Annotated in this window: 41 protein-coding genes (2 of these 41 only partly in view); 20 read left to right on the forward strand and 21 right to left on the reverse strand. The window is 46.7% G+C overall.

Annotation, left to right across the window (positions count from 1 at the left end; all coding sequences use genetic code 11):
- Positions 1 to 308 carry the start of a 16S rRNA (cytosine(1407)-C(5))-methyltransferase RsmF gene (rsmF, locus tag KV201_RS02925; RefSeq protein WP_226058454.1) on the reverse strand. 1,153 nt of this gene lie to the left of the window's left edge, so 308 of the gene's 1,461 nt are visible here — the first part of the coding sequence; the start codon lies at positions 306 to 308; the stop codon falls past the left edge of the window.
- Between the two features lie 223 nt (positions 309 to 531).
- On the opposite strand from rsmF, the gene KV201_RS02930 reads away from it, so the two are divergent.
- On the forward strand, positions 532 to 1,758 hold the full coding sequence (locus KV201_RS02930; RefSeq protein ID WP_226058455.1) for a nucleoside recognition domain-containing protein: 1,227 nt from the start codon (positions 532 to 534) through the stop codon (positions 1,756 to 1,758).
- 141 nt (positions 1,759 to 1,899) lie between these two features.
- Here KV201_RS02930 and KV201_RS02935 read toward each other — a convergent pair whose 3' ends face one another.
- From KV201_RS02935 to KV201_RS02945, 3 genes are read right to left on the reverse strand one after another with little or no spacing between them, the layout of a single operon-like run.
- The gene (locus tag KV201_RS02935; protein WP_226058456.1) at positions 1,900 to 4,539 is read right to left on the reverse strand and encodes a PqiB family protein; all 2,640 of its coding nucleotides are present in this window, start codon (positions 4,537 to 4,539) and stop codon (positions 1,900 to 1,902) included.
- Positions 4,526 to 5,143, reverse strand: coding sequence for a paraquat-inducible protein A (locus KV201_RS02940; RefSeq protein WP_011846987.1), 618 nt, complete (start codon positions 5,141 to 5,143; stop codon positions 4,526 to 4,528). Before KV201_RS02940 ends, KV201_RS02935 begins: the two co-directional genes overlap by 14 nt.
- A gap of 1 nt (position 5,144) precedes the next feature.
- On the reverse strand, positions 5,145 to 5,777 hold the full coding sequence (locus KV201_RS02945; RefSeq protein ID WP_006081914.1) for a paraquat-inducible protein A: 633 nt from the start codon (positions 5,775 to 5,777) through the stop codon (positions 5,145 to 5,147).
- A 207-nt stretch (positions 5,778 to 5,984) separates the two neighbouring features.
- On the opposite strand from KV201_RS02945, the gene KV201_RS02950 reads away from it, so the two are divergent.
- The 13 genes from KV201_RS02950 to KV201_RS03010 all read left to right on the forward strand — a co-directional run bounded on the left by KV201_RS02950 (position 5,985) and on the right by KV201_RS03010 (position 26,731).
- Positions 5,985 to 6,284 carry a YebG family protein gene (locus KV201_RS02950; RefSeq protein ID WP_006086275.1) on the forward strand — a complete coding sequence of 100 codons (300 nt, stop codon included), beginning with the start codon at positions 5,985 to 5,987 and terminating at the stop codon, positions 6,282 to 6,284.
- 17 nt (positions 6,285 to 6,301) lie between these two features.
- Positions 6,302 to 6,760 carry a GAF domain-containing protein gene (locus KV201_RS02955; RefSeq protein ID WP_006081912.1) on the forward strand — a complete coding sequence of 153 codons (459 nt, stop codon included), beginning with the start codon at positions 6,302 to 6,304 and terminating at the stop codon, positions 6,758 to 6,760.
- Positions 6,761 to 7,042: 282 nt separating this feature from the next.
- Positions 7,043 to 7,672, forward strand: coding sequence for an RNA chaperone ProQ (proQ, locus tag KV201_RS02960; protein WP_006081911.1), 630 nt, complete (start codon positions 7,043 to 7,045; stop codon positions 7,670 to 7,672).
- A 28-nt stretch (positions 7,673 to 7,700) separates the two neighbouring features.
- Entirely contained in the window at positions 7,701 to 9,746 is a 2,046-nt protein-coding gene (gene prc, locus KV201_RS02965; RefSeq protein ID WP_006081910.1) for a carboxy terminal-processing peptidase, read from the forward strand.
- An 84-nt stretch (positions 9,747 to 9,830) separates the two neighbouring features.
- The gene (pepN, locus tag KV201_RS02970) at positions 9,831 to 12,380 is read left to right on the forward strand and encodes an aminopeptidase N (RefSeq protein WP_226058457.1); all 2,550 of its coding nucleotides are present in this window, start codon (positions 9,831 to 9,833) and stop codon (positions 12,378 to 12,380) included.
- A gap of 43 nt (positions 12,381 to 12,423) precedes the next feature.
- Positions 12,424 to 12,639 (forward strand): DUF2835 domain-containing protein, encoded by a 216-nt coding sequence (locus KV201_RS02975; RefSeq protein ID WP_006086278.1) that lies wholly within the window; start codon positions 12,424 to 12,426, stop codon positions 12,637 to 12,639.
- Positions 12,640 to 12,977: 338 nt separating this feature from the next.
- Complete coding sequence (locus tag KV201_RS02980; RefSeq protein WP_226058458.1) at positions 12,978 to 15,008, forward strand: DUF1302 domain-containing protein; 2,031 nt, start codon at positions 12,978 to 12,980, stop codon at positions 15,006 to 15,008.
- Positions 15,009 to 15,021: 13 nt separating this feature from the next.
- Complete coding sequence (locus tag KV201_RS02985; protein ID WP_107404408.1) at positions 15,022 to 16,386, forward strand: DUF1329 domain-containing protein; 1,365 nt, start codon at positions 15,022 to 15,024, stop codon at positions 16,384 to 16,386.
- A gap of 54 nt (positions 16,387 to 16,440) precedes the next feature.
- Positions 16,441 to 17,457: a YCF48-related protein gene (locus KV201_RS02990; protein ID WP_226058459.1), complete on the forward strand. Its 1,017-nt coding sequence runs from the start codon at positions 16,441 to 16,443 to the stop codon at positions 17,455 to 17,457.
- Positions 17,458 to 17,489: 32 nt separating this feature from the next.
- Positions 17,490 to 19,805, forward strand: a complete 2,316-nt coding sequence (locus tag KV201_RS02995; protein ID WP_012089377.1) for an RND family transporter — start codon at positions 17,490 to 17,492, stop codon at positions 19,803 to 19,805.
- A 264-nt stretch (positions 19,806 to 20,069) separates the two neighbouring features.
- Positions 20,070 to 24,914 (forward strand): NAD-glutamate dehydrogenase, encoded by a 4,845-nt coding sequence (locus KV201_RS03000; RefSeq protein ID WP_011846980.1) that lies wholly within the window; start codon positions 20,070 to 20,072, stop codon positions 24,912 to 24,914.
- 63 nt (positions 24,915 to 24,977) lie between these two features.
- Positions 24,978 to 25,997: a quinone-dependent dihydroorotate dehydrogenase gene (pyrD, locus tag KV201_RS03005; protein WP_226058460.1), complete on the forward strand. Its 1,020-nt coding sequence runs from the start codon at positions 24,978 to 24,980 to the stop codon at positions 25,995 to 25,997.
- Positions 25,998 to 26,197: 200 nt separating this feature from the next.
- The gene (locus tag KV201_RS03010; protein ID WP_006081901.1) at positions 26,198 to 26,731 is read left to right on the forward strand and encodes a cell division protein ZapC; all 534 of its coding nucleotides are present in this window, start codon (positions 26,198 to 26,200) and stop codon (positions 26,729 to 26,731) included.
- Between the two features lie 636 nt (positions 26,732 to 27,367).
- Here KV201_RS03010 and KV201_RS03015 read toward each other — a convergent pair.
- From KV201_RS03015 to hisG, 13 genes are all read right to left on the reverse strand, one after another.
- A complete protein-coding gene (locus KV201_RS03015) occupies positions 27,368 to 28,138 on the reverse strand; it encodes an endonuclease domain-containing protein (protein WP_226058461.1) in 771 nt (256 codons plus the stop codon).
- A 691-nt stretch (positions 28,139 to 28,829) separates the two neighbouring features.
- Positions 28,830 to 29,165 carry a YdbL family protein gene (locus tag KV201_RS03020; protein WP_006081899.1) on the reverse strand — a complete coding sequence of 112 codons (336 nt, stop codon included), beginning with the start codon at positions 29,163 to 29,165 and terminating at the stop codon, positions 28,830 to 28,832.
- Between the two features lie 24 nt (positions 29,166 to 29,189).
- Positions 29,190 to 29,408: a YnbE family lipoprotein gene (locus tag KV201_RS03025; RefSeq protein WP_006081898.1), complete on the reverse strand. Its 219-nt coding sequence runs from the start codon at positions 29,406 to 29,408 to the stop codon at positions 29,190 to 29,192.
- Between the two features lie 13 nt (positions 29,409 to 29,421).
- Positions 29,422 to 32,916, reverse strand: coding sequence for a YdbH domain-containing protein (locus KV201_RS03030; RefSeq protein WP_226058462.1), 3,495 nt, complete (start codon positions 32,914 to 32,916; stop codon positions 29,422 to 29,424).
- Positions 32,917 to 33,327: 411 nt separating this feature from the next.
- Positions 33,328 to 34,515 (reverse strand): aromatic amino acid transport family protein, encoded by a 1,188-nt coding sequence (locus KV201_RS03035; RefSeq protein ID WP_226058463.1) that lies wholly within the window; start codon positions 34,513 to 34,515, stop codon positions 33,328 to 33,330.
- A 619-nt stretch (positions 34,516 to 35,134) separates the two neighbouring features.
- A complete protein-coding gene (hisIE, locus tag KV201_RS03040) occupies positions 35,135 to 35,776 on the reverse strand; it encodes a bifunctional phosphoribosyl-AMP cyclohydrolase/phosphoribosyl-ATP diphosphatase HisIE (protein ID WP_012089368.1) in 642 nt (213 codons plus the stop codon).
- A gap of 134 nt (positions 35,777 to 35,910) precedes the next feature.
- Positions 35,911 to 36,684, reverse strand: a complete 774-nt coding sequence (gene hisF / locus KV201_RS03045) for an imidazole glycerol phosphate synthase subunit HisF (protein WP_226058464.1) — start codon at positions 36,682 to 36,684, stop codon at positions 35,911 to 35,913.
- Positions 36,666 to 37,403, reverse strand: a complete 738-nt coding sequence (hisA, locus tag KV201_RS03050; RefSeq protein WP_226058465.1) for a 1-(5-phosphoribosyl)-5-[(5-phosphoribosylamino)methylideneamino]imidazole-4-carboxamide isomerase — start codon at positions 37,401 to 37,403, stop codon at positions 36,666 to 36,668. Before hisA ends, hisF begins: the two co-directional genes overlap by 19 nt.
- Positions 37,404 to 37,473: 70 nt before the next feature.
- Positions 37,474 to 38,286, reverse strand: coding sequence for an imidazole glycerol phosphate synthase subunit HisH (gene hisH, locus KV201_RS03055; RefSeq protein WP_226058466.1), 813 nt, complete (start codon positions 38,284 to 38,286; stop codon positions 37,474 to 37,476).
- A gap of 31 nt (positions 38,287 to 38,317) precedes the next feature.
- Positions 38,318 to 39,409 carry a bifunctional histidinol-phosphatase/imidazoleglycerol-phosphate dehydratase HisB gene (gene hisB, locus KV201_RS03060; protein WP_226058467.1) on the reverse strand — a complete coding sequence of 364 codons (1,092 nt, stop codon included), beginning with the start codon at positions 39,407 to 39,409 and terminating at the stop codon, positions 38,318 to 38,320.
- Positions 39,410 to 39,509: 100 nt separating this feature from the next.
- Complete coding sequence (gene hisC, locus KV201_RS03065; protein WP_226058498.1) at positions 39,510 to 40,709, reverse strand: histidinol-phosphate transaminase; 1,200 nt, start codon at positions 40,707 to 40,709, stop codon at positions 39,510 to 39,512.
- Positions 40,710 to 40,737: 28 nt separating this feature from the next.
- On the reverse strand, positions 40,738 to 42,039 hold the full coding sequence (gene hisD / locus KV201_RS03070; RefSeq protein ID WP_226058468.1) for a histidinol dehydrogenase: 1,302 nt from the start codon (positions 42,037 to 42,039) through the stop codon (positions 40,738 to 40,740).
- Positions 42,040 to 42,042: 3 nt separating this feature from the next.
- Complete coding sequence (hisG, locus tag KV201_RS03075) at positions 42,043 to 42,942, reverse strand: ATP phosphoribosyltransferase (protein WP_006086295.1); 900 nt, start codon at positions 42,940 to 42,942, stop codon at positions 42,043 to 42,045.
- Positions 42,943 to 43,991: 1,049 nt separating this feature from the next.
- Between hisG and KV201_RS03080 the strand changes: the two genes are divergently transcribed.
- Positions 43,992 to 46,001, forward strand: a complete 2,010-nt coding sequence (locus tag KV201_RS03080) for an ATP-dependent DNA helicase (RefSeq protein WP_226058469.1) — start codon at positions 43,992 to 43,994, stop codon at positions 45,999 to 46,001.
- Positions 46,002 to 46,151: 150 nt separating this feature from the next.
- Here KV201_RS03080 and KV201_RS03085 read toward each other — a convergent pair whose 3' ends face one another.
- Positions 46,152 to 48,140, reverse strand: coding sequence for a TonB-dependent receptor (locus tag KV201_RS03085; RefSeq protein WP_226058470.1), 1,989 nt, complete (start codon positions 48,138 to 48,140; stop codon positions 46,152 to 46,154).
- Between the two features lie 430 nt (positions 48,141 to 48,570).
- On the opposite strand from KV201_RS03085, the gene KV201_RS03090 reads away from it, so the two are divergent.
- Entirely contained in the window at positions 48,571 to 49,149 is a 579-nt protein-coding gene (locus KV201_RS03090; RefSeq protein ID WP_006086300.1) for a DUF4440 domain-containing protein, read from the forward strand.
- Between the two features lie 25 nt (positions 49,150 to 49,174).
- Here the strand turns inward: KV201_RS03090 and KV201_RS03095 are convergent, their stop codons facing one another.
- Positions 49,175 to 49,822: a DUF938 domain-containing protein gene (locus KV201_RS03095; RefSeq protein ID WP_226058471.1), complete on the reverse strand. Its 648-nt coding sequence runs from the start codon at positions 49,820 to 49,822 to the stop codon at positions 49,175 to 49,177.
- A gap of 491 nt (positions 49,823 to 50,313) precedes the next feature.
- Here KV201_RS03095 and KV201_RS03100 point away from each other — a divergent pair, with 491 nt between their 5' ends.
- Positions 50,314 to 51,603 carry an FAD-binding oxidoreductase gene (locus KV201_RS03100; RefSeq protein WP_226058472.1) on the forward strand — a complete coding sequence of 430 codons (1,290 nt, stop codon included), beginning with the start codon at positions 50,314 to 50,316 and terminating at the stop codon, positions 51,601 to 51,603.
- A gap of 153 nt (positions 51,604 to 51,756) precedes the next feature.
- Here the strand turns inward: KV201_RS03100 and KV201_RS03105 are convergent, their stop codons facing one another.
- Positions 51,757 to 52,635, reverse strand: a complete 879-nt coding sequence (locus tag KV201_RS03105) for a LysR family transcriptional regulator (RefSeq protein WP_012089354.1) — start codon at positions 52,633 to 52,635, stop codon at positions 51,757 to 51,759.
- A 230-nt stretch (positions 52,636 to 52,865) separates the two neighbouring features.
- On the opposite strand from KV201_RS03105, the gene KV201_RS03110 reads away from it, so the two are divergent.
- Positions 52,866 to 54,005, forward strand: a complete 1,140-nt coding sequence (locus KV201_RS03110; protein WP_226058473.1) for an S-(hydroxymethyl)glutathione dehydrogenase/class III alcohol dehydrogenase — start codon at positions 52,866 to 52,868, stop codon at positions 54,003 to 54,005.
- A 162-nt stretch (positions 54,006 to 54,167) separates the two neighbouring features.
- Entirely contained in the window at positions 54,168 to 55,010 is an 843-nt protein-coding gene (gene fghA / locus KV201_RS03115; RefSeq protein WP_071939399.1) for an S-formylglutathione hydrolase, read from the forward strand.
- Positions 55,011 to 55,121: 111 nt separating this feature from the next.
- On the opposite strand, the gene KV201_RS03120 is transcribed toward fghA, so the two are convergent.
- Complete coding sequence (locus KV201_RS03120; RefSeq protein ID WP_006086305.1) at positions 55,122 to 56,498, reverse strand: L-serine ammonia-lyase; 1,377 nt, start codon at positions 56,496 to 56,498, stop codon at positions 55,122 to 55,124.
- A gap of 385 nt (positions 56,499 to 56,883) precedes the next feature.
- On the opposite strand from KV201_RS03120, the gene nagZ reads away from it, so the two are divergent.
- Positions 56,884 to 57,671 carry the 5' portion of a beta-N-acetylhexosaminidase gene (gene nagZ / locus KV201_RS03125; protein WP_226058474.1) on the forward strand. It continues 241 nt past the right edge of the window, so the window shows 788 of its 1,029 coding nt (coding positions 1–788); the start codon lies at positions 56,884 to 56,886; its stop codon lies off the right edge, out of view.

Below are 57,671 nucleotides of genomic sequence, written 5' to 3' on the forward strand. Positions count from 1 at the left end.
GTTGGCGGCAACATAGAGCTGGCTTCTTGAATGTAGAATAAGCCCTGAATGTGCTCTAAGGCATTGCCGAGTTGTTCTTCTTCATCGTAGCTGATCCAAAATCCGTCTTCACACCAAGGAATAGGATCAAACGTCCAGCCCTTAGGTTGCATCAGAGTCTTAAAGTCGTCGCTGCTGATTTTTAAGGTATTGACCCGAATTGAACGTCTAAGCGGCCTGTCGCAGGCGGCAATAAACTCGTCCATGGATAAATGGGCGGGGAGTTCTTGGGTGATTGTATCGATAAAATTTTGATTTAATTGAACCATTGATTTCATTGAACCATAGGAAAATAGACTGTGTATCAACTGGCGCGAGTATATCATAATCCCTTATTGGGTCTGAGATTTTATCCCAAGTGCCTCAGCCGTTATGGTGATTTGAGGTTTATGCACAGACGATTGCCGCAATATTGCAATGAGTCGCCATAATGCTAGCACTCAGTAGCCATGAGCTAATAGAATAAAAACAAATAAAAATAAGGGGATTGGTGTGCTGAATCGCGTGTGGTTAGCTTTTTTTATCACGGCATTGCTGGCAATAGCGGTGCAACTGTTCAATGGGCACATAGAAGTCCTATCGGCTTCGGTCGCCGCATTATTTGCTAGCGCTAAGCTTGCCGCCGAAATTTCCCTTGGGCTGATTGGCGTACTTTCCCTGTGGATGGGATTGATGCAGGTGGGCGAGAAGGCCGGTGTGGTCAGCGCGATAGCCTTTGTGTTTGAGCCCTTACTGCGCCGCTTGATGCCAGAAGTGCCCAAGGGCCATCCCGCCTTTGGCAGTATCACGATGAATTTAACGGCGAATATTTTTGGTTTAGATAATGCCGCTACGCCGCTTGGTTTAAGGGCGATGCATGATTTGCAGAGTTTAAATCCGCTAAAAACCGTGGCGACCAATGCGCAAATCTTATTCTTAGTGCTCAATACTTCCTCTGTGACCTTAGTGCCTGTGACGGTATTCCTTTACCGTGCTCAGCAAGGTGCAGCCGCGCCTGCGGATATTTTCCTACCGATTTTACTGGCAACCTCGGCCTCGACATTGGCGGGCTTACTGGTAGTGGCGTTAGTGCAGCGGATTTCGTTATTGAACTCTGTGGTGCTCGGTTATGGCGCCTTAATGCTCTCTGGCCTAGTGGCGAGTGGTTTTTATCTGGTGACCTTAAGTGCTGAAGCAATTGGCACAGTGTCGACGGCAATGGGTAACGGTATCTTGCTGTTACTGGTTTTTACCTTTGTGATCGTTGCGGGCATCCGCAAGGTGGCGGTTTATGATGAGTTTATTGAAGGGGCGAAGGCGGGGTTTGCCCAATCTATCCAGCTGATCCCTTATTTGCTCGCCATGCTATTAGCGATTGGTTTACTGCGCGCATCCGGCGCCTTGGATTATCTGTTGCACTTGATTGCCAGTGGCGTGCGGATATTGGGTTTTGATACGCGTTTTGTCGATGCTATGCCGACCGCGCTGATGAAGCCTTTTAGTGGTTCAGGTGCCAGAGCCATGATGCTCGAGACAATGGATCATCACGGCGTCGATTCTTTTGCTGGCCGATTAGCGGCGATTTTTCAGGGCAGCACTGAAACTACTTTTTATGTTCTCGCCGTGTATTTTGGTTCTGTGGGTATTCGCCATGGCCGCCACGCCTTAGCCTGTGGGTTAACCGCGGATTTTGCAGGGATCAGCGCTGCGATTGCCGTTTGTTATTGGTTTTATGGATAAGGGGTTAGAGTGTTGAGCGACCTAGAATGTCTCAATAGAATTGCAAGGGAAGCTAAAAATAAATCAGGCGCATAATGCGCCTGATTTATTTTTAAGAGCTTTAATATTAGTGCGTTGGTGTAAGTATTTTGAAGAAAAGAATTACTGGGCGGGTGCCCATTCCTGCCATTCGTTTTCGGCTTTGTGTTGCAATCTTAATACTGTTCCTGCTGCTAAACGATTACTCTCTTGAGTCGTGTCCTTAGTCGCGACATTAATGCCGCCAGCGAGTAAAGTTTCCAGCGAGCCCGCTTCAATTTGCGCACCAGAGAATAGGCCAACATCGACTTTAATCCCTGAAGCATCCCAGAACTGACTGCTTTGATTCACTAAGTGACTGTACTGCGGCTCAATATGGGCTTGCATCAGCACGCTATTGCCCTGTGTCGACAGGTGATAACCATCGATTTGACCGACTTTGATACCTCGGAAGAAGATAGGTGTGCCGACTTTCATCGAGCCTAAGTTGTTATCTTCTAAGACGAATTTAAGCGCATCTTCGGCAACGTTGGCATAACTGCTGGCAGCGAGGTTGGCAACAAACTGGGTCGCTTTCTGATTGCTTGTACCCGGCAGTACACCGATATAAGGGCCAGTGATCAAGGTTTCTGGTGCTTTAATTCCTGCTAGAGAAATTTGCGCATCCACTAGATGATATTCACAGTCGCTGCGGCTGAAATGTTCGGCGTATTCGCCGTAGAGATAGGCCGTTGCAGTGAGAGTATTGAGATCGGCATTGAGCTTCACCTGCGACACTTCACCCACTTGATGACCTTGATAGCGAATCGCTGCTTTGGCCGTCAGTTTACTTGAAGCGGGTAAGGTGAGACGAATCGCCTGCGCCTGAGTTAATGCCAACTGCTTGTTCTCATAGAGTTTTAAGTTAGCTGCATTGCTGGCTTTGCCATTGCTATCAAGCAATCCCAGGCTGATGCTGCCCTTTAATGCTCCTTGAAGCGGCGCGACCGCAACATCAATACTAGCAAGACTGGCGCTAATATCCACGGCGCTGTTACGCCAGAACACATTCGGCTTTTTCAGCAAGGGCTGGAACTGTTTGTCGATAGCGAGCTTGATAGCAAAGTCTTCGGTCTTACTTTGCCAGTTCACTGAGTCAACTGTGCCAATTTGCATCTTTTTATAGTAAATCGGTGAGCCTTGGCTGACATCGGCGCCATCTTGACTGATTAAGGTCAGATGCACTTGTTGCTGACGATCATAGAAGGCTGTCGCGGCATCCACAGAACTAAACAAGGTGAGGGCACTGTTGGCGGCGAGTGGTGTATCGCTGTGGCCTTGGATCAAGCTAACCGCACCTTGAGTGAGCGTCGTAAAGTCCCTTGCTTTGACTGAAACGCCCTCTAGTGATGCTTTTACTGTTAATGCTGACTCAGGGACAAAATAGCTGTCGCTGCGAATTAGGCCAGCAAACTCAGGTTGTAACTCGAGTTGGTATTCCACCGCCGATAAATCTTTGGTTAACTTAACCGCAAGCACTGAGCCAATGGGGATTTGCTTAAAGCGAACTTCAGCGCCCGATGAAATGCCCATGTTTTCGGCTGAGGTTAAGGTCAAGAAACGCTTCTTCGATTGCAGTAAATCAGGTGCTTTGGCTTGTAAGGCAAAACTGCTTGGCATCGCCGTTTTAGTATTAATACCCGGCAGGAAGTTGATCACGCTGCCCGTTAGTAAACGCTCTGGATTTTTAATGCCTGAGAGGGAAATATCGGCACCTTCAAGCCAAAACACCCCGTCGTTAGTTAATAGTGAACCGTATTGAGGTTCAAACTTAGCCACAGCTATTACGCCATTGGCGGTGAGTTGCTTGCTTAAAATGCTGCCGATATTGATGCCGCGATAAACAATACGAGTGCCTTTGTCGACACCGTTAGCATCAGCCATGGTCAGGTTTATTTCTATGCCGCCAAGGGCTGTGGTTTCTGAATCATAAAGCGAAAAAATGTCACCGTTTTTGGCAATATCTGCTTTATCATCAGAGCTAAAACTCACGCCGCCAGCCAGAATGGATGCCAAACTCTCAGAGCTGACTTTAACCCCAGTCAGTGATGCATCAATTTTGACGCCGGAGACATTCCAAAAGTAGGAGTTTTTCTTCACTAATCGCGCGTATTGCTCTTGAATAAAAGCGCTGATGATGACTCTTTGATTGCCATCTAAACGATAGCTGACCACACTGCCCACGGGGATTTGGCGGAAAAATATTGGCGAGCCAACATCGAGCGAACCGAGTTTGTCTGAGGTCAATTCGATCATCACACCTTCTGAGCCGATTTGCATCGGCGGCGGTTGGCGCTCAGCCTCGAAGAAGGTTGACGCATTGCCTTTACCCGGTTGAATCGCAATGTAGTTACCTGAGAACAGTGCATCTAAGCCTTCAACACCTGTGATACTGGCCTTAGGGGTGACCAGCCAGAAGAGAGTTTCCTTATTTAAGAAAGGCTTAGCACGGTAGTCCATCATGACTTTAACGTTTACGCCCTTGAGATCTTCATCTATTCCTATGTCTTTGACTTTACCGACAGTCAAGCCTTGGTATTTGACTAAGGTTTTACCTACATCAATCCCAGTTGCACTCGGAAAGTGAATTTGAATTTCAACGCCCGATTCTTTAATACTCTTAATGCCCAGCCACGCACCCAATGCCAACGCGACAATAGGCAGCAGCCAAATGGGCGAAAAGAGTTTTTTCTTTACAACTTTCGGCGATTCAATTTGTGTCATCTTGAGGTTCCAATCGATCCCAGAGTAAACGAGTGTCTAACACTTTTGCGGCTAACTGAGTTAACAGAATAACCAAGGCAAATGCGGTCGCTGCAGGCGCGGGTTTAGCGTCGAGTAGTTGTCCCATATTCACTAATGCCACTGTGATTGAGATGACAAATAAATCGAGCATTGACCAACGACCAATCCATTCGATGATGTGAAAACCCACCATCAATTTCTTTTTTGAAATCGGAATATCAAAGCTGATCGCACACAGATAAATGGATAAGCCGATGATTTTAATCCATGGCACTAAAATACTGGCAGTAAAAACTATCACGGCAATGGGCAACATATCTGAATGCACTAGATGCAAAATGCCCGAAAAAATGGTGTCGTGCCGCACTTGCCCTTGGTTGGTCAGCATAGTGATAGGGTAAATGTTGGCAGGCACCAGCAAGATGGCAGCGGTAATCAACAAAGCCCAACTTTTTTGCAGGCTGGAATAGTCCCTGACCTGCAACTCAGCTTCACAGCGCTGGCAGTGGGTGAGGTCACTACTATTGAGCTGGCGGCAGACCTTACACAGACACAGGCCGATATCTTTACCTTGTTGCTTCATATCAGCGATGACCTTCCAATAAAGTCCACATGTGCTCTAAGTCGTACTCTCGTTGAAGAAATAAAGTCACGAGAAACAACATAGTGAAGCAAAATGTGCCCATACCAAAATAAATATCCGAAAAATCAGAAAGCTGGAACGATGAAACCAAAAAGCTGATCACATAAATTTCCAGCATAGTGAGCTGCGACAATACGCCATGAAACTTCAATAATTGCTTTAATGAGTTACGCCAAAAAAGACGACTCAGTCCCCATTTCACAATCAAAATCTGCGTCAGTATCGACAACAGTAATAAGCCTGGACCAATCACAGCGGCGGCAAGCACAGCTAAACCAACGACCCAATAACCTTGGTCAAATACCGCAAACGCGCCCTGAAAAACCGTGGTGGTGCGAATGCTGCCGAAAAAGTGAATTTCGAGTACGGGTAAAAAATTGGCAGGAAAATAAAATACTAGTGCCGAGATACATAGGGCGAGCATGCCATTTACAGAGCAGTAAGGAGTGTCATAAAGTGCAGTGCTGCAACGGGGGCAAAGGGCTCTGACACCGCTTGGCAAGGCACGTTTGCGGACTGCTAAATCGCAGGAACGGCAAAGGATTACTGAATTTTCTGCTGCGTTTTCATGCATATAAAAATATATATTAGCCTAAATAGGAGTAATAACAGCGAGATCGGTGCAAAGTGTAGTGCTAATCAGCCGTTCTGCACAGTCTAGCGCTTTATAATCTTGGCAACGAAAGTACGCTAATAATATCAGATTAATCAGAACACTTGCATCACAAGTTCAATCTATGTCACTCTAGTTACTGTATATAAAAACAGTGCGAGGGCAGTCATGGCAGTAATAACACAGTTTGTCGTGGTCAGAGAAGGGGTTGAAAAGATGACATTCACATCTAAGAAGGAGGCTGATGCCTACGATAAGATGCTCGATATCGCCGATAACCTTATCCCCTTCATTCAAAAAGCTGATTTAGGTATAGATGAAAGCGTGGGCGAAAAGCTCGCATTCTATTTTGCTAACAATAAAGATGAGCTGACGAACTTGCTTAAAGGTGTCGTTCAGGTTAATAGTACGCCAACGAATCCACCTGTTGCGAAAAAAACGGCTAAAAAGACCGAAGCAGCAGAATAAAATTGTTAGGAAATGTAATGAAATCGAAATTTTATGAGTCACTTAACCGTCAAGCCTTGGCCTTGTTGGAAGGGGAAGACGACCTTGTTGCGGCAATGGCGAATTTTTCAGCCTTACTCAATGATAATTTAACTGAGCTGAACTGGGTGGGATTCTACGTTATGCGTGGCGAACAACTCGTATTAGGCCCATTTCAAGGTAAAGTGGCTTGTACACGTATTCCGTTAGGAAAAGGCGTGTGTGGTACGGCGGCATTCACCAATCAAACCCAGCGAGTGGCCGATGTTCATCAATTTGATGGCCATATTGCCTGTGATTCTGCCAGTAATTCTGAAATCGTTGTGCCAGTTTGTGCTCAAGGTAACGTGGTTGCCGTGCTCGATATTGACAGCCCAATCTTCGATCGTTTCGACGAAGAAGACCAAAAGGGGCTGGAATTACTGGTTAAAAGTTTTGAAAACTGCCTATTTGATTAATTTGCGTACAATAACGCATAATTCATAGTCGCAATCGGTGGCGTGCGCCTTATAATATGCGCCTGCACGCATTAAGCTGGTTTGATTGGCATGCAATGAATAAGCTTAGTGTTTTGAGCTGTAAAAATTTGTTAAGGTATATTTTTTTTAACTTTAGTAAACGCGGCTAGGATGCTAATTTGTACGTTGACTCAATATTGAGTTTAACGAAGATAAACGACACGTAAGAAGTTGATATATATCACCTCGAATCGATGTCCCTTTTTGACTGTGGAAGTAATGATGGAATCAACAGAAAAGTTGACCGACACCAATGCAATTTTGGCGTATTTGTATGAAACATTTCCTTTGTGCTTTATTGCTGAAGGTGAAACTAAGCCATTAAAAATCGGATTGTTTCAAGATTTGGCTGAAAGGTTGGCTGATGATTCTAAAGTCAGTAAAACTCAGCTCAGAGTTGCCTTAAGACGTTACACCAGCAGCTGGCGCTATTTAAAGTGCGTTAAAGCGGGCGCACAACGCGTTAATCTGGATGGCGAACCTTGCGGCGAGTTAGAGCAAGAGCACATTGACCATGCTCAAGCCATGTTGAAAGAAAGTCAGGATAAAGCGAAAGCGAAACGTGCAGCACTCGCACCTAAGCCTGCGGCGAAGAAAGCACCTAAAAAGGTGGCTGTTCCTCAACGTGCTAAAACTGAGCGTCCTGCTAAGCCTGCGCCTAAAGCAGCAGCGCCAGTCGTAAATTATGTCCAAGCACAATTGACTGATTTAACGAAAAAACAACGCGTCAATGTTAAGTTAGGTATGACACCCGTAGCCGGTGTGATTACTGATATTAACAAGGAAGATATTCATGTTCAGCTTGATAGTGGCCTAACGATTAAAGTTAGAGCAGAACATATCCTGCTGTAATCATTTTTTAAAACGGAGTAACTTGTTGATGCGAAAACTCACTTTGGCTACCTCGATCGCCACTGTTTTTGTCGGATTCTCGGCTTGGGCCGTACCACCCACGATTCAAATCAGCGAGTTACCCACTCTCAAGCAGGAAGCGCAACATAAGGTCGCGAGCAAAAGGGTAACGGACTTATACACTCGTTCGCACTATCATAGATTTAATCTTGATGATGCCTTTTCTACGCAAATTTTTGACCGTTACCTGCAGCAGTTAGACTATCGCCGCAATGTGTTAACCCAAGCGGATGTCGATAGCTTTAAACCTTATGCTACCCAATTCGATGACATGCTCAGTTCTGGTGAACTTGAGCCTGCCTATAAAATGTTTGATATCGTCCAAAAGCGTCGTTATGAAGGCTTTGTCTATGCTTTATCCCTACTGGATAAAGAGATGGATTTCTCCGCCCCCGGCGATGCCTATGAGTACGACCGTGACGATGCGGCATGGCCAAAAGATCAAGCCGAGATCAATGAGTTATGGCGTCAACGTGTTAAATACGATGCGCTAAATCTGAAACTCACAGGTAAAAAATGGCCTGAGATTGTTGAGATCTTGCAAAAGCGTTACAACAACGCCATCAAACGTTTGACTCAAACCAACAGTGAAGACGTGTTCCAAGGCGTGATGAATGCCTTCTCACGTAGCATTGAGCCGCATACGAGTTACCTGTCACCACGCAATGCTGAACGTTTCCAAATGGAAATGAATTTAAGCCTTGAAGGGATTGGTGCTCAACTGCAACTTGAAGACGATTACACTGTGATTAAAAGCTTAATTGCTGGCGGCCCTGCGGCTGGCAGCGAAAAACTGTCGCCAGAAGACAAGATTGTCGGCGTCGGTCAAGAAGGCGGTGAAATTGTTGATGTGATCGGCTGGCGTTTAGACGACGTGGTTGATCTGATCAAAGGACCTAAGGGCAGTAAAGTCGTACTGCAAATTTTACCGAAGAAAGGCGGTTCGAATGCTAAGCCATTCGACGTTACCTTAGTACGCGATAAAATTCGTCTTGAAGACAGAGCGGCAACCTCTAAGGTGATTGAACCTAAAGATGGCGAGTACGCTAATCGCAAAGTCGGTGTGATCCATATTCCTGGTTTCTACATGAATCTGTCACAGGACGTTGAAAAAGAGCTAGTGAAGTTAAACGAAGCCAAAGTTGAAGGCATAGTCATCGACCTTAGAGGTAACGGTGGTGGTGCATTAACAGAAGCCGTGTTGCTGACGGGACTCTTTATCGATATGGGTCCTGTGGTGCAAATTCGTGATGCCGATGGCCGTGTGTCTGCGCACCGTGATAACGATGGCAAAACCAGTTATGCGGGCCCGTTGACTGTGATGGTTGACCGTTACAGTGCTTCAGCCTCTGAGATTTTTGCTGCTGCGCTACAAGATTACGACCGCGCGCTAATTGTCGGTGAATCTAGCTTTGGTAAAGGTACAGTGCAGCAGCATAAGAGCTTAGGCCGTATCTATGATATGTATGAAAAGCCAATTGGCCATGTGCAATACACGATTCAAAAGTTCTATCGGATCAATGGCGGCAGCACACAGCTTAAAGGTGTGACACCAAACATTGCTTACCCAAGTGCGTTAGAGCCAGGTGAGTACGGCGAAGCTGAAGAGAAAAATGCCTTGCCTTGGGATAAAGTGCCAATGGCACAATATGGCACGCTCAATGATGTGACGCCTGAGTTAGTGACTAGCCTTGAGGCCAAGCACCTTAACCGCATCAAAAGCAGTGTAGAGTTTGCTTATATCAATCAAGATATTGCCGACTTTAAAAAGCACCACAAAGAGAAGACAGTTTCTCTGGTTGAAAGTGAGCGCATTGCCTCCCGCGAAGCCGATGAGAAGAAAGTCCTCGATAGAACGAACGAGCGCCGAGTCGCCAATGGTTTAGCACCGGTTAAATCCATGGAAGACATTAAAGACGACGCCGAATTGCCAGACGCATTTTTAGATGAAACGGCTTATATCACTTTAGATATGGCTGATGCGCAAAAACTGGCTAAAACTAGTGCTAAGTAGGCGCTAGTCGAGTCGATTTATCCAATATCAAAACGCGCTTATGGCGCGTTTTTTCTTATTTAGATCAGCGTTAAAGGGATCGAAATGACACAAGCTCAAGCAAAATACTTAAAAGATTATCAAGCGCCACTCTTCACGATAGACACGATCGACTTAGCCTTTAATCTGGCGGGCAATGAGACTCATGTGGAGGCGATAAGTCGGGTAAAACGCGCTTCTAAGCATGCCCAAGCTTTAGTATTGGATGGCGAAGACTTAACTGTGGTCTCGTTGACGGTTGACGGTGAAGCAGTGCCTTATCATGTTAGCGCGGGTCAATTAGTCTTAGAAACGGCGCTTGATGAGTTTGAGCTGAACATCGTCACTAAGCTCGATCCCGAGGCCAATTCGAGCCTTGAAGGCCTATATATGTCCGATGGTGCCTACTGCACGCAATGTGAGGCTGAGGGCTTTAGACGGATCACTTATTTCCTCGACCGTCCCGATGTATTAGCCAAATATACTGTGCGCATCGAAGCCGATAGAGCCGCATTCCCGTTTTTACTGAGTAACGGGAATTTGATTGATCAAGGCGAATTAGAGGGCGGTCGCCATTATGTTTGCTGGCAAGATCCGTTTCCAAAACCGGCTTACTTGTTTGCCTTAGTCGCTGGCGATTTTGATCTGTTGCAAGATGAGTTCATTACCCGCAGTCGCCGTAAAGTGATCCTGCAAGTGTTCGTCGATAAAGGTAATTTACATAAAGCACACCATGCGATGGCATCGCTGAAAAAATCCATGGCATGGGATGAGAGTCGTTTTGACCTCGAGTACGATTTAGATATTTACATGATAGTTGCCGTCGACTTTTTCAATATGGGAGCGATGGAAAACAAAGGCTTAAATATCTTCAACACTAAATATGTGCTTGCAGATACGTTAACGGCTACCGACGAGGATTATCACGGTATTGAATCGGTGGTAGGCCATGAGTATTTCCATAATTGGACCGGAAACCGCGTGACGTGCCGTGATTGGTTCCAGCTAAGTTTAAAAGAAGGCTTAACGGTTTTTCGCGATCAAGAATTCAGCTCCGATTTAGGCTCACGCGCTGTGAATCGAATTCACGCAATCAAAGTGATCAAGAATCAGCAATTTGCCGAAGATTCTGGCCCTATGTCCCATCCCATTCGTCCAGAATCTGTGATTGAGATGAATAATTTCTATACAGTCACTGTGTATAACAAGGGCGCTGAAGTGATCCGCATGATGCACACTTTGCTTGGCGAAGAAAAGTTTCAAGCGGGGATGAAACTGTATTTTAAACGCCACGATGGCCAAGCGGTCACCTGCGATGATTTTGTGGCGGCAATGGAAGATGCCAGCGGCGTAGATTTAACCCAATTCCGTTTATGGTATAGCCAAGCGGGCACGCCGATTGTGACTGCGATGGACAGTTTCGATGCGCTAACGGGCATTTACCAATTAACCCTTAAACAAAGTTTAGCGAACTGTGCATCACCCTTGCATATCCCGTTCAGCATCGAACTCTTAGATGCCAAGGGCCACTCTTTAGTGAATGAAGTTCTCGACTTTACTCAGGCTGAACAAGTGTTTAGTTTTGAGGGATTAAGTCATAAACCGGTGGCTTCGTTACTACAAAACTTCTCCGCGCCCGTTAAATTGCAATATCGATTCAATGTGGATCAACTGGTTCACTTGATGCGTTTTGCCAGCAGCGAAGTGGCGCGATGGGAAGCCTCAGTGACCTTAGTGAGCCAAGCGATTTGGCAGAATGTCGCGAGTTTACAGCAGCAACAAGCCATGACACTCGATCCCCGCGTGCGCGATAGTTTTAAAGGCGTGTTGTTAGACACTGAACTTGACCCAGCATTGATTGCCGAAATCTTAGCCATACCTACGGCATCTGCTTTGATTGAGCAAACAGAGAGCGTTGATCTCGATGCGTTAGCCTTGGCCCGTGAATTTGTGTTAACAGAGCTTGCTTCACACTCTGAAGATGAATTGATCGCGCTCTATCGCTCTTTGGTACCAGTCGATAGCACGCAGGCAAGAGCGCTTAAAAATCAGTGTTTAACGTGGTTAGCACGGGTGTCGGATGAGGCAGAAGCGTTAGTGATTTCCCAGTTTGATAAAGCCAGCAATATGACAGATTCCCTCGGCGCACTGACTGCGGCGAACGTGGGCGATTTGCCTTGTCGCGATGAGCTGATGACCGCATTTGAGCTGCGTTGGCAGGACACGCCATTGGTAATGGATAAATGGTTTATGTTGCAAGCGACTCGTAATGCAGAAGATGTGATTGAACGTCTGCGTCAATTACAGCAGCACAAGCGTTTTAGTATGAGTAATCCAAACCGAGTGCGCGCGTTAGTGGGCAGTTTTGCGGCGGGTAATATTTACCAATTCCACCGTCAAGATGGTAAGGGTTATGCTTTCTTAACCGAATACTTAATTACCCTTAATAAGCTCAATCCGCAGGTCGCGGCACGCATGGTGACGCCATTGATCCAGTTCCATAAATTCGACTTAGGCCGTCAAACCTTAATAAAAGCCTGTTTAGGGCAACTTTTGGCTTTACCTGACTTATCTAAGGATATGTACGAAAAAGTCTCTAAGGCATTGGCAAAATAGCGGTTTGTAGGAGGAGGGCGGCAATCGATGCCGCCCTGATATTATGGAATTGTATTTCAAACTAACGATCAGCTATCGAGATTTCTTACCTTACTATCAAGGGCTTGCTGATAAAATTGAGGTCCGCGAAACGCAAGGACGTATTTTGTGGATTAATGGCCGTCATTTCAGACGTTTTTTAACCGAAAATGGCATTCAAGGCTATTTCAAATTGGTTTTAGATGACAAGGGACAATTTGTTTCATTAAATCGAGTCTAGTCTGAATTTGTTTATTTACGCTTAGAGTAATTACTTTAAACGGTCGGCTGATTATCAGGCTCGGTTTGTGATATTTAGTTTTTAAATATGTTAATGAATTATATGATTTTTTGATATCTTTTCCCGCTTCATTTCTCTCCCGCTTTTCTCTAATTTAAATCCCACCTTTTCAACTGCTGGCACAAATGTGTCTACATGCTTAATTCTTTAGAAAATTTTCTCTAACTGCGCCTTGCCCAAGGGGATTAATTGCTGTAACAATGATGTTACCTGTGAGCTAACAAGATGTTGGTTGTAATTCCTAAAACAAAGAATCCAGCAGGGTACGGAGAGCTAAAATGAAAATTGTTAAAAATAGTTTTAACAAATCGGCGCTTGCTTTGGGGGTGGCGTCGGCATTGAGTTTGTTAATGATCCCAAGCGTTAATGCAATATCTTTTGATTGGGGAGAGGTTGAGGGCACATTTGACTCAACTTGGACTGCTGGTGCGAGCTGGCGTGTTGGCGCGCGCGATTGGGAAGGTCAAATTGGTAAGGTGAATCAACCCCAATTCGATTGGTCTAATTACAGCGCATTTGACAATAAAAAATATACTTCTGCTGAGATTTGGGCCCAGCCCGGGTCGTATTCCAGCAACAATGACTTAAGTAACTTACTTTATTCTCAAGGCGATACTACGTCTGAGATCGTCAAAGGTTTGCATGAATTATCGTTGAAATACAAAAACTACGGTTTATTCGCCCGCGGTATGTATTTCTATGATCGTAAACTGAACGATGGCAATTATGACTACAACGATCCGATCACGGGTAAAGAATTTGACCCTTGCGAAGATAGCCGCGCTTCAGAAGTACAATGTAAAGATATCCGTTTATTAGATGCGTTTGTCTATGCCAACTTCGATTTGAATGAGGGTGCGAATCCATTATCTATTCGTGTTGGTAATCAAGTGGTGTCATGGGGTGAAAGTACACTGATTGCCCATGGGATCAGTGAAATTAACGCCGTTGATTTGAACATTCTTAACGCACCTGGTGCTGAGTTAAAAGAAGCGTTCAGACCGCAAGGTATGGTGTGGGCATCCCTTGGCCTGACAGATTCGTTAACTGTTGAAGCATTCTATCAATATGATTGGCAACCTATTTGGGTCCCAACTCCGGGCTCGATTTTTGCTACTAATGATTTTGCCGGTTTTGGTGGTTATGCTCAAAACGCTCAGCTTGGTTTTAACGCTAACCCTGACATCAACTTAGATTTTGTGATGCAAGAATATGAGCATCTAGCGGGCATGCTCGCTAGCGGACAATCGTTAACATCTGCTCAATTAATCGCCTATCAAACTAAAGTGACCCTAGTGCAGGATGAAGAAGAACCAAGCAATGATGGCCAATACGGTATCAAGCTGGGTTATTACGCGCCTGAGCTGGGTGAAACCGAATTTGGTTTCTATTTCATGAATTACCATAGCCGTCGTCCTCTTATCAGTGGTACTGCCGCAGATTTTAGCAAGGGTGCAATCTCGTCAGATATGGCAACTGTAGTCCAGAACGCGGGCAACATTAACCGTGAATTACTGCTTAGCCTGAAGAGTTTCTCTAAGGCGCAAATTGTCTATCCAGAAGATATTAAACTCTACGGTTTCAGCTTCAATACTTTGATTGGTGATACGTCTGTCGCGGGTGAAATTGCCCATCGTCAAGATGAACCACTGCAAATTGATGACGTTGAGTTGCTGTTCGCCGGTATGCCACAACAGTTAGCCAATGCGGGTATTAGTCCTGAACTCGATGGTATTTCGCAGATTAAAGGCGTTCAACCGGGTGAAACCGTGGATGGTTTTATTCGCGTGGATACCACACAGGCGCAGGTGACTTTCACCCATCTATTTGGTCCAACCTTAGGTTTAGATAACTTAACTATGTTGGCCGAAGTGGGTGGTGTGTGGATCCACGATATGCCAGGTTTCGATGAGCTACGTCTCAATGGCCCAGGTACGTCACGTTCTGGCGGCAATCCCGATATGCCAGGCATCATTCAAGCCTTGCACAATGGTCCTGAAACTAACCCGTTCCCAACTGACTTTGCTTGGGGCTACCGTTTAGTGGCAAAAGCGGATTTCAATAACGTCTTTGCTGGGGTCAATATGTCGCCACGGGTCATTTTCTCCCATGACGTTGACGGTATTACTCCGGATCCTATGTTCCTGTTCACGGAAGGACGCAAGTCTGTCGCGCTAGGCGTTAACTTCGACTATCAAAACCGTTGGGGTGCAGATATCTCCTATAACAATTTCTTTGGCGGTGTCGGTACGACGAATGCGATGGCAGATCGTGATTATGTTTCATTCAATATCAAGTATTCGATCTAAAAGGACTCAAACAATGAAGAAACTGACGATATTGGCGAGTGCGGTGATGTTTGCACTCGTAGCGCCAGTCGCTATGGCTAAGGTATCAGAGGCTGACGCGGCTAAACTTGGCAATGAGCTCACCCCTTTAGGTGCTGAAAAAGCAGGTAATGCTGACGGTTCTATTCCGGCTTGGGATGGTGGTATCACTAAGCCTGTGGCGGGTTATACCAAAGGGATGCATCACCCAGATCCTTTCCCTGAGGATAAGATTGAATTCACCATTACCAATGCTAACAAAGCGCAATATAAAGACTATTTAACGCCGGGTCAGATGAAGTTGTTCGAACTTTATCCTGATACCTACAAGATGAATGTGTATAAGACTCGCCGTAGCGCATCAGTGCCGCAGTTTGTCTATGATGCGACCAAAGCTAACGCGACACGTGCAGAATTGATTGCACAGGGCAATGGTATTTCTGGCGCTGCTATTGGTATTCCATTCCCGATCCCAGCAAATGGTTTAGAAGCGATTTGGAACCACATTTTGCGTTTTCGCGGGGTCGATATCGAGACTTCCCGTAGCCAAGCTGCACCAACGGCCGATGGTAGCTATAGCTTAGTGGAAACCTCAGAGGAAATTCGCTTCGAATATTCTCGTCCAGAAATGACTTTAGATCTGCTTAAAGCCAGCAATACACTGTTCTACTTTAAGCAAGTGGTGACTCAGCCAGCCCGTTTAGCGGGTACTGCGTTATTGGTAAAAGAGACCATGGATCAAGAGGCGTTGCCACGCCAAGCTTGGACCTATAACACAGGACAACGTCGTGTCCGTAAAGCGCCAAACGTCGCTTTCGATACACCGGGTACAGTGTCTGACGGTCTGCGTACGACGGATGATTTCGACATGTTTAACGGCTCTCCAGTGCGTTATAACTGGGAACTGGTTGGCAAGAAAGAAATTTACATCCCGTACAACGATTACAAACTGCACTCAGACAAGCTGAAATATGACCAAATTTTAAAACCTGGGCATGTTAATCCTGAGTATGTTCGTTGGGAAAAACACCGCGTATGGCAAGTGAAGGCGACGTTGAAAGACGGTATGCGCCACATTTACAAAGTGCGCGATATGTACCTTGACGAAGATTCATGGCAAGTGTCGATAGCCGATCTCTACGATAACCGTGATCAGCTGTATCGTGTGGCTGTTGCACATGGCTTGAACTACTACGAAGTGCCAACTCAATGGGACACGCTGGAAGTCTTCCATGATTTGCAATCCCGTCGTTATCTCGCCATGGGTTTAGACAACCAAAGTGGTATGTATAACTTCGATGCCAAACTGACTGAAGCTAACTTTACCCCCGATGCATTGCGTCGCGAAGGTATCCGTTAATACGCCACAAATAAAGGGGCGCTCTGCGCCCCTCATTAGTTTAAGGAAGTTTGTATGTCGTTTCGCATCCTTCAGTGTGTTGCTGCATTAAGTTTCGGTGGCGCTTTTTTCCCTTCTACGTTATCTGCAACCACCTCTGATCCGATTTTTTCTCAAATTCAACCGCTTGCGGCTTCATCCTTGATTTTAGATATTGCCAACGTGGGCAAAGGGTTAGTGGCTGTGGGTGAACGCGGTCATATTCTGGTGTATGACGGCAGTTGGCATCAAGTGGCGACGCCCGTGAGCTCGCAGTTGACCAAAGTGTTTTTCCTTAATGACAAACTCGGCTGGGCAGTGGGCCATGATGCGACCATTTTACATACTCAGGATGGTGGCCAAACTTGGCAGCAGCAGATGCATTCGCCCGAGATTGAAAAGCCATTCCTCGATGTTGTCTTTTTAGATGAAAAAATGGGTATCGCCATTGGGGCTTACGGTTTGTTTTATCGCACCAACGATGGTGGCGCCCATTGGAGCGACGAATTCCATGAAGAGCTGTTAGCCGAAGAAGATGTGTCCTATTTAGCGGAGTTGAAAGGCAGCGATCAATCAGCCTATGTGAGCGCACGCGCTTCATTATTGCCGCACTTTAATCGTATTTTAACTTTGACTGACGGACGTTTATTACTGGTCGGCGAGTTAGGTCTAGTGGCCGTTTCAAGCGATCAAGGCAAAACCTTTGCGCGTACCAGTTTTGATTACGATGGCTCTATGTTTAATGCCATTGAAACGAAAGATGCCGTGTATGTGATGGGCCTTCGCGGTCATATATTCAAAGCTGACGTGAGTTTAAGCCAGTGGAATGAAATCGAACTGCCAGTGCAATCTTCAATCAATGGGGCGATGTCAGTATCGGACGATGCGGTTTATCTCGTGGGCAATGCAGGGATAGTGATTAAGCTGAATGGGGATGATACCAGCAGTATTGTCACTCGTCGCCAAGGGGAAAACTTAGTCTCTATTGCGAAGGATAATCAAGGGAATATGTGGTTATCCGGCAGCCAAGGGCTGTTTATTCTTAAGCCATAAAATTTTAAAACTACAATAACAGGGCCGAGAAGATGTTAGAAAAACTGGTCAACGGATTTGAGTCATTTTTATTCCGCAATCGTGCGTGGGTCGTCGGCATTTTTGTGTTTTTGACGTTGTTTTTAGGCTTTCAAGCCAGTCAACTCAAAATGGATGCGGCCTTCATCAAAAACATTCCACTGCATCACAGTTATATGCAGACCTACCTGAAACACCAAAAAGATTTTGGTGGCGCCAACAGCATCATGGTGGCGGTGGAAGACACCAGCGGCAATATTTTTAATGCGAACTATTTTGATACCTTAAAAAATGTGCACGATCAGCTGTTTTTTATTCCTGGGGTTGATCGCGCGCAGGTGAAATCAATTTTTTCGCCTTCCACTCGTTTTACCGAAGTCGTTGAAGATGGTTTTGCTGGCGGGCCCGTTATTCCTGCGGATTTTTCGACCTCAGTATCTGGGCTCGAAACCGTGCGCGATAATATTGAAAAAGCGGGCATCGTTGGCCGATTAATTGCCAACGATTACAGTGCGGCCATGGTGTCGGCGCAGTTAATGGACTTTGACCCACAAACAGGTAAACCCTTAGATACCATTGCCTTTGCGGCGCAGCTCGAAAAAGAGCTTAGGGGCAAGTTTGAAACTGACAAGGTTAAAATTCACATCATAGGTTTCGCCAAAATGGCCGGGGATGTGGCCGATGGTGCTAAGGGCGTATTGCTGTTCTTTGTTATCGCGATTTTGATCACCGCCGTCATGGTTTACCTCTTCTCTAAATCAATCATTCTGACTGTTTTACCCCTCGTCTGCAGTTTAACCGCTGTGGTCTGGCAGCTCGGTTTATTGACTGTGATAGGTTTTGGTCTCGATCCCATGTCGATTCTGGTGCCGTTTTTGGTATTCGCCATCGGGGTCAGTCACGGGGTGCAAATGATCAATGCGGTAAGGCGCCGCGTGATGGACGGACAAACCACCAAAGCGGCGGCGGCTTCGGCATTTCGCAGTTTATTAGTACCGGGTGGTGTGGCTTTACTGTCTGATACTGTTGGTTTTATTACCCTGTTGTCGATTGATATCGGGATTATTCGCGAGCTCGCGATTTCGGCATCACTCGGTGTGGGCGTGATCATTTTCACTAACCTTATCCTGTTGCCTTTGGTGATTTCTTTTACTGAAATCAAAGTCAATAAAACCGCAGAGCCGACGGCTGAAGAAGTTCGCACTGAAGCGATTTGGCGTTTCCTAGCACGTTTCGCGACGCCTAAATACGCTGTAGTGGTGATTATTGCCACTGTGGTGTTGTATTTTGCCGGTCTGCAACAAGCCAATCAGATGAAGATTGGTGACTTACAGGGTGGGGCGCCAGCGTTACACCAAGATTCGCGCTATAACCTCGATACCTTCTTCATCACAGATCATTTCTCCATCACTACCGACGTGATGACTGTGATTGTTGAGGCGGCGCCCGAGGCTTGTACTTACCACGATGTGCTGACTCAAATTGATGAGTTTGAATGGTTAGTGCGTAATACGCCTGGGGTCGAGTCGACTGTGAGTCTGGCGTCGGTTGCTAAAAAAGTGAACGCAGGCTTTAACGAAGGTAATCCAAGGTGGGAAGTGCTGCCGCGCACGACCGCGAGTTTAGTGCAGGCCATTGGCCAAATTCCGACGACCTCTGGTTTGTTAAATGGCGATTGTTCTGTCATGCCTGTGTATCTGTTTATGAAAGATCATAAGGCAGAAACCATAGAAACTGTGGTCGCTAAGGTGAAAGCCGTCGCCGCGAAAATGGATAACGACAAGCTGCAGTTTAAACTGGCATCTGGTCCGGTGGGCGTGATGGCCGCGACCAACGAAGCCGTAGCCGAAGCGCAATTACCTATGATGTTATACGTCTATGGTGCCGTGTTTGTACTCTGTTTAATCAGCTTTAAATCCTTAAAAGCGACTGTGGCGGTAATTATCCCGCTGTATGTAGTGTCGACATTGGCGCAAGCCTTGATGACGCAACTGGATATTGGCTTAGCAGTCAGTACCTTACCTGTTATTGCGCTGGGTGTCGGTATCGGTGTGGATTACGGTATTTATATCCTCTCGACCATGTCGTCTAAGCTCTCGAATGGTATGCCGGTGCAACAGGCTTACTATGAGGCGTTGGTCGAACGGGGTAGTGCAGTGATCTTTACAGGCCTCACATTGGCGATTGGTGTCAGTACTTGGTTCTTCTCGGCACTTAAATTTCAAATGGACATGGGAATATTGTTAACATTCATGTTTGTGGTAAATATGCTCGGTGCCATAATTATCCTTCCTGCATTGGCCGCCGTTTTCTGGCGCCAACCTAAGTAGGGTCTACAAATGGGGAGCTTAGCTCCCCATTTGTTTTTGAATACTTAGTCTGCTTTATCGATTGTTTGGTCATTTGTCATTCATTGTTTACGCCAATACTGGATTTCAAGAGGATGTACCACTAAAATTTTCCTCGAAATACAGCGGTTTTAGTAATAAACTTCGCGCGATGATCCAGATCACATTAATTTATCTGAGATCGTTAAGCCGAAGCATCCAAATAATGAAAAAAGCGCTGCCATAGACGCTTAAGGAAACAGCAACATGGCCTTGAAAGATGCAATGCCTTCAGTACTACTTGAAAATGTAGTCAGTTTAATTCACGCTAAAGTCCCTAATTCACAAGCCAAGCAAGTTGAACAGTTCGCCACCTGCCTTTATGCCCACATGTCGAAAGACGATCTCAATGCGCGTAATGACAGTGATTTATACGGTGCGGTTCTCAGTTTATGGAACGCCCTGAACAAAACGCCAAAAGGTAACACTCACCTACGAGTGTTCAACCCTAGCCAGGCCAAACACGGCTGGCAATCTACCCACTCGATCATTGAAGTTATCCAACCTGACATGCCATTCTTGGTAGATTCAGTTGGTATGGCATTGAATCGTATGGGTATTACTGCTCACATGATGTTACACACTCCGCTGGCTATCGAGCGTTCAGATAGCGGTGTGACCAATGTCACTTATCTTAATCAGAGTCCAGAAAGCACTGAACATGTCGCCGTATTCTTGATTGAAATTGACCGCCAAAGCAGCACTGTCGATATCAAAGCATTAGAGCGCGAAATTCAGTCTGTGCTTGCCGATGTCGCTTCATCAGTCAATGACTGGGAAGCCATGTCTGCCAAGTTGGGTGAGATGATCAAGGAATTGCCAAAACGTCCGTTCCCTGGCGATAAGCAAGAGTTAGAAGAAGCGATTAACTTCCTGACTTACTTGAATAATCATCATTTTACGCTGTTAGGTTACCGCCAATACGATTTGAATCGTGTCGAAGGTGACGTTGAGTTAGTGCCTAATATCGCCTCTAGTTTAGGTTTGATGAACAAGCACACTAAAGCGCAACCTGAGCAAGGTTTGTTGCTATCTAGCTTCTCAGATAGCGCCCGCAAAGAAGCCTTAGATCACAGCTTGTTGATCCTCACTAAGAGCAGTGCCAAGAGCCGTGTACATCGCCCAGCGTATGTCGATTATATCGGTATCAAGCGTTTCGATAAGAAAGGCAATGTGGTTGGTGAAGATAGATTTATCGGTTTATATGCGTCAAACCTGTATAACCGCAGCCCACGTGAAATCCCACTGCTGAACGAAAAAGTGCAGCGTGTGTTAGATCGTTCAGGCTTAACCCCACGTTCACACGACTATAAAGCCCTGCTAAACATTCTTGAGAATTTACCTCGTGACGAGCTAATTCAAGCCAATGTTGATGATTTATCGCACATGGCCCATGGCGTGTTAGAAATGCAAGACAGAGACAAGCTGAAACTCTTTGTACGCAAAGATGGCTTTGGCCGTTTCTTATCCTGTTTAGTGTACGTTTCTAAGGATCGTTACAACACTAAACTCCGCCAAGATACTCAACGTATTTTGGCCCAGCATTTTAACAGCAAAGAAGATGTAGAGTTTACGACTTATTTCTCCGAGTCGACGCTAGCCCGCACTCACTACATAGTCAAAGTTGATAACAATAATATGGATGTAGATGTGGCTGCCATAGAGAACAACTTAATAGAAGCGGCACGTTCGTGGGAAGATAAGTTAAGCACTGCGCTTAACAGTGCACTCGGTGAAGAAGCCGGCACTCATCTGACAAAGCGTTATTTCAATGCGTTTGAGCAAAGCTATAAAGAAGATGTATTGCCAAGCTCTGCCGTCGTTGACATGCAACAGCTCGAAGCACTGGATGACGAACACAAGCTCGGCATGTTGTTCTATCAACCGCAGGAAGCGGCGCTGAACGACAACAAAGTGCGTTTAAAGCTATTCCATAAAGATGAGCCAATTCATCTTTCTGACGTGCTGCCAATGCTGGAAAACTTTGGTCTGCGCGTGATCAACGAGCGTCCATATGAAGTCACTACCTCAGACGGTTCTACCTTCTGGATCTTAGACTTCTTGATGACAGTTAAAGTCGTCAACACAGACAACATCGCCGATAGCCAAGACAGATTCCAAACTGCACTGTCACAAGTGTGGCAAAAGAAGTTAGAAGATGACGGTTTCAACCGTATTATTCTGGCGTCTGGCTTAACGGGCCGTGAAGTCTCGGTATTGCGCGCGTATGCCAAATACATGCGTCAAATCGATGCGACGTTCAGTCAGTCTTATATCGAAGAAACCTTCGGTCGTTACCCACAAATCGCTGATTTGTTGGTGAAGATGTTCATCCGTAAATTTAACCCTAAACTGAAAACCCGTACTCTGGGCAAGTTTATGGAACAGATCAATTTACGTTTAGACGAAGTGTCTAGCTTAGATGATGACCGTATTATTCGTCGTTATTTAGACTTGATTAACGCCACTCTGCGTACCAACTTCTACCAACAGGATGCTAAAGGCGAATCTAAGAGTTATATCTCGTTTAAATTCATGCCTTCACTGATCCCTGAAATGCCACGCCCACTGCCGAAATTCGAGATCTTCGTTTATTCGCCACGGGTTGAAGGTGTGCATTTACGTTACGGTAAAGTGGCCCGTGGTGGTCTGCGTTGGTCAGATCGTCGTGAAGACTTCCGTACCGAAGTATTAGGTCTGGTAAAAGCACAGCAAGTGAAAAACACTGTGATCGTGCCTGTGGGTGCTAAAGGTGGCTTTGTTTGTAAACAATTGCCAACCGAAGGCGGCCGTGAAGCTTTCTTCACCGAAGGTCAAGAATGCTACCGCATCTTTATCCGTGCTTTACTCGATATTACTGATAACATTTTGAACGGTGAAATCGTCCACCCATTGGATGTGGTTCGTCACGATGAAGATGACCCATATTTAGTGGTTGCAGCCGATAAAGGCACTGCGACATTCTCTGATATCGCGAACTCGATTTCTCTTGAATACAACTTCTGGCTCGGTGATGCATTCGCATCAGGTGGCAGTAACGGTTATGACCATAAGAAAATGGGTATCACGGCCAAAGGCGGCTGGGAATCTGTTAAACGTCATTTCCGCGAAGTCGGTATTGATTGTCAAACCACAGACTTTACCTGTTTAGGTATAGGTGACATGGCGGGCGACGTATTCGGTAACGGTATGTTGTTGTCTAAGCACACTAAACTGGTTGCAGCCTTTAACCACATGCATATCTTTATCGATCCGAATCCGGATACGGCATTAAGTTATGATGAACGGGCGCGTTTATTCGCTCTGCCACGTTCAAGCTGGGAAGACTACAACAGCAAGTTGATTTCTAAAGGTGGCGGTATTTTCCTACGTTCATCTAAATCCATTCCGTTATCGGCAGAAATTAAGCAAATGTTGGCCACAGAGAAAACCTCTATGACCCCAACTGAGCTGATGAAAGAACTGCTGAAAATGCCAGTGGATTTGATCTGGAACGGCGGTATCGGTACCTATGTGAAATCTGCACGCGAAACCCATGCTGAAGTCGGCGATCGTGCCAACGATGCATTGCGTGTCAACGGTGGCGAACTGCGCGCTAAGATAGTCGGCGAGGGCGGTAACTTAGGTTGTACTCAGTTAGGTCGTATCGAATATGCGTCTAACGGCGGCCGTATCAACACTGACTTCGTGGATAACGTCGGTGGTGTGGACTGTTCAGATAACGAAGTGAACATCAAGATTTTGCTGAACGCTATGGTAACTGAAGGTGAACTGACGTTGAAACAACGTAACCGTTTACTGGAAGAAATGACTGAAGAAGTCGGCCACATCGTACTGCAAGACTGTAAAGATCAAACGCGTACTATCTCTGTGACTCAAGTGCGTGGTGCTGAGCAGTTAAAAGAGCAGATCCGCTTTATCCAGTATCTGGAAAAAGAAGGCAAGTTAGACAGAGCCTTAGAGTTCTTGCCGTCTGACGACGAATTGGCTGAGCGTTTAGCCAGTGGTCGTGCGTTAACACGTCCTGAGCTATCAGTACTGGTTGCCTATGCGAAGATGGTGCTGAAAGAGCAATTAGTGACGCCAGAAATCACTGAAGATACGCTGTTAAGCCAACTGCTTATCGCCTATTTCCCGAAAAAACTTCAGGAAAAATACAGCGACAAAATGGCAACCCATCCACTGCGTGGCGAAATCATTGCGACCTCACTCGCCAATGAACTCGTTAACGACATGGGTTTGAATTTTGTTCAACGTATGCAAGATGAGACTGGTGCCTCAGTTGCTGACGCGGCAATTTGCTACACTATGGCCCGCGAAGTATTTGGTTTAGCTGAATTAACTAAATCGATCACTGACTTAAACGGCATAGTTCCTGCTGTGGTTCAAGGTGAAATGCTGCATCAGTTACGCCGCAATATGCGTCGTGCTAGCCGCTGGTTCCTCCGTCACCGTAACCGCACTGGTAGCATCGAACAGACAGTTGCCTTCTTCAAACCCGTATTTGAACAAATTAAAGATAACGTTCATTTATATCTGGTCGAAGAAGAAGCGAAGGGTATCCAATCTGAGATCAATGCTTTGGTCAAAGAAAACGTACCACAAGCTGTGGCAACCATTGTGGCTAACATGAGCACCTTGTTCTCTGCCTTAGACATTGCCCAAATTGCCCAAACAGAAGATAAGACAGTTGCGCTAGTGGCTGAAACTTACTTCAAACTCGGCGCCCGCGTTGAGCTGCACTGGTTCTTAGAACAGATCAGCGCTCAACCTGTGGCTAACCATTGGCAAGCACTGGCTCGTGCCGCCTTTAGGGAAGAGTTGGATTGGCAACAACGTGCATTAAGTTCAGTGGTACTAAGAACCTGCAGTGCAACCTGTGATGCCGAAAGCGTGATTTCTCAGTGGATTGAGATCAATCAAGGCTTATTGGAAAGATGGTTCCACATGCTAGCTGACTTCAAAACGTCGCAAAGCCATGAGTTTGCTAAGTTCTCTGTCGCCCTACGTGAACTTAACCTTCTGATCCTTCACTGCGAAGGCCAAAAGTAAACTTATTATAACAATCAGAAGCCCTGGCGATCGCCGGGGCTTTTTTTAGGTCGAGGAAAGTACATGTTTTATAAAATCGCACAGAAAGTCATGTTTCAGATGGATCCTGAGCGAGCTCACCATCTTGCTATAGGCAGTCTAAAAATGACCGCCAATAGCCCGTTAACGTGCCTGTATGGACAAACGATTGCACCGGCTCCCGTGAGCGTTATGGGACTGACTTTTCCTAACCCAGTGGGACTCGCTGCCGGTATGGACAAGGACGGCGAATCGATTGATGCCTTTCATGCGATGGGATTTGGTCATGTTGAAGTGGGCACTGTGACCCCAAGGCCACAACCTGGTAATGATTTACCCCGTCTATTTAGATTAAAGCCTGCCAAAGGCATTATTAATCGCATGGGGTTTAATAATAAAGGTGTCGATAATCTGGTCAAAAATTTGATCGCTAAAAAGACCAACATTATGGTTGGCGTCAATATTGGTAAAAATAAAGACACCCCAGTAGAACAAGGTAAAGACGATTATTTGATCTGCATGGATAAAGTTTATCTCCATGCGGCTTATATTGCGGTGAATATTTCATCACCCAATACCCCAGGATTGCGATCGCTACAATATGGCGATCTATTAGATGAATTATTGAGCGCAATTAAGACTAAGCAACTTGAGCTGGCCGAAAAGCATAAAAAATACGTGCCCATCGCGCTTAAAATTGCCCCAGATTTAACCATCGAAGAAATTGAAAATATTGCGCAAGCTTTGATTAAAAACAAATTTGATGGCGCAATTGCAACTAATACCACCTTAACGCGTGATGGTGTTAGCGGCCTTGCCAACGCCAATGAAAGCGGCGGCTTAAGCGGCAAACCGTTGACAGAACTGTCTACCAAAGTGATCAAGCAGTTAGCGATATGCTTGAAAGGGCAGATCCCGATCATCGGCGTGGGCGGCATCAATAGTGCCGAAGATGCCTTAGCCAAATTTGATGCGGGCGCCAGTATGGTGCAGATTTATTCGGGTTTTATTTATCAAGGTCCGAAGTTAATTAAAGAAATTGTGAATGCATACCGCTTAAAATAATGATCTTAAGATCAATGTAACGATCTAAAATAAGATCTTATTCTTTAACAGCGATCTAAAAGGATCCTTAGATCGCTGTTAAGATCCTATATTAGATCGACTAAGTAACTGTTAAATAATTTGTATTTTATTATTTTTATTTTGATATTGGATAAAATATCTACTATTATGTCCCAGTGTTCAAATATTGGGTCACCGTTATGTTATTAATGCCACAAAAAGATTGGCAATGGAAATATAACGATTCGTATGGTGTTTTAGGCGTATCGTTAGGTTCCGAGATTGAATTTCTGACGTCTTATAAAGCAAAATTACTCATTCCAGATGCCTTATCAAGCATGGAATTTAATATTGCGCACGCCAAATTCTATATGAGCTTACTCGATAGATTACCTAAAACCCTATCTTTGTCCGATGCTGCAATTGTTCAAATTGCCCTCAATGCCACCGCAGCCCATTTTATGCTGACACCGCAAATGCCAAAATCATGGTTTTTTGATACCAGTGATGTCTGTGTATATAGCGATGTAGGTAAAGTCTTTGAGCTAAAATGCCAAAAGCAAAGAGTGCTCGCCCTCGTGGTTGAAAATACCCTGCAGTCTGCGCTAGTGATGTTATTGTCACCTGAATGTGTTTTGTCGGGCGCGAAAACCATGGTGCAGTTTGAAACCATTAAAGTGATGCATAATCGCTTACATCCACTACGTGCGCAGCGCCATGTGGTTGCGGCATAATGTGGTTGTAGATCAATAGTCATCATTGGTTTTTAATCTCTACCATTAGCCATACATCACGATTGCTTTTGATATTAACCACTTGCTGATAATTCGCTCAAATCCTAATGGCGTTAGTGCACTATACGTACTCTTTTCTGCTAAGAAAGCCTTTTCCTAAAATTAGTCACGTGGATCTTCAACACCTTCCTATTTAATGCTACCCAATGATAATTCGTGAGGTCTTACTACTCTCAACTCGGCTTTTGCTATCAAACTTACTACATAGTCTGGTTTGCCATGGTATTCACTCGTCGACTCGCAGCGAGTCCATCCGTGGATGCTCGACCGCCCCGTCCATGGGGCGGACGGTCGTCTCGCCAATCACCATGGCGCACCTTTTAGCATTTGCGTTGTGGTAGGTCCAAAGGTGAGAGTTTGCAGCTAATAATGAGCGGAACTATATTTTCTAGTGTTACTTGTGGATATTTCAAAACTAAAAAGAGTTGTGTGTCCGCATTTTTCTTTGATAGATGGTTCAATTTTTGAACTATAAGTTCTCACAATTGAAGTCCAATCAGCATCCCTTAAAGTGTTTGTTCCTTATCAGGAAGCTATAGATACCGATGAGTGATCACGCATCCCTTGGGCAATTAATCATTGTTGACTGAACTTTCGTGCTAAGTTTGATAAGTAAGATACACATTCTTCTCTTGTAAGCTGTTTGTCTAAATCTACAATCTTCCAATAAGGTGGTTTTGTTTTTGAAGGTTCTGAGCAGCAGATTCCTAACTTTTGTAGAGTTGACGAATCATATTTACCAATTATGATTTTAGGTTTGCATGAACAGCGGGTAAATACGGTTAACATTAGTTCACCAAAAACAGCATTAAAGCTTACCATGCCATTACTTGGTAGTGTATTTGGGTTTGTTTCTATTGTATCTAAACATACACCTAACTGTTCGACCTCTTCTTGAATGTTATCTAAAAACTCAAATGCATTTGCCGCAGTCAGATTATTAATTTTTTCCTTTGAGAACTCGCCACTACTAATTCGTATAGTTCTCTCTTTAATTTCCCACTTTTGAGGTTTCAAGGCTCTAATTTTTTCAGCTAATCTATCAACTTGCTCATATACCGGCTCATTAACATTAATTCGAACAAACTCACAGTTAAGTTCAGACTTGATATGAGCTTCACGAATAGCATCTTCTTCTTTTGTACGCTCGTGATATGGTTCATCAATTTCTACAGCAATTTTTAATTCAGGAAAGTATCCATCAATGTAATATTGGTTAACAGGATACTGTGATAAAAATTTTACATCTCTAAGTGTATAGTGAAGCGCATACATCACTATCGATTCCCATCGTTTGTGGCTAGTTCTAGTGTTGTTAAAAATAAATTTTTCTACTTTAGTACTCATTGATAAAGCTCTATATTTCGCTGTTGTTTTATTCGTATTAATGATTTAGATAGTTCTTTTCCTAAATCTCAATATTTGTGATTCTACTTATTTTGCATTCTATTCAGTTGTATTGAATTTGATTAGAGGTATATGTAGTGGTCAACTCAATTTCGCCAAAGAATACTAGATTCAACACTATGCGTGATATCGATATTTTACACGATTTACTCAAAAAACAATGCTCTCAAATATGTCAAAAATGCTTTAGATTTCTGAATATCAATACTAAAGCTTTATTAATCCGCAACAAATCTGCTAGAGGACTGTTTTGACCTAGAAAAGATTATCTAGTTGTATGCTGCACGAATGCAAATTGAAGAAACCACCCTAGATTTAAAAGTCATCAATATAGTGTGTGACTCTCTTTATAGAATTTAATGAGAGAATTTAATAAGACACCCATTGTTAAATTTGGTTACCCAGTATACGTCGGGGTCGATGAGATTAAGCACAGTCATGGAAGTGACCGTTCGTGACATGGATGTCACGGTCGAGCCTATTGGGATACTTCTTGCTAGGTAATAGGACGGCGTGTCACTGGAATGAGTGTGCTTAATCAAACTCCATCAACAAAAACGCCTGCTATTGCAGGCGTTTTGTTTATGTCTATTCGTTTTGCTTTTATGCGCTAGAGCGCTTAAAAAGCGGACTACTTTTTAATCCATTTGCCTTTGGCATCTTGCACATAGTTGCCTTTATCTGTGGCGGCTATGGCTTTTTCACCGGCGAGTTTAGCGACGTCGGCGGGGGAGAGTTTGTTCTTCTTGGCGATGGTTTCGTAGTGGGCGCGACGTTTGTTATTCACGTCATCCATCACGGCTTTGGCTTCGGGATTGGCTTGCACTAATCCCAAGTAGCCGTTGGCTTGTTCGCCTAAATAGCCCTGTGATTTAGCGTCTTGAAGTGACATGGCAAAAGCACTGAGGCTTAAGACGCTGAGGGTTAATAGCAATAATAACTTTGTTTTTAGTCGGATTGATTTCATGGTGATTCCTCAATTCTTAATCAATTAGAACAGCTTATCGTCTGACAGGAGTTGATCTAATTCCTTATCCACTTTGATCCGTATCTCATGTTCAATTTTCACATTGAGATTGATAACGATAGGTTTATCCGGCGGTTCTATTTTTACTGTGGGCGCACAGCCCTGCAATGCGGCGAGTGCGAACAATGCGACAAGCGCGCTTCGGGCACCTAGGCTAACTTGCTGTAATTGAATTATCTTCACTGAGGTTTCCTTGTTACTTCACTGATTTTTCGATTCTGTCCTGCAAGTCATTACCAATTTGCAGACTTCTAAATAATTGCAGCATGTTCTCTTCATGAGAGTAATTCAAGTGAATAGGACGTTCAACCCCTTGGCTGCGGCCTTTCACTTCGACGAGTAGCTTAGCATCACCGGCTTGGTCCATGTCAAAGCTGCTCGATAATTGACTGTATTGTAAGTGTTCTAGCGTCGAAAAGACAAAATCTAGGTATGGCTGAGATTGGCGCATCTGTTCAACCGCCGGATTACCCGAAATGGCGATTAAGCCACCGGGGGCACGGGCCGCTAATTGACCGCCTGTGATTGAGACTTTGCCGTTGATTAAATCGACGGGTAATACGCCATCGAATATGCCATCGGCATAGACGCCAATTTGCGGTTGAATGCGCAGAACCTCTTCCAGACTCATGGCCTGCAGCAGCAGATACGCATGGGATTTATCCTGTAATTTCAGATTAAATTCTGGTAGCAGGAACTGGCCGCTGAGTACTTTGCCTTTGGCGGTCATGGAAACATCGGTGTCACTTAAGCCTGTGAGTTGCTGTATCCAATTGTCGGGCAGTTTCTCGGCATCTTTACCAAGGGCGATATCGGCTTCCACTTCGATATCTGTCAGTGGAAAGCCAGGATCAAACAGGTTAAAGGTCATCAGTGTCTGCGGACAATTGAGCTTACTGAGACTGCTAAAATAGCCTTTATCCTGCTGTTTTTTATGAGATTGGCCCCAAGTAAACTCACATTGCGCCTGCAGTTTTCCCCCCTCAAAGGTGGTGTCCTTATAAAAACCTTCAAGTTCGGTCATCGACTGGGTAATTTGCATGGCAAATTGGGTCTGATCGCGCTGTTGGGTTAAATTAAACTGTGCCTGTAATTGGTTATGACCCGTGACATTAAGCTCAGCAGGCAAGGGCTGGGTTTGATTGAGCAAGGACAGCGCCTCGGTCATGCTAGTGTCGACAACCCATTGCCCCGTCAGCACTAGAGGTTTGCTCGTGGTGGCAAGGTTCAGCTTGTGTTGGCTTTGCAGCTCAACAGTGCCCACTTGCCAGTGTTCATTACCAAAGAGCGTATTATTTTTCCAATCTAAGCTTTGTGCCAGTGTTAACTTGTCTAGCTTAAGTACGGTTTCTTTGCGGCTGCGACCTTTGCTGCTGAGTTGCTTTTCGATATTGAGCTGATTGGCTTGCCATTCAAGCTGATTCTGCCAAGTGGCTGCGAGCAACGAGTCGAGTGGAGCTTCGACCTCGGGTTTAAACTCAAATGACATGGCTTTTTGTAATGCAATCGAGAAACTGCCCGCGTTAATATCGGTTTTAGTTATGATGCTCGTGTTCTGATTTTTATCAGAACTTTTATCTGCACTTTTTTCAGCGCTAGCTTCTGTCACTTTCGTTTCAACAGTAGTCGTTTCAGCCTTTTTTGTTTCAACAACAGCCGTTTCAGTAACAACCGTCTGTGTGGTTTGCGAAAAATGCAGCTGCTCCAGTGCCAAGGTCAAAGGCGGTAAGGCTAGTGTTAATTGGTTTGCAGTATCGGACGCGGGCACTGAAGTTTGTGCTGAGCTGATATTTGAGCTGGTATTTGAGTTGCGCTGCGAGCTGACGGTAAGCGGTGCAAGGGCATTTATTGTGATACTGCCAAGGCTCACATCGGCATGTTTAGCTGCATTGTTATCTTGAGCGCGGAGCTGTTTAAGCTCGCTCACAGTGAACTGCAGCGTGTCGCCGGCATTTTGCTGTGTTTGGGTGGCAGCGCCGATAGGCGTGGTAATGAATTGCCAGTCGGTTGAGCTTGGTGTCCGATTAAAGCTCAATCTGCCCGCAGTGGTTAACTGGCTGCTATTCCAGCTGAGATCTTGGGGCGTATTCGCCCACAATTCAGATAATTGCAGTGAGCTCGTTTGTTTAGCGTTAAGGCGCCAATCTGTTTGGAAGGACAGCGCTTCGGCGGACTTGACCACTTCAACATTGGCCAAATCGATTTGGGTATCGAGTTTACTGCCTAAGGTTTTTAGTTGAATTCGGGGAAGCTTGAAGCTAAGCGGCTTACTTTCAAGCGGCTCATTCTTAAGCGGTTGACTCTGTGCATCTTGCTGGATTTGAGTCAGCGGATAATGCAGGGCTTCAGTTAATGTCAGCACGATCCCCACTGGTGCATCAGTGCTTTTGAGCCCTGACAGCAGCTTAGCGATTTGACTCGCTGTTTGACTTGCAACTTGTTCCGGCACTTGCTCCGAAGCGGGCTTGGCTGCTGATTTGGATGGAGACTGAGTTAAAGGTTTAGCCAGCGTCTCATCGAGCAGCTGCATCAATCGCTGTTGCTGCGCGGCATTTGGCGTCAAGGCTAAGGTAAAGGGCTCAAGGCTTAGGTCAAGTTCGGCTAAATGTCCGGCAATCTTAAATGCTAACTTAGGTTTTGACACAAGCTCGGGTTTTGGCGCAAGTTCTAGCGCCGCCAACTGATTAAAGGTCAGCTTAGGATCAATTAACTGGTGCTGGCTGATAAGCTCGCCCGAGGTTAGTGTAATACGGCTGTCGGACACTAATTGGCCTTGTAGATCAATCGCTAACGCTTGCCACTCTTGATCAAGTTCCGTTAACGGACTCAGCACACTGTCTTGCGCTTGCCTCAGGCTGATTTGATGCAAGCTCGCAAGCAGCGGCGCGAGTGTAATTTGACTTGCCAGTTGCCATTGTTGGGCTGTGAGTGTGGCTTTGAGTTTGGCGATGCTTTCACCTGCGTGGCTAAACTCGCTGTTGATTTCCCCCGCGCCGTTAAGGCTCAACTTGTCCATCACCAAACGATAGGCGGGTAAATCATTTTGGGTGTCGAGATGGTGAGCTTTGAGAATAAGGCTGGTCTTACCGATATCGATGAGGGGTAACGATTTGATATCTAAGGCCAAGGCGGGGCCTTGTTCATCGATGGCATTTCGATTGGGTAAAAATAGCGATTGCCCTAACTCGACTTCAATATCACCTGTGGAGATTTGGGTGATTTTTTGAGTGAGGTAAGCAATTTGGCTGAACTGTTTCAGCTCGGCAAAGCTCTGCGGCCAGTCAAGTTTTAGCTGGATACTCACATCATTAAGCGTGATATGGCTGTCATGCACCCTAAGATTGGCAGAAGTAATGCGCCAATGTTCTAACTGACTTTTCCCTAATTCAATGTCAATCAGTTCGCTGTCCATGCCTACGAGGGCAAAGTTTGCCGCCTGCATAATCAGTTTTTCAGCTTGAGTATTCACAATCCACACAGTTAACGCCACGCCCGCCAAGATGCCCGTTAAGCTGGTCGCCAATAAGGTCTTTTTTAGGGGGAATTTACGGCGGCTTTGTGTTGCTACAGTGGCATCCGTTCCAGAACCTGCAGCACCACTGCGAGGGCCAGCGGATGTCTCCGTTGCCTCGTGTTGAGGTGCCTTGCTATCGGAGGCACTGCTACGGCTTGGCTTGTTGTGGATTGGCATTGGGTTCGACTTCTTTCCTTATTCACTGAGCCCTGATCAAACTCGTGCCTTAGCGGTGCACAAATACATTCACACGTGCTTTACATCGGCATTTTTGCTGAGGTACTTTTTAGCAACCGTCTTTAGTAACTGACATTAGTAACCGTCTTTAGTCACTGACTCTAGGAGCCGTCTTCTTAGCCGCTGTAGCAGCGTGCACAAGCATCAGAGGCAGTTTAACACTCAAGGGCTTAGCTGACTAATGTGAAAGGATCATCGAATAGACAAGAGCCTGCTGTCAATAGTTGAAGCTTTACAGGCTCTTGTACCTAATCTGTTATTCGAGCTAGCGAATAGGGCTAGTGAATTGGGGCTAGCTAACTTTGGGTTAGCTAACTTTTGATTAAATAACTCTTGGTGAGTGAATTGCGACTAGCTAAACATCTGCGCGGCGATAACCACTATTCCGCAAAGTGTGGCGAGCATTAAGGCAAACTTACCGCCCGCGACCCGATATCCCGTCGGCATATTGGCCGCATCTCGCGTCTGGCGCTGTGTCCACACCATGGCTACAGGTAAAAAGATGGCGAGGATCACCAGCGCAATCGCCGCATTACCCAGGGCTGTGATAAAACCTTGGGGGTAGAAGAGGGCAAAACCTAAGGGCGGTAAAAAGGTGATGGCAGCGGTCAAACTACGACCAGAAAAATTATCCTCACGTCTTAAGGTTGAGGCCATAAAATCAAACAAGCCTAAACTCACCCCTAAAAACGAAGTCGCAAGGGCGAGATCGGCAAACAAACTGATCGCACTGCTTAAGTATTCGCTGTGTAGTACGCTCGCCAGTTGATTGATAAAGCTCGATAAGCTCTGATTTTCGAGCAATTGGCTTTGGCTCAGTACACCTTGGCTACCTACTTGCCACAAAAGATAAATGACCAGTGGTAAAGCTGAGCCGAGTAGCATGATCCTGCGCAGGGCTTTGACCTCAACCCCTAAGTAGCGCACCACTGAGGGAATCGAACCGTGGAAACCAAAGGAAGTAAAAATCACCGGAATAGCCGTGATAATTAAACCTTGGTTGAGTGGGAGTTCGAGCAAATGTGGGCTTTCTACCTGCGGCAGTAACAAGGCCAACATAAGCAGTAATGCCAATAGCTTAAGGGCAAACAAACCGCGGTTGATAAGGTCCACACAGTGAGTTCCCATGCCCACAATCGCCCCAATCAGCAGGGTAAACAGGATGGCGCCAGCCTGTGGTGGCAAACTTAGCCCTAGCCAAGTGCTCAGCTTTTGGTTCACTTGCTCACCGCCACCGGCAATGTAGGCGGCGCAAAGGGCGTAAAGTAAAAACATCAAGGCGCTATTGGCGATCAACTGGCCCTTACGACCCAATAAGCGTTGCGCCAAGTAATTAAGGCTGGCATCGCTGGGGGCGAATTGATGGATTTCCACCATAAGCAGTGCCGTGTAGGCCATTAGCGCCCACAGGATCAACATGATGGCGGAGGACGTGCCAAAACCAAGTCCCGCCGATGCGATAGGCAAAGCCAGCATACCCGCGCCGATTGTGGTGCCTGCGATAAGCAGCAAACTGCCGAAAATTTTATTCTGTGTCATAACATAATCTCAAAAGCGTGTCGGATGAAAAAGAGCTAAAGATTTGATCCGAAAGCAACTGTCTTAAAATATTTTGCTGCGATTCAATGTGAAACGATTCAAGCACAAAATGATTTAAGCAAATGAGACAGTGGCGCTCAGCGGATCCGAAAGGATATGGCCACAATGGAAGGTCAGGCGAGGGAGCCTATCTATGCACAAACAATCTGAAGATGCTGAAACTCGACTCTTCAGGTAGCTTGGGTATACCCATTGCGGCTACAGATAGGGAGTATAAAATGCTGTGAAACACATAAAACTTGCCTTAGCGTGTGTTGAGTAAAAACGGAGAAGTGTTTTCATGCCTTGCCTTAATAACCTAACAGCAACGGAGGCTACCATAGGGAGTTGAGGTGTACTTGTCAACCATTACAACAGTATTTTGCTTGTTTTTTGTCATGTAGTTAAGCTGCAAGACATGCCTAACTTGCACTGAGTTTATGGTCAATTAGGGGGCGGAAAGGGAAGTTAGCTACGTGTATAGCACAATAAAAAATGCCACAGACTTGGCTCAAGTTTGCGGCATTTGGCATTTCTAGTGGTAAAACTGATACGCGTGATATCAGAGCCAGTGAGCCGTTTATGCTTTGCTCTGCAGTGCCTTTTCATGTCTTGCCAGCAAATTTGCTGTGATGTCACTGAGGCTTAAGTCTTGATCTTCAAGCAATACCAGCAAGTGATAGATAAGATCAGAGGCTTCGTTAACCAGCTCTTCTTTATCGTGGGTCGCAGCGGCAAGGGCGGTTTCAAGGCCTTCTTCCCCGACCTTTTGGGCGATACGTTTAGTGCCGCGCGCAAACAAAGACGCCGTGTAGCTGGAATCGGCACTTTGCCCTTTACGCGAGGTGATTAAGCTGGCGAGATTGTTCAAAAATGGGTGCGCATTGTCATCTAACCAGCAACTTTCGGTGCCTTTGTGGCAGGTTGGGCCGTTGGGGATCACTTGCACTAACAGGCTGTCGTTATCGCAGTCCTTATCGATAGCCACCAACTTTAGCGTATTGCCCGAGGTTTCCCCCTTAGTCCATAAGCGCTGTTTTGAGCGGCTGAAAAAGGTCACATCACCTGTGCTTAAGGTTTTTTCCAGCGCGGCTTTATCCATATAACCGAGCATTAATACCTTGCCCGATAAATGGTTTTGGATCACGGCAGGAATAAGCCCATCCTGTTTGTCCCAATCCAGCTCGCTAAAATCCGCTTTAGTGTTTGTTTGCGTTGACATAGTGTTCACTCTTAATTTGTTGATGCTTTTTAGCGACATATTCAGGTTGCTTGCTCATGCTCTTACTGTCGCGGTATCGAGAGATGGCATTAGCTCGCTATTCACGATTAACCGCGAGCGGCTAATTGCAATAGCTAGCGCCTAATCGCAATGCCTTCGGCCGCTAAGTAGGCTTTTAACTCACCTATGTTGATAATCGCCTTGTGGAATACGCTCGCTGCCAGCGCCGCATCGACCTTGGCTTCAATAAATACATCGCGGAAATGCGCCATAGTCCCAGCGCCGCCCGAGGCAATTAAAGGCACGTCGCAGATGGCGCGAACAAGACTTAACTGCTTGATATCGTAGCCGCCGCGCACGCCGTCTTGGTTCATTACATTGAGCACGATTTCACCACAACCTCGTTTTTGCACTTCTTCAACCCAGTCTTGGGTAAACCACTGCGTATCCTTAGTTGCCGTTTCATCGCCGGTAAATTGCTTTACCTTATAGCTGTTGCTGGTGGCATCGAAAAAGGAGTCGATGCCAATCACGATACACTGGCGGCCAAACTCGTCCTGCAGTCGTGAGATCAAACTCGGATCGGTTAAGGCGGGCGAGTTAATCGAAATCTTATCCGCCCCAAAGGCTAATAATTCACGGGCTTGGCTAATGGTTTTAATGCCACCTGCCACGCAGAAGGGAATATCAATCTGCTCGGCCACGCGGCTCACCCAAGATTTATCAACCACACGTTCGTGGGCGCTGGCGGTAATGTCATAAAACACCAGCTCATCGGCGCCTTCTTCGGCATAACGCGCGGCTAAGGGCACGATATCACCGACAATTTCGTGGTTACGAAACTGCACGCCTTTCACTACTTTACCGTCTTTCACATCTAAACAGGGGACTAGTCGTTTGGCCAGCATTGGATTGCCTCCACCACGTTAAACTGATTGATAAGCAAGGCTTTACCGATAATGATGCCCGCAGCGCCGCAGTCACGCACGGCGGCAACATCTTCAAGAGTCGCAATACCGCCGGAGGCTTGCCAAGCGATATCGGGATAGCTCGCGGCAATTTCTTGATAAAGCGCGGTATTCGCGCCCGTTAGGGTGCCGTCACGGCTAATATCAGTCACTAGCGCATGCTTTAAGCCGACCGCGCTAAAGGTTTCTACAAGGGATTCTAAACTCTTACCGCCGCCACTTTGCCAACCGGATACGGCGACAATTTTCTCGCCGCTCTGGTTGATATTGACATCGAGAGCGAGGCAAATTGCCTCGCTGCCGTACTTGATAAACCATTGTTTAACTAACTCTGGTTCTTTCACTGCCAGCGAGCCAATTACCACACGTTTTACGCCGATATTTAATAATTCAGTGATTTGTTCTTCCGTGCGAATGCCACCGCCAACTTGAATATTAGCGTTTAGTCCCGCCACGAGTTGACTGATAAGGAGAGTTTGGCGTTTAGCGGGATCTTTCGCGCCTGTTAAATCAACGATATGCAACCACTTCGCGCCTTGAGCCTCGTAGGATTGCAGCTGCGCCAAAGGACTTAAATCAAAGGTGGTCTGCTGGCCGTAATCACCTTGATAGAGGCGGACGACATTGCCATCAATTAAATCAATTGCAGGAATAATCATAAGCTTAGATCCTTGATTGATTTTTTTATAAGTGATTTATTAATAACTGGTTTTTTAATGAGTAATTTATTCATTGGCCAGCCTTCTTTACACCCGCTTGGCCATCAGCAGAGTTGCTTTGCAGCGCTTCGTTCATCAGAGCTTCGTTCATTTGCAACTCGTCCATCAGTAAAAAGTTACGCAGAATTTGCGCGCCCACGGCGGCACTTTTTTCGGGGTGGAACTGCACGCCCATAAAGTTGCCTTTGCCGATGGCGGCGCTAAAACCTTCACCATAAGTACATTCGGCTAAGGTAAATTCACTCAACGGCGCGCGATAACTGTGGACGAAATACACATAACTGCCATCTTCAATACCCGCAAACAGCGGGTGAACGTTAGGGCTGTTGGCGCCTTGTGAGTTTGTCGTGAGCTTAAGTTGGTTCCAACCCATGTGTGGCAAAGGTAAGCTTTCAGCTTTAAGTAACTGGGTATCCAGTTCACAAATGTCGGTTGGGATTATGCCTAAGCACTCGCAGTCTTGACCTTTTCCGCCGCGCTCCTTAGAAATCGTCGCCAACATTTGCATGCCAAGGCACACGCCCAGCACAGGTTGAGTCAGGCCTTGGATGAGTTCGACTAAGCCTTTTTCATGCAAGGACGCCATGGCGGCTCCTGCCGTACCCACACCCGGCAGCACCACACGTTTTGCTGCTTTGATTTTAGCTTTATCGTCTGTGACCAACACCTTAGCGCCTAAACGCTCGAAGGCGAAACGTACTGAGTTTAAATTGGCGCAGCCCGTATCTATGATGACGGTTTCAGCATCTGATGATTCATTTGCTGTTAATTGCTGGCTAGCTGTTAATTGCCGACCAGCTGTTAATAGAGTGTCTTGTTGCATCCTAACCTCTTAAACGATTTATGCTGATGCCTTAAAGTACGCCTTTGCTCGATGGCAGAATATCGCCTTCGACTTTAACCGCTTGGCGTAGCGCGCGGCCGAGCACTTTAAACAGGGCTTCAACCTTGTGGTGATCGTTATCACCTTCGGTCGACACATGCAGCGTACAGCGCAAGCCATCGGCAAAGGAGCGGAAGAAGTGTGGCACCATTTCTGTGGCCATTTCGCCTACGTGCTCACGCTCAAAATCGGCTGAGAATTTGATAAAAGGACGGCCAGAGATATCCAGCAGGCATTCGCCCTTGGCTTCGTCCATCGGCAGGCTAAAGCCGAAACGGGCAATGCCGCGTTTGTCACCGAGCGCTTGGCGCAGGGCATCACCTATGGCCAACGCAGTGTCTTCGACGCTGTGGTGATCGTCGATTTCTAAATCGCCATCGACTTTCACATCCATTCTAAAATTACCGTGGGTGGCAATTTGATCGAGCATGTGGTCGAAAAAGCCAATGCCAGTGTCGATTTTACCTTTGACTGAACTGTCGAGATCCACAGTCACACGAATGTCCGTTTCTTTGGTGGTACGAACGACCGTCGCGGTACGGCCTTTATTGAGCAGCGCATCGGCTATGGCGTTCCAGCCCAAAGTGTCGCGTTGATATTTCAGGCTTTTAATGCCCATGGCATTGCCGAGTTCCACATCGGTTTCGCGATCGCCAATCACCGCCGATTGAGTGAAATCGATGCAGCCTTGGGTGAGATAGTCTTTTACTAGCCCAAGCTTAGGTTTACGGCAACTGCAATTTTCATCATTAAAGTGTGGGCAAATCACCACATCTTCGAAGTTAACCCCTTGGCTTTTGAGGATTTGCATCATCATATTGTGGGGCGCGTCGAAATCTTCCTGCGGGAAAGACGGTGTGCCAAGGCCGTCTTGATTGCTGACCATGACTAAACGAAATCCCGCCTTTTGCAGACGTAGCAAAGCGGGGATCACCTGTGGCTCAAACACTAATTTAGCCAGACTATCGACCTGTTTGTCGGTGACGGGTTCTTCAATCAAGGTGCCATCGCGGTCGATAAACAGAATTTTTTGTGCAACGTTCGGGATAAATTGTGGGTTCATGGCTCTACCTTCAAATTCAATTCGTTTAGCTAATGCTTAACCTGATTTACCTTCAGTGCTGCATTCGCTTTTTATTGGTTTTATTAGTTTTTATGTTCAGTTACTTATTATTCGTTTCTGGTGATTGCTCAGTGCGTTGCGATTCAAATAAATTCACTAACACATCGGTATCCGCCTTTGAACTGAAGCTAAAGCGGATAGCCTTGGCAAGCCTTGGATCTTTGTAGGCGCGGGCGACAACACCGCTGCCTTGCAGTAACGCCGTGACCTTGGCGACATCATCAAATTCAGCCAGCACATAATTGCCGTTAGGCTTAAGCACGCGGGCGCGCGAATCTGAGCTATTCGATTTTGAACAATAAGCGCTGATCGCCGCTGTGAGTCTGGCGCCTTGCTCATTTAATTCTGCGACTTGCACTTTCATCCGCGCAACGCCAGCGCTTGATAGCGCCTGTGTGGCGACCTCACTCACTGGCAGCGGCACAGGATAGGGCGCAATCACGCGCATAATAATTTCGACTACAGCCTCGTTTGCTAGCATAAAACCACAGCGTGCGCCGGCGAGTGCAAAAGCTTTTGATAGGGTGCGCAGTACCACTAGATTCGGATAGCTTTCCAGTAAATCCGCCACACTGTATTCAGGGCAAAACTCAATATAGGCCTCATCGATCACCACAAGCGAATCGGGCAGGGCTTTGATTGCTTGCTCGATAATGGCTTTGTCGATCACAGTCCCGGTCGGATTATTGGGATTGCAGATAAACACCAGTTTTGCGCCGCGAACGTCCTCGGCATAGCTTGTCGGCAAGCCATATTCTGCACTGAGATTTAACGCTTTAACGCCCACATTAAAGGTGTTCGCGCTGATGGCATACATGCCGTACGTCGGGCCAAAGCAGGCAATGCTGTCGACGCCTGGAATACAAAAGGCGCGAATTAACAGTTCAATCGCTTCATCTGCGCCGCGGCTGGCGACTATCTTGCTGGTGCTCACGCCGCAGTATTCGCTGTAGGCATTGATAAGCTGCGGCGGTTGGCATTCTGGGTAACGATTCAATTTTGATAAATCGAGCGCTGCCGTATCGACATTATTGAAGGGGGATTCGTTGGCATTGATCCAAATATCACCACGACCGCCCAGTCTGCGGGCACTCTGGTAGGGCGTTAAATCCAGTAATTCAGGCCGTGCTAGGCGCTCGGCTAAATTTAGCGACGCCGATTGCGCTAACGTTGATGGTGCTAACATCGATGCTAATGCTGCGGGTTCTGCTGTTTTTTCCATGCTGCTCACTTGGCTCATTTTCTTCACTCACATCTCATTAAGCGGATCATTTCTCTAGGCTAGCTAAACGCACTGCGACGGCATTTTTGTGCGCATCGAGCAATTCGTTACTGGCTAACGTCATGACCGCTTGCCCCAATCCGATTAAGCCCTTAGCGCTGAGTTCCTGCACGGTAAAGCGGCGGCTAAAGTCTGCTAATGACAGGCTCGACACGGCGCGGCTGTAACCGTAAGTCGGCAGCACGTGGTTGGTGCCACTGGCATAATCGCCAACAGATTCAGGCGTATAAGCGCCTAAAAACACTGAGCCAGCGGCGCGAATGTTTTTCAGCACCTCACGGGGAAAGCGCGTTTGAATGATTAAGTGCTCAGGCCCATATTGATTGGAAACCTGCGCGGCTTGCAGCATATCGTCAACAACAAAAGTGCGACTGCTCAGTAGCGCCGTTGCCGCGATATCTTGACGTGGCAGGACGGCAAGTTGTCTCGTCAGCGCATCATTCACACCATCCGCGATAGCTTGCGAATCTGTTACTAAAATCACTTGTGAATCAGGGCCGTGCTCAGCTTGCGAAAGCAAATCGGCGGCGATAAATTCGCAATTTGCGTCGCTATCGGCAATCACTAACACCTCAGAAGGGCCGGCGGGCATATCGATACACACAGTGCAGCGACCATCCTGTGACACTAAGCGTTTAGCTTCAGTCACATAGCGGTTACCTGGGCCAAAAATCTTATCAACCGCCGGAATCGTTTCCGTGCCAAAGGCCAGTGCTGCAATCGCCTGCGCGCCGCCCACTTGATAGATTTCAGTGATCCCGCAGGCATTGGCGGCATAGATAATGGCATCGTTGATGGGCGGTGGGCTGACCAATACTCTTTGTTCGCAGCCGGCGATCTTGGCGGGCAGGGCAAGCATCATCACGGTAGAAATTAATGGCGCGCTACCACCGGGGATATATAAACCGACTTTTTCAATTGGTTCGCTACGTAACTCGCAGCGTACTCCCGCCTCGGTTGCCATATCAATTGGGCGAAATTGCTGGGCGCTGTGAAACACATCTATGTTCGCCATGGCTTTGGATATCGCTGCTTTCAGCTCTGGCGATACCCGTGTGCTTGCCGCAGCTATTTCGGCTTCGACCATGCGCAGCTCGCCAATCTTCGCGCTATTGAAGCCATCAAATTTTTGATTAAATTCTTGAATGGCGGCATCACCCCGCGTCGCCACCGCATCGAGAATGGCGCGAACACTTTGCTCTAAGCCACTGTCACCAATTAAGGGCGAGCGTTTCAGCGCCGTTTTCTGCTCGGCGGTTGATAAGGTTGACCAAGTTAGGATTTCCATACATTACCCCATCATTTTTTCGATTGGCATCACCAGAATTGAGCTGGCACCGAGCGCAGTCAGCTGTTCCATGGTATCCCAGAACAAATCTTCAGTACTGACGGCGTGGATAGCAACGCGGTTAGTATCATCATTTAATGGCAATACGGTTGGATTTTCCGCACCGGGCAGCAGGGCGACGATTTGATCTAAGGTTTCGGTTGGCGCGTGCAGCAGGATGTATTTGCTCTCACGGGCGCGGATAACGCCATTGACGCGGGACAGAATTTTGTCGATGAGTGCTTGTTTAGTCGGTGTTTGGGTTTGGGTCGATTGAATGATGCAGGCCATAGAGCGGTAAATCACTTCAGTTTCGTATAAACCGTTGGCTTCTAAGGTGGCGCCTGTCGACACCAGATCACAAATACCATCGGCAAGGCCGGCACGTGGGGCTACTTCAACCGAGCCTTTTAACATACAGTCGCGATAAGTTATGCCTTTTTGTTGCATAAAACGGCGCAGCAGGTTCGGGTAAGAAGTGGCGATGCGTAATCCTTCTAAAGAGGAGGCATCGGCGTAACTGAATTCTGTTGGTACGGCTAACGAGAGGCGACATGAACCGAAATCTAACTGACGCAGTTTGAGGCAGTCTGCGGGCTTGTTCAGGGTTTGACGCTCGATTTGTTCTTCTTCGAGCACGTTTTCCCCTATGATCCCCATATCAACTACGCCGTCCATCACCAATCCTGGGATATCGTCATCACGAACGCGCAGTAAATCGATAGGCATATTGTCGGCGTGAGCAATAAGGCGTTGTTCATTAATGGAAAATTTAACACCACAGCTTTTTAGCAGTTGCTGAGAGTCAGTAGAAAGACGGCCAGATTTTTGGATGGCGATGCGTAAACGGTTCGATTCAGTCATAGTATTATCTCGCTCAAAGTATCAAAATTAAAAGATTCAAAAGTGTGTTGTTTAATCGGTTTAATACGTCTTGCCGTTCAATGGCCTCTAGCTAAGTAATCTTGCTAAGAGCTCTAGCTAACGTATTGATAATTTATAAAATATCTAAAATTAAAATTAAAATTAAAATCAAAATTAAAACCAAAATTAACGCCTAAATGCAAAAAACCCCCGGAATTCCTTCCAGGGGTTTATGATCATCTTGAATCAGTCCGCCAGAAGGATATAGTCCTCCGGCAGTGAGCGTCCGAAGGCTACCGCATATGGTGGTGATGGTGGTGGATAGCGTTCAGTAGTGGGCTCATTTTACTCTCTCGGTATTTAACTTTATTGGCTCAGCTGCTCGAAATACAGTGAAGCGTTGAATGCGTTGTTACGGACGTCTATCCGTATAAGTGGATTTAAACTAACCGCTTTTATGAGCCTTTGCAACAGCAATTTTGAATTAAACGAGAATATTTATGCGTTTTTGTGAAAGGCAGAGGGTTATCGCTAAATAAAGCGATTGAGTCTATTTGTTGGCGGAATGTTGAAAGTGGGCCGAAATGTGTTGGTAAGTCGTGCCGAACTAGCATCAGCGTAATCTGTTCCAATGACCGAGAAAGTCGTGAAGTCAATGTGTATGTAATCATTAAGCACAGTCATTCCAGTAACACGCCGTGAATATATCCATATATGCCGCCGTCGAGCCTTCAGCGACGAGTTTATGGCGAGTCACTGGGGAAACAATGGTAATTAATGCTGCGCGTACTTCATGTATGGCGCGAGGGAAAGAACCTGCGAAATTATCCTTGCTAACTTGTAGTCTTATCTCAAATCAGCATAATGCTTCGAGCTGTTAAGTTTAACGCTATTGTTTACGGCTGCGGCTTGCGGTACTAACCAGTGTTTGTGGTTAAGTAAAGTCATCACAATGCACTCGCTCAGCAGCCTGCAGCAGCTTATAGTGTGGCCTGACTACATTGTTTTATAACGTTTCCTAACACCTTGATAAAGGATTGATTCTCCCTTTGACTCGCTCCCGCCAACCTAACTCAAAGCATGCTTCCTCTAAAGAAACAGTGGCTAAGCCTGCTGCCTTAAAAGGCGCTGCTGCGGTGAGCCGACTCGCGGGCGAAGTGCAACGCGCATTTTTGCCCGATGGAGTATTGTCTAAGCACATTCAAGGCTTTAGTGCGCGCACAAGCCAAATGCAAATGGCGCAGCAAGTGAGTGAGGCGATAGCGTCTAAGAGTAATGTGGTGATTGAGGCGGGCACAGGGGTGGGTAAAACCTTTGCATATTTGATCCCCGCGATATTGAGCGGCAAGCAAGTTATCGTCAGTACGGGCAGTAAAAATCTGCAAGAGCAGTTGTTTTTTAAAGACTTACCCGCACTGGTCGCCATGTTGGGGATTGAGCCCAAACTGGCGCTGCTTAAGGGGCGCAATAATTATCTGTGCCAGTGGCGACTCGATAAGCAAATGAGCGAGGCGACACATATCGATGCGCGTTTATTAGATGATTTGTTGAAAATCAATCAGTGGGCGAGCACTTGTAAAGATGGTGATATTGGCGGTTTAACCTCAGTGCCTGAGAATTCCTCGGCGCTGCCGCTCGTGGTCAGTACCAAAGAAAGCTGTATTGGTAAGCGCTGCGACTTTTACGATGCCTGCTTTACCCGTAAGGCGCGCAGCCGTGCTATGGATGCCAAAATAATCGTGGTTAACCACCATTTATTTTTCGCCGATAGCGTACTAAAAGACACGGGCTTTGCCGAGTTATTACCCGATCCTGATGTGGTTATTTTCGATGAAGCGCATTTATTACCCGATATTTGCGTTAACTATTTTGGCCAGCAATGTTCGAGTCGTACTATCGATGATTTTATTCAAAAGCTACTCGCCATTTATCAAACCGAACTCAGTGATACGGGGCAACTCGCGCAATTTTGCCAGCGTTGCCTCACCAAATTAAGTGACTGGCATAATCAGTTATATTCCTGCGGCGAATCCGACTGGCGTTTAGTGCTGGGCAATAAAGCGCTCGCCGGGGCGTCGTGGGATTTATTAGCGGAATTAACTGCGCTACAAAATTTATTAATGGCCCATATTGGCCGCAGTGAATTGTTAGATGATATCGCCATCAAGTTGGCAGAGCTGAATAATAAGCTCAGTGTGTTTTTTAACTGCGATAATAATCTGGCGGCCTACAGCATTGAATTTGGTAGTCGTTTTGTGGTGCTACGAATTTCACCCATCAATATTGCCCGTGAGTGCCAGCAGTTATTTGTGCCTGAAACCAGCTGGATATTTACCTCGGCAACTTTGCAGGTTAACCGTAGTCTCGCCCATTTCGCCCGAGAAATGGGTATCGTCGATGCGCAGCAAAGCATTCTCGACAGTCCCTTTGATTATCCCCGCCAAGCGGTATTTTGTGTGCCGAGACAACTCGGCAGCGTGACCAATCAACAGCAAGCATTAAAACAGCTGGTGGAGGTGTGCGTGCAAGCGATAGACGCAGCGCAGGGACGGACTTTTATTCTTTTTACCAGCCATAAAATGCTCGAACAAGCGGCGCTGGCACTGCGAACTCGCACTCATTATCCGCTGCTGGTACAAGGCCAAGCGGGTAAACAGAGTCTGCTGACGAAGTTTCGCCAACTCGGCAATGCGGTGTTGCTCGGCACCAGTAGTTTTTGGGAAGGGGTGGATGTGCGCGGCAAATTGTTAAGCTGCGTGATTATCGACAAATTACCTTTCGTGTCGCCCGATGAGCCCCTGTATCGTGCCCGAGCCGATAATGTGAGTCGTCAAGGACTCGATCCTTTTACCGAAGTCTCGTTACCGCAGGCGATTATTTCGCTGAAACAAGGTGTTGGCCGCCTTATTCGCGATGAAAAAGATCGCGGTGTGCTGATCCTTTGCGATAATCGCATCGTTAATCGCTACTACGGCCAAGCCTTTTTAAACTCACTGCCGCCAATGGCGCGCACCCGTGACCTAGATAAAGCGCTGGAATTTTTAAGGCAGATCCCTTAAAGCCGATCACTTAAAACAAATCCCTTAAGGCAGCTCGCTTGGGGAAGTGTTCTAAAAGTTCGAAAGCATTCAACGAATTCATAAAAAACGGGCTTATAGTTTCGCAAGCCCGTTTTCACCTAGATAAACCCATGTGTGGCAGATTGCTGATTAGAAACTTGCCGTTACGCCCGCATAAATACTGCGACTTTTTTGGATGTAATCAAGATCGGTAGCCACTTGGTCGCGCTCAGCATCCGTTAGGTTAGTGACGCCGAGTTTGACTCTGAACATAGGATTGATTTGGTAATTCGCGCCTAGGTCGAGTGAACCATAACCTTCTGATTTTACATTGGTGCGCAAATACTGATCGCCAGTATAGTGGTAGGCGATAAAGGTGGATAAGCCCTCCAATGCCTGCCATTGCAGTTTAAGGTTGTAGCTGTCATCCGGCGTTAGGGTAAAAGGCGCACCATTTTGCTTATCTTCAGCATCGGTTTTACTGTAATTACCGCTAAAGCTGACCGTGTCGGTTACATCGTACCAAGTCTGTAGTTCCCAACCGGTGATCTTGGCTTCGTTCACGTTTTGGTAAGTTAACACTGCGCCTGGCGTTCTATCCCAGGTTTCTGTGATGATTTTATTTTCTACATCATTGTGGAAGTAGGTGATTGAGCCGCCAAAATCAGTGGTTTGATATTGGGTCGATAACTCGTAATTCACTGAGGTTTCGGCTTGTAAATCTGGATTGCCCGCGACGGTACAGGCGCCGCGACAAGCGGGGATAATATAATCGGCTTGGGATTGCGACATATTCGGCGCTTTAAATGCCTTACCACCGCCACCTTTGATCACCCATTCAGAGCTTAAGTTATACACCAAATACACGCGTGGGCTAAATTCGGTGCCGTACACATCGTGGTGATCGACACGCCCGCCTAAGGTGATATTGAGTTCGCCTAAGCTAAATTCATCTTGCAGATACAAGGCCGACTGGCTGTCGTCTAAGGTGCCATCACCCAAAATATTGCGGCTGTTTTCAAGCTGAGTCCAACGGTATTCCGCGCCGCTGGTTAACATGTGATCCCCCAGTAAGACTGTGGTTTGGCCGTCGAGATTGTGGTTGGTTTGGGTGATATGCCCAATCTCGGCGATCAGCGCGGAGTTGTCAGTCACCTCAACATTTTCATAGTAATAGCGCAGGCGAGTATCGCCCCAGTTCCAGTGGCCATTGTGGGTTAGACCTGAGCTTATCCGCTCGGCTCGTTGGTTATTGGTGAGAATTGTGCCGTAGTTATTCCAATCCGATTCGCGTTCGTCGTTGGCGTAACTTAAATCAAATTGCAGATCTTGCTGGCTATCAATCAACCATTGCAGGTTAGCGAGGGCGCTGATTTCATCTCTGTCTTCTAACGCATCGATTGTGGGTTTTAAATCTGAGCGCCAGGCATCGCGTTGATTGCTGTCGACGATTAAGTTTGCCAGCAGTTTATCTTTGATCAGCGCGCCGCTGGTGTAGAAATTGTACTTAGTGCTGTCGCCGCCTTTGCCGCTGGTGGGCGTATCGTATTGCACGCCGACACTGGTCTGCCAGTCGTCAGTGGGTTGGCGCAAAATCACGTTAACCACGCCACCTAAGGCTTCGGAGCCATAGAGGGATGACATAGGCCCGCGCACGACTTCGATTCGCTCAATCGCAGACATGGGAATGGATGATAAGTCAAAATCGTTGCCATAACCGGAGGTTAGTGCTTCGCGGGAGTTGACTCGGCGGCCGTTGATTAAGATCAGCGTGTAGTCCGAATCCAGTCCGCGCAGGCTAATTTCATTGCGACCATAGGGCGTGCCTTCGCTGATGTTCACGCCCTGTAAATAACGCACTGCACTGGCCAGATCGTCGATCACTAGCGCTTCGAGTTCACTGCGATTAATTACTGACACAGAAGCGGGCGCCGACAGTTCCGAATGCTGAGTTTGCGTAGCTGTGATCACCATACGTTCCATTTCTGGCGTGGCATCTTGGGGAGCTGCGGCAGTTGCCCATGCAGCGGGTAACAACAGGCTTAAGCCAATGGCGCGCGATAGCAGGCTCAGTGTAGGAGACAGAGCTGCACCGGATGTATGACTTGTTTTGCGAGTACGGCAGATAAAGCGGGACATATCATTCTTCCTTGGATAATTTCGGCGAATGATAATTATTCTTAAATAGCGCTTCAAGATCTAAGATCGCGCTTTTGTGTAAAGACTATGTAAATTTTACTCTTTAGTAACAGTATGATAGCGGGTATGCAGTTGTGGATCGAAGCGTTCACCACGAAACTGATATTGCTGAGAAGCAAATATGAGAAGCGAATACGAAAAAGCGAAACGCTGGGGTGGGGTAAATCGCGCAAAGATAGTGAAACTAGCCATAAATTGTCGGCAGATGCAGCAGGGAAATTCAAGTTTTAATTATATTGTTCTGATTTAAAAGGATAATTTAATTGGCATACGCTTTGCTGACACTTCTGCTTCAGATTTGTGGCGCTATGCAGGTTTGTGATGTGAATCGTCGCCATAAAAAATTACTGCCAACATTCACGGAGAGAATATGAATCCAGCATTTTATAGCCTAGCCACAGTCGCCGTTTTAACTTTGTCACTCGCCACTACCGAACCGGCTGTTGCCACAGATGCGCCTACACTAGCTAAAGCCGCATCGGATAAAACCGCTGAGGCTTCACATGCAGGCATTTCGCAACCCGCGACTGCGTTAGCTGATACGTTAGCGACTCAAATTGCAGCGGTGGATTTTGCCGTGTTCGACAGTTTCAATAAGTGCGCAGCCCCCGCTGAACTCAAGAAACACGCGGCGTTTTTCACTGAAAATGTGGAGTTTTACCACGACACGGGCGGCGTAACGTGGAACCGCAAGGACATGATCGCCAATACCGAAAAATACGCCTGTGGTCATTACCGCCGCGAGTTAGTTGCGGGCACGATGAAAGTGTTTCCGGTGAAAGAGTTTGGCGCAATAGAGCAAGGCGTTCACCGTTTTTGCAGCTTTGAAACGGGCAACTGTGATGGTCTAGCCGACTTTGTCATTGTGTGGCGCAAACAGGACGAACAATGGAAAGCCACTCGAGTGTTGAGCTATGGACATAGAACCGCCGAGATCAAAACGGACTAAACCAAAGCTAGCTTTTAACAAGAAACTAGCCTCTAACAAAATGCAGTAATCGATTATTTGCGGGCATAGCCACATCTTGCTCGAGTGTTAAGCCTTGCTTGCTGGCTAAACTGCAAATCCATTCGATATCGCGAATGCCGCTGGCGGGATCGCGCTGTTTTAAAAAGGTATCGAATTGGTGATTGCTGTCACTGCTAAATTCGCCTTGGTAGTTAAAGGGACCGTAAATGCAAAGAGTCTTGAGTTGGGGGAGATACAGACCAAGACCAGTAAAAAACGCTTCAACCATATTTTTGCTCATAATATGCAAAGTGTTCGCAGTAAATACGCCATCAATATCAGGTGTTAATCCCTCCACCGGCCATGGCGCGGTAACATCAAGGATAAGCGGTAAAGCTAGATTTGCCCCAGCATTAAATAGCCCGCCTTCTTGCTCACACCTTGCGCTAATGCCACCAATATACTCAGCTTGATCGCTGGTTTGCCAGATTAAATGGGGAAGATTTGCTGCAAAATACACCGCATGTTGGCCCGTGCCACTGCCGATTTCGAGTACATGTTGGTTGAGTGAGAATGCCTGCGTTAATACGGCTAAAATCGGCGCTTTGTTGTTTTCGCACGCTTGTGAAAACGGCAATTGGGTAAGTGGCTGGACAATTGGCAATCGTGGCATAATGGACTCTAGGTTGCTGAGATTAAAGAGGATGACGCCGCACAAGCCTATCTTAAACCAGCAAAAAGCATAAGGCTTAAAAGATAAAATGAGCCACGCCTTAATATTCGGCGCCTAAGCTCAGGTTCCTTAATCTCTGGCTGCTTAATCTCTAGCTCCATAATCACAGGGGCCGCCATTTCAGATACTTTCATCTCAAGCTTTTCCATTTCAGGCTCGTCAAGCAGGAGCCAGCCCAACTCCCTTTGTTATGTCCAGCAAGCGGTTAATTCAATCCACTATTGACCTCGATCTCAACTCAGATATACTCTCAAATTCTGAACGCGTGTAAAAAATATAAAACAACCGTCGGGGGGAACGTGTTAACACTCGCGCCTATAAACTAAGACTCAACACCCATTACCAGCACACAGCTTTTAGTACTTATCGTTCAACACTCAACTTTTAATATTTAACTTTTAACACTTAACTTTCAACATCAAGGAATGACTATGCCAGCAGAGCGTTGCGCCTCCTACTACAATGCCACCATAAACCAAGAGTCGAATTATCCTGAGTTAGAAGGTGACATTCGCGTCGATGTGGCGATTGTCGGTGGCGGGTTTACCGGTGTAGCAACGGCTCTGGAATTGTCCGAGAAGGGCTACAAGGTGGCACTTATTGAGGCTAATAAAATTGCGTGGGGCGCAACCGGACGCAACGGCGGGCAGGTGACGGGCAGTTTGTCTGGCGATGCAGCGATGACAAAACAACTGCGCCGCCAGATTGGCAATGAAGCTGAAGAGTATGTGTGGAATTTACGTTGGCGCGGCCATGACATTATTAAAAATCGGGTGGCCAAGTACGGCATAGACTGTGATTTAAAATTTGGTCATATCCAAACCGCTTACCAGCCAAATCACATGCACGAGCTTAGGGCGATGCATGATGAAGCGCAGCGTCGCGGCATGGGGGAATTTATGACGCTGGTATCAGCCGTTGAAATGCCCGCCTATTTAGGCTCGCCCTTGTATCACGGCGGCTTAGTTAATCGGCGCAACATGCATTTACACTCAGTCAATTTATGCCTGGGTGAGGCCCGCGCCGCAGCAGGTCTTGGGGCGTTGATCTTTGAAAACTCGCCCGTGCTCGATATTGAGGAGGGCGATCTTGCCACCGTTGTCACCGCCAAGGGAAAAGTTCGCACCAATAGCGTGCTGATCGCGGGGAATGCCTACCATAAACTTGCGCGCCCTCAATTGCGTGGCATGTTATTTCCTGCGTCCTTAGGCAATTGTGCTACTGCAATTTTGCCTGATGAGATCGCTTTGCAGATTAATCCGCAGGATTTAGCCGTGTACGATTGTCGCTTTGTGCTGGATTACTATCGCCTGACCGCAGATAAACGGTTGATGTTCGGCGGCGGCACTAATTACAGCGGCCGCGATCCTAAAAATGTGGCGGCGGAATTACGGCCTGCAATTGAGCGTACGTTTCCACAATTAAAGGGCGTTGATATCGAATTTGCCTGGGCGGGAATGGCTGGAATTGTGATTAACCGTATCCCGCAGCTCGGCAAAGTATCGCCTAATGTATTCTATTGCCAAGGATATTCTGGGCATGGGGTGGCGACATCACACATTATGGCTGAGATCATGGCCAATGCGATGGACGGACAATTGCGTGAATTTGATTTGTTTGCCGGCATGCGCCATATCCGTATTCCGTTAAATGAATGGTTCGGCAATCAAGCGCTGGCGTTAGGCATGTTGTATTACACTTTACGGGAAAACTGGCGCTAGTTTGCGGCGTCTTGTCTGTTATCGCTTCGTTTGTTCGAACTGAGTAATCCGCTCAACAACAGACGGCTCCACAATAAACCTCTCAGCAATAGATTTTTTAGCAACAGACGGCTCCACAAAATACTGCTCAACAACCGGCTGTTCAGAAAAAGATTAGTCCTGTTCGATGAGTTTTTCGGCGAGGTAATCGACTAATACGCGGATCTTGGCCGACAGGTGTCGATTTTGTGGATAGAGCGCCCAAATGCCTTCTTTGGCTTCGCGGTGACCGTCGAGTAAGGACAGTAAACGTCCAGCTTGAATATCTTCTTCAATATAATAATCAGGCAGTTGTACTATACCAATTCCCTTTAGCGCAGCATCCCTTAAGGCGTAGCCGCTGTTACAATTGAGATTGCCGCGCACTTTGATATTGCGCTCGCGGCCATTCTCCACAAAGCGCCAGTAATTGTGATTACCAATCAAGCAATTGTGCTGGCTAAGCTCTGATAGCGTATGGGGCTGGCCGTATTTTTCCACATAACTCGGTGAGGCGGCCACATAGTGAGTACGGCTGCTTAAGGGTTTGGCCATTAAACTCGAGTCGGCGAGTTTGCCGAGGCGAATGGCCAGATCGTAACCACCTTCAATCAAGTCCAAGGTGCGATTAGTGAGGTCGACACTAAACTCAACACTGGGATATTGCACCATAAAATCATTGAGTAACGGCATGATAAATTTCTCGCCATAGGCCACGGGCGCCGTGAGCTTGACTAGGCCTTGGGGTGAGTCCTTTAGGTTTGAGATGGCGCGCTCGGCTTCTTCTAACCCCGTTTGTAATTGGCGGCAATGGCGATAGTAAATGGTGCCTTCTTCGGTTAGCGACACTTTGCGAGTAGTGCGGTAAAACAGCTTAGTGCCAAGGCGATTCTCTAAGGCGCTGACTTGGCGGCTCACGTGGGCAGTGGAGATATTCAGTCGCTGCGCCGCTAAGGTAAAACTTTCGGCTTCGGCCACTGCGACAAACTCAGAAATGCCATCCCAGAGATACATTGTTGTTGCTCAGTAAAAATGAATTGCTTGAATACTAGATTGTCTCTCGTTGAGAAACAAATACAATCTTACTATTCATTAGCATCAGTGCAGTAGCATCAGTGCAATCGGTATCAGCGTATGCTGAGTCGGTATGTTTGAGCCAATATGTTTGAACCAAGATGCTTTAGCTTAAGTAGAATCGATTACAACAATAATTTTCTCTTATTACCTATCAAGGGACGGTAACAATGTCGAACGAAAAACCGAAGTTTATTAAATCAAAGGCCGCTGTTGCTTGGGGACCAGGACAACCACTGAAAATTGAAGAAGTGGATGTGATGTTACCAAAAGCGGGCGAAGTCTTAGTGCGCATTGTGGCCACAGGCGTGTGTCACACGGATGCCTTTACCTTGAGCGGTGACGATCCTGAAGGGGTATTCCCGGCGATTCTAGGCCACGAAGGTGGCGGTATCGTTGAGCAAGTGGGCGAGGGCGTGACCAGCGTGCAAGTGGGCGATCATGTGATCCCACTTTATACCCCAGAGTGCGGCGAGTGTAAGTTCTGCCTATCGGGCAAGACTAACCTGTGCCAAAAAATTCGTGCGACCCAAGGTAAAGGCTTAATGCCCGATGGCACCACGCGTTTTTATCTCGATGGCAAACCTATTTTCCATTACATGGGCTGCTCAACCTTCTCTGAATATACCGTGTTGCCTGAAATCTCATTGGCGAAAGTCAATAAGAGCGCACCATTAGAAGAAATTTGTCTGTTAGGTTGCGGCGTAACCACAGGTATGGGCGCTGTGATGAACACGGCCAAAGTGGAAGAAGGCGCAACCGTGGCGATTTTCGGCCTCGGCGGTATTGGTTTATCGGCGATCATTGGTGCGACTATGGCAAAAGCCAGCCGCATTATCGCCATTGATATCAACGAGTCTAAGTTCGAGTTAGCCAAAAAACTCGGCGCGACCGATTGCATCAACCCTAAATTACTCGATAAGCCCATCCAAGAGGTGATCGTTGAGATGACCGACGGCGGGGTAGATTACTCATTTGAGTGTATCGGCAACGTCAACGTGATGCGCAGCGCTTTAGAGTGTTGTCATAAGGGTTGGGGCGAGTCGGTGATCATAGGTGTTGCCGGTGCAGGGCAAGAGATTTCAACCCGTCCATTCCAATTAGTGACTGGCCGAGTATGGCGCGGTTCTGCCTTTGGCGGCGTGAAAGGGCGTTCTGAACTGCCACACATTGTTGAGCGTTACATGGCGGGTGAGTTTAAGCTCGATGACTTTATCACTCACACTATGGGGCTTGAGCAAATCAATGAAGCGTTCGAGCTGATGCACGAAGGTAAGAGCATCCGTAGTGTGATCCATTTTGATAAATAAGCGATTTTGTACGCTAACTTGATGCTTCACTTTGATGTGACAAACCGGCAGACAGGTGACAATCTGTCTGCTGTGTTGCACTGAGCAGATGACAAACGCTAAGACAAATGACATGACTAACGCTAAGACAAGCGCTAAAAGATTGAGCTTAAAAGGACTTGTATGACCATAGAAAATATCAGTTGTAACAAGAGTTTCGGCGGTTGGCATAAGCAATATCGCCATCAATCTCAGTCGTTAAACTGCGAGATGCGCTTTGCGATTTATCTGCCACCTGAAGCGGTGAATAAACCTGTGCCTGTGCTGTATTGGCTCTCAGGCTTAACCTGCACCGATGAAAACTTTATGCAGAAGGCAGGCGCCCAGCGCATGGCGGCTGAGCTTGGGATGGCGATTGTTGCCCCTGATACCAGTCCTCGCGGTGATGATGTGCCCGATGCAGCGGACAAAGCCTACGATTTAGGCTTAGGCGCTGGGTTCTACCTCAATGCGACCAAAGCACCGTGGAATCGTCATTACAAAATGTACGATTACATAGTCCACGAGTTGCCCGCGTTGATTGAAGCGCATTTTCCGGTGACTACCCAGCGCGCCATCTCTGGCCATTCGATGGGCGGCCATGGTGCTTTGGTGATTGGCCTGAGTAATCCGCACAGATACAGCTCCATTTCGGCCTTTAGTCCGATTTCGAATCCAAGTAATGCGCCTTGGGGCATTAAAGCCTTCAGTGAGTACTTAGGTGAGAATCGTGAACATTGGCGCCAGTACGATGCCTGCGAATTGCTCAAGCTCGCCATTGCCGAGGTGCCAGTTATGATTGATCAAGGTGAAGCTGATAGCTTTTTAGACAGTCAATTGATGCCACAATCGCTGGTGGACATTGCCAATGCTAAGGGCTATCCCTTAGATGTGCGGATGCAAGCGGGGTACGATCACAGCTACTACTTCATCGCGAGTTTTATTGAAGAACACCTTAAGTTCCATAGCTTGTACTTTAAGCCTTGAATCGTCGATTCAGTAGTCACGCCGATGGGCTCAAACAAAAATGCCGCAACTCAGTGAGTTGCGGCATTTTTTATGATGCAGTTTAAGCGATTAGTGGGAGTGAACTAACACTCAGCACTCAACAATGTTGACCGCTAGGCCGCCTTTGGCGGTTTCTTTGTATTTGCTGCGCATATCTCTGCCGGTATCCATCATGGTTTTGATCACTTTATCCAGTGAAACCTTATGGTGACCGTCACCGCGTAGGGCCATACGAGAGGCGTTGATCGCTTTGATCGCGCCCATGGCATTACGTTCGATACAAGGCACTTGCACTAGGCCGCCCACAGGATCGCAGGTTAAACCTAAGTTATGTTCCATGCCGATTTCAGCTGCGTTTTCAACGTGCTCAATCGTGCCGCCCATGATTTCAGTCAGTGCGCCAGCAGCCATAGAACAGGCTACGCCAACTTCACCTTGGCAACCCACTTCGGCGCCAGAAATTGAGGCATTCTTCTTGTACAAAATACCAATCGCGGCGGCGGTTAATAGGTAACGGGCGCAGACATCGATATCGACTTCTTGTACGAAGGTATCGTAATAGCATAATACTGCAGGGATAATTCCCGCGGCGCCGTTTGTTGGCGCAGTTACGACGCGAGCGCCGGCCGCATTTTGCTCGTTTACTGACAGGGCGAATAAATCAACCCAATCCATTGCGGTTAATGGATCGACGTTGTTACGGCCTTCGGCTTTCAAACGACGATACAGGGCAGGGGCGCGGCGACGCAGTTTTAAGCCACCAGGTAAAATGCCTTCTTTTTGATAACCGCGTTCGATACAGGTTTTCATCGTCTGCCAAATGTTCCACAGCTTGGCTTTGACTTCATCTTCTGTGGCTAAACTCAGTTCGTTCGCCATCATCAAAGAAGAAATGCTCAGACCTTGCTCGCCACACAATTCTAATAATTGCGCTGCACTGCCAAAATCAAAAGGGGCCGCTTCAATTGGTGATGCAGGTGATGCATTACGTTGGCTGATTTCGTCTTCATCTAAGATAAAGCCGCCGCCGACAGAATAATAAGTGCGCTCGAAAATACACTCATCTTTACAATAAGCGTATAAGGTCATGGCGTTGGCGTGTGCTGGCAAGGTTTTGCGTCTGTGGTAGGTAATGCCTTGCTCGCGGGTAAATTTAACCACTTTGCCACAGTGCAGGGTTAAGGTTTCGTCCTTGGAGACGTGTTCTAAAATGCCGTCGATACTGTCAGTGTCTACGGTTTCTGGATCTTCACCCATTAAGCCTAAAATCACTGCTTTGCCCGTGCCGTGGCCTTTGCCTGTTTGGCCGAGGGAGCCAAAGAGCTCGGCTCTTAATTCATCAATCTGGGTCACGAGTCCTGAGTCTGTCAGGTTTTGCATAAAAATTTTGCCCGCTTTCATTGGGCCGACAGTATGTGAACTCGATGGACCTATGCCGATCTTGAACATGTCAAATACGCTAATCATGATAGAAGTCCTGTTGTGTCTTGTTTATTATTTTAGTCTGAGTGCATGGGATTGCTCGCTCTGCAGATTGAAGCACGCTAATCTTCAACGTGAACTCTGGTCAATGGCGGCGCTCTTTCATGCGAAATCTGCTTGTGTGATACTCTAACCTCAGTATCCCATAGATTAGTGTGACAATTCACATTAGTTTTTTTAATTCGATATAGTTCGGATAAGCTGAACTTAATTGGGACTTTTTTGCTGGCCATTTTATGGCCAAGAATACAGGCTTTAAAAGCGCTACAAGGGCAGATGGTTCGCTTTTTTGAGCATTTTTGTGAGCGCGGACTACTTATGGCTTGAGTGGTTATTTTTTGAGTATTAATGAAAATTTTTAGGGAGAAGTATGAGCTATTTAATGTTGGACCTACTGTCGTTGGACGTCAGTGAGGCAGAATCTGAGATGCTACGCCATCCACAGGTGGGTGGTTTAATTCTATTTTCCCGCAATTTTTCAAGCCGTGATCAGTTGATCCGTCTGGTACAACAGATACGCCAAATCCGCCCTGAACTATTAATTGCCGTCGATCATGAGGGCGGTCGAGTACAACGCTTCCGCGATGGCTTTACCGTTATTCCCGCCATGGGCGACATTTTACCTGCGGCAAAGGGTGATATAGCGTTAGCCAAACGCTGGGCCTGTGAGCTCGGTTTCTTGATGGCGATTGAACTACTGGCCTGCGATATCGACTTAAGTTTCGCGCCCGTATTGGACTTAAACGGCGTGAGTCAAGTCATCGGTAAACGCAGCTTTAGCCCAGAACCTGCCGAGGTGATTACACTGGCCGAAAGCTTTATTGCGGGTATGGCCGCCGCAGGCATGGGCGCTGTGGGTAAACATTTCCCCGGACACGGCAGTGTGGTGGCGGATTCGCACTACGAGAAACCCATTGATGAGCGCGATGCCGAGGCGATTTTTGCAAAGGATATCCTGCCGTTTAAAGACTTGATCGCAAAAGAAAAGTTATTAGGCGTTATGCCCGCGCACGTGGTTTATCCCAAAGTCGACCCGAACTCTGCGGGTTTTTCAGAATACTGGCTAAAACAAGTGCTGCGCAAAGAGCTTGGCTTTAACGGGGTGATTTTCTCCGACGATCTCGGCATGCAAGGCGCAGGATTTGCGGGCGATTACCG

It is taken from the genome of Shewanella sp. SR1, assembly GCF_020447145.1.
GTDB classification, from domain to species: Bacteria; Pseudomonadota; Gammaproteobacteria; order Enterobacterales; family Shewanellaceae; genus Shewanella; species Shewanella baltica.

Coding starts and splice junctions, on each gene's coding strand:
- KV201_RS02935 (WP_226058456.1), bottom strand. CDS start 4,539: ATGACACAAATTGAATCGCCGAAAGTTGTAAAGAAAAAACTCTTTTCG.
- KV201_RS02940 (WP_011846987.1), bottom strand. CDS start 5,143: ATGAAGCAACAAGGTAAAGATATCGGCCTGTGTCTGTGTAAGGTCTGC.
- KV201_RS02945 (WP_006081914.1), bottom strand. CDS start 5,777: ATGCATGAAAACGCAGCAGAAAATTCAGTAATCCTTTGCCGTTCCTGC.
- KV201_RS02950 (WP_006086275.1), top strand. CDS start 5,985: ATGGCAGTAATAACACAGTTTGTCGTGGTCAGAGAAGGGGTTGAAAAG.
- KV201_RS02955 (WP_006081912.1), top strand. CDS start 6,302: ATGAAATCGAAATTTTATGAGTCACTTAACCGTCAAGCCTTGGCCTTG.
- proQ (WP_006081911.1), top strand. CDS start 7,043: ATGGAATCAACAGAAAAGTTGACCGACACCAATGCAATTTTGGCGTAT.
- prc (WP_006081910.1), top strand. CDS start 7,701: ATGCGAAAACTCACTTTGGCTACCTCGATCGCCACTGTTTTTGTCGGA.
- pepN (WP_226058457.1), top strand. CDS start 9,831: ATGACACAAGCTCAAGCAAAATACTTAAAAGATTATCAAGCGCCACTC.
- KV201_RS02975 (WP_006086278.1), top strand. CDS start 12,424: ATGGAATTGTATTTCAAACTAACGATCAGCTATCGAGATTTCTTACCT.
- KV201_RS02980 (WP_226058458.1), top strand. CDS start 12,978: ATGAAAATTGTTAAAAATAGTTTTAACAAATCGGCGCTTGCTTTGGGG.
- KV201_RS02985 (WP_107404408.1), top strand. CDS start 15,022: ATGAAGAAACTGACGATATTGGCGAGTGCGGTGATGTTTGCACTCGTA.
- KV201_RS02990 (WP_226058459.1), top strand. CDS start 16,441: ATGTCGTTTCGCATCCTTCAGTGTGTTGCTGCATTAAGTTTCGGTGGC.
- KV201_RS02995 (WP_012089377.1), top strand. CDS start 17,490: ATGTTAGAAAAACTGGTCAACGGATTTGAGTCATTTTTATTCCGCAAT.
- KV201_RS03000 (WP_011846980.1), top strand. CDS start 20,070: ATGGCCTTGAAAGATGCAATGCCTTCAGTACTACTTGAAAATGTAGTC.
- pyrD (WP_226058460.1), top strand. CDS start 24,978: ATGTTTTATAAAATCGCACAGAAAGTCATGTTTCAGATGGATCCTGAG.
- KV201_RS03010 (WP_006081901.1), top strand. CDS start 26,198: ATGTTATTAATGCCACAAAAAGATTGGCAATGGAAATATAACGATTCG.
- KV201_RS03015 (WP_226058461.1), bottom strand. CDS start 28,138: ATGAGTACTAAAGTAGAAAAATTTATTTTTAACAACACTAGAACTAGC.
- KV201_RS03020 (WP_006081899.1), bottom strand. CDS start 29,165: ATGAAATCAATCCGACTAAAAACAAAGTTATTATTGCTATTAACCCTC.
- KV201_RS03030 (WP_226058462.1), bottom strand. CDS start 32,916: ATGCCAATCCACAACAAGCCAAGCCGTAGCAGTGCCTCCGATAGCAAG.
- KV201_RS03035 (WP_226058463.1), bottom strand. CDS start 34,515: ATGACACAGAATAAAATTTTCGGCAGTTTGCTGCTTATCGCAGGCACC.
- hisIE (WP_012089368.1), bottom strand. CDS start 35,776: ATGTCAACGCAAACAAACACTAAAGCGGATTTTAGCGAGCTGGATTGG.
- hisF (WP_226058464.1), bottom strand. CDS start 36,684: ATGCTGGCCAAACGACTAGTCCCCTGTTTAGATGTGAAAGACGGTAAA.
- hisA (WP_226058465.1), bottom strand. CDS start 37,403: ATGATTATTCCTGCAATTGATTTAATTGATGGCAATGTCGTCCGCCTC.
- hisH (WP_226058466.1), bottom strand. CDS start 38,286: ATGCAACAAGACACTCTATTAACAGCTGGTCGGCAATTAACAGCTAGC.
- hisB (WP_226058467.1), bottom strand. CDS start 39,409: ATGAACCCACAATTTATCCCGAACGTTGCACAAAAAATTCTGTTTATC.
- hisC (WP_226058498.1), bottom strand. CDS start 40,709: ATGAGCCAAGTGAGCAGCATGGAAAAAACAGCAGAACCCGCAGCATTA.
- hisD (WP_226058468.1), bottom strand. CDS start 42,039: ATGGAAATCCTAACTTGGTCAACCTTATCAACCGCCGAGCAGAAAACG.
- hisG (WP_006086295.1), bottom strand. CDS start 42,942: ATGACTGAATCGAACCGTTTACGCATCGCCATCCAAAAATCTGGCCGT.
- KV201_RS03085 (WP_226058470.1), bottom strand. CDS start 48,140: ATGTCCCGCTTTATCTGCCGTACTCGCAAAACAAGTCATACATCCGGT.
- KV201_RS03090 (WP_006086300.1), top strand. CDS start 48,571: ATGAATCCAGCATTTTATAGCCTAGCCACAGTCGCCGTTTTAACTTTG.
- KV201_RS03095 (WP_226058471.1), bottom strand. CDS start 49,822: ATGCCACGATTGCCAATTGTCCAGCCACTTACCCAATTGCCGTTTTCA.
- KV201_RS03100 (WP_226058472.1), top strand. CDS start 50,314: ATGCCAGCAGAGCGTTGCGCCTCCTACTACAATGCCACCATAAACCAA.
- KV201_RS03105 (WP_012089354.1), bottom strand. CDS start 52,635: ATGTATCTCTGGGATGGCATTTCTGAGTTTGTCGCAGTGGCCGAAGCC.
- KV201_RS03110 (WP_226058473.1), top strand. CDS start 52,866: ATGTCGAACGAAAAACCGAAGTTTATTAAATCAAAGGCCGCTGTTGCT.
- fghA (WP_071939399.1), top strand. CDS start 54,168: ATGACCATAGAAAATATCAGTTGTAACAAGAGTTTCGGCGGTTGGCAT.
- KV201_RS03120 (WP_006086305.1), bottom strand. CDS start 56,498: ATGATTAGCGTATTTGACATGTTCAAGATCGGCATAGGTCCATCGAGT.